A 49,569-nucleotide genomic window follows, 5' to 3' on the forward strand; every position below is an offset into this window, starting at 1 on the left:
AGATAAAGGAAACACTACAATTTACAACTGAAATTCAAATTCCTATAACTAAATAACTAAAATTCAACAAATTAGATAATAAATAGGATAAAAAGAAAATAAATCAAATCCAACCAAAATATATTATTATCTTGGATTTTACATTTTTTATATTATATTTCTAAAGTTTCTATAAGAGGATTGTCGCTAAATAATTTTAATAAATTCGTTTTTTTGTATCCTTTAGGTAATTTAGTATATATAACTACTTCTAACCAATCTCCATCAAGACGTTTAATATTCATGTTTATAATTTCAATATTAGATTGCTTAAATTTATCTTCAATATATTCTATCGAATCAGTGCTATTAGAAATCTTAAGAGAAACTTGCTCTGCTGTAGGGAGTCTCATCCATTTCCTATCTCTATGAAGTGTTATCTGTACAATAACAATAATGATACTTGAAACAATGCCAACTAAGTATAATCCAGAACCAATGGCAAGCCCTGTACCTGCTGTTGCCCATATACCAGCGGCTGTAGTAAGTCCACTTACTGATTGATTTCTAATAAATATTAATCCAGCACCTAAAAAACCTATTCCACTGACAACCTGTGCCGCAACACGGGCTGGGTCTAGACCAATACCTGGAGTACCTACTATATCATTAAATCCATACTTGGAAACAATGATTATAAGTGCTGAAGCTAATGCCACTATAAAATGAGTGCGGATTCCAGCTTCTTTTAGTCTGTTCTTTCTTTCGTATCCAATTAAAGCTCCACAGAAACCAGCAGTAATGATTCTTGCTATATATCCAAATTGAATCAATATATGATTATTCATTTATCTAGCACCCCCTTATATATTATATATACTATAATACTACATTTTTTATGTGAATATAGTAAAGTTTAAAATTTATATAATAGTTATATATGAATATAAAATAGATAAAAGTATATTATGTATATAAAAAGGATAGAAAGTATCTAAAATTTAAATGATTAAAGAGCAAATTTAAATAAATTAAGCTTGCTCTTTTAACATAGTGAATATTTTTTATTTATAACAACTAGATAAAAAAGTATCTGTGTTTTTTACATCTGCAAAACTATTCTGTAATGATGCCATGAATACTTGATGTACAGTGTCAGCATGAATTTCTATATTATCCCAAGATAAATTTTTTGTTGTACATGCATCGCTTATTAGAGTTATGTCGTATCCAAGTTTCTTTGCTGCTCTTACACTTGTATCAATACACATATGGCTCATCATTCCACAAATAACCAGATTAGTTATATTTTTTTCCTCAAGGAAGTTTTGTAAACCTGTTTTAAAGAAACTGTCTGGTGTGTGTTTAATTATAATTTCTTCATTATCTAGTGGAAAAACAGTTTTATTTATTTCTGAACCATAAGTGTGAGGAAGAAAGAAAGAAGCTGTTTTATCTGTTGATATATGCTTTATATGAATAACTGGTAAGTTGTTTTCTCTAAAGAACAGTAGTATTTTTTTAGCATTTTCAGCTGTTTCTTCTGATTGAAATAATTCACATTTTCCATTATTAAAATAATCATTTTGAATATCAATTAATATTAAAGCTATAGACATGTTCATACCTCCTATCTATTTTTTATTATAATATTATTATAATAAATGTAAATTACTTACTTTTTGGTATGTATAGAATTATTTATTGTAGCAAATTCCCCTACTGTCTAGAATTTCTTGTTGACCATGTTCAAGCATGTATTCGATTCCTATTTCTTGCATTATTTCCACTGCTTTTAACATTTTTTTACCACGGTTAGTAAGAAAATATTCAACATGTAATGGATAGCCAACTGAACTTATTTTATCAATAATCCCAAATTCACGTAACTCTTTTAATTGTTGAATCAACATTTTTTGATTTATTCCATAAATACCATGTTCCAATTCAGAAAATGTTCTATTAGATTGTCTTAATTCAAATACAAGGATAGTTTTCCATTTTCCTTTGATTATGTCATGTACAATTTCAAGAGGACATGTGTATTCATCTCTTATTTTCATAATATATCACCCCCATAAAATGATAATAAATTATATCACTTGTCTTGTGATATGACAAATATATATGAATTGTGTATAAAGTTTATGTTTTATTAAGTTCTAAATTTCTTCTAGTCTAGTTCACATTTAGTACATAAATAATTAGTAAGATATAAGTAAATAAATATACAACATGACTATAGAAATTTAATTTTAAAATAATTTATGATAATTTAAAGGAGGAATATATATGAATATATCAAGAAAAGCTATGAAAATAATAGAACTAGCGCAAAAAATTGCAAATAAGAAAGGTATCTCAGTAGAAGAAGCTTGGAATGAAGCAATAACAGAATATAAAAATAAATATGAACATATTGCATAGATATTTAAGTATATAGTTTATTTAACTGTATAACTTTAATATAAACCAAATAATTTAAAATTATTTTTTAAAGATTAAGAATATTTGGTAGAATATAATGATTTTAAATGATACTATAAATTATAAGGTATATCATTATTAACGCAAAAGGAGGATATATGCTTGATTGTAAAAATAGATAATACTTTGGAAAAAGAATTTTGGCAATATGTATCACATGAAGAAAGTTTAAACTTATTCATAATTGGATATGTTGAAAACTATGGATTTAGTTCTCACTCTCAAGATATATGGTTTCAGTTAAAAGATGGAAATATAACTTCTATAATATTAAAGAATAAGTCAACACTTATAATTTATAGTCTAAAAAATGATTTTGATATAGAAGAACTGAAGAATCATATAAAAAGTTTGGATGTAGAAAGTATAAGTGGAAAAAAGTGTGTAATAGATAGGCTGACAAGTAAATATAAAGATTTTTATGAAAAACTAGATAATAAATTTTGTATATTGAAAGAAATAAAAGAAATAGATTTCTCTAACATGAAGGAGTATAAAATAGAAAATGCTAAGGAAAATGATATTGATGAAATAGAGAAGCTTTTAAATAGCTCAGACTATAAAGTAAGTCAAAATTACATAGAAGAAAGAAAAGAGCATTTAAAAGAAGGAAATGCAAGAGCATATTTTATTAAAAATAATGATACTATGATTAGCACTGTGTCAACTGGTATGGAAACTAGTTTTTTGGCAATGGTAGTATCTGTAAGTACAGATAAAAGATACAGGGGAAAAGGACTTGCAAGTTATATGGTTTACAATTTAAGTAAAGAATTGTTGTTGGAAGGAAAGGTTCCATGTCTTTTTTATAACAATGATATAGCAGGTAAAATATATCACAATATAGGATATAAAGAGATAAATGAATGGACAATACTTTTTAAATAATTATAAAAAATAAAAAACTCCATTAAGAATTAAAGTATTTATAAATAACTGTATTTTTACTATAATTCATGATGGAGTTTTATTTAATTTATAATATTATTTTTTATTACTTAAATAATCAAGAGTTTTAAGTTTATAACCTTCCTTTTCCCAATGTGTAAGCACCTCATCCAATATTTCAGTATTTGTTGATGAATTTGGATGTAGTAGAACTATTGCACCAGGATGTGTTCTTGAATAAATTTTATCTTTGGCAAATTCATGAGTAGGTTGTTTCTTTTCATACCAATCTACATAGGCAAAACTCCAGAATATTGATTTATATCCTAAATCTTGTGTATATTTTAAAGATTGTTCACTAAATTTACCCATTGGTGGTCTAAAATATTTAGGCATTTCTTTTCCAGTAACATCTTTATATGCTTTTTCTACACTTGTAATTTCTTCTTTAAATTTTTCAAAGTCTGTAATACCTGCCATTGATGGGTGGCTTTTTGAATGATTACAAACTAAATGTCCTTCTTTTTCCATACGCTTTATTAAATCTGGATTACTTTTTATATAACTTTCAACTACGAAAAACTGTGCTTTAGCATTGTGTTTTTTAAGTGTATCTAATAATTTTGGAGTATTTCCACTTTCGTATCCAGCATCAAATGATAGATATATAACTTTTTCATTAGGATTTCCTACATAATACCCATCATATTTTTTGAAAAAATCTGCTTCTTTTATAGGAGATGGCTGTTTACCATCTTCTCTAGGGTTAAAATACCAATCATATTCATGTGTATCGAGTGTTGGGTTAGAAATCTGAGTTTTTGTTTTATCTAATGATTTAAAATTTATACTAGCAATTCCAAAAAGTATTAGAGCAAATATTCCTATCATAATGTATTTTTTTAGGCTATCTTTTTTCACAATTTCACCTCTTATTTAAAATTTAAAGTGTATTTCTTACAATATAGTTTGAATATTTATAGTTAAAAATATTCATATATACAAATAATAAATTAAAGAAGTTTATTGTAAGATATATAAAATTAATATTAATTATCTTAAATAAAGTATATATAAATGATAAAATATAAAGAGCAATCATTGTAAATAAGTTAGGCTGGTTTAACTTGAAGGGATATAAAAATGGATAATATAATAAGTGTATTGAATGATGTTGTGTTTTTAGATATAGAAGTTAGTGGATTAGATTATTTAAATTCAGAAATTTTAGAAGTTGGAGCTGTTAAGGTTAAAGATTGGAAAGTAGATACATATCAATCATTAATAAAAAATAAATCTGAGGTACCTATAGAAGTATTCTCAATATGTAGAAATTTAGATAAAAATGATTTAGAAATAGCTAATGAAATAGAGAAAGTAGAAGATAGACTTATAAATTTTGTAGAAGATAGCTTGATTATATGTCATGATTTAAGTTTGAAAAAAAAGTTTTTTGAATATCATATGCCAAAGTTAAAAAACAAATTTATTGATTCAATTGAATTAGCAGTTATTTTAGAACCATATCATAAAGATTATAGCTTAGAATACTTAAAAAATACTTTAACCAATTGTAATTCTAAAGTGAAAAATAGGGCTTTATCAGATGCTATTGATATAATAAATGTTGTAAATTGCCTTCTAGTAAGATTTAATAGTTATGAAAAAACTACTTTAGAGCCATTAAGCTTTAAAATAAATTCATATCTTAAAAAATTTAATCTCCCAACATGGGAATGGAGTAAATTTTTAGAGGAGGCAAATTATGATTTATCAAACAATATAAATGTTAAAAAAGAATACAAGAGATTTAATTCAAAAGAAGAAAGTAAAAAAGAAAAAGAAACCTTAAAACTTTTAAATGAAGAAGAAAAAAATTATGAAGAATTGTTAAAATATAAAACTATCTGGGAGAATAAAGAAGGATTTACATATGAGTATAGACCTGGTCAATATGAGCTTTCTAAAACAATAAGGGAGTTGTTTAGAAATAGTGAATATGAAGAAAAAATTGCGTGTATAGAAGCTCCAACTGGTATAGGTAAAAGTGTAGGATATTTATTGCCTGCTATATTAGAATCTAGAATTAATAAAAAAAGATTACTAATTTCTACTGATACAAAGGAGTTGCAGATACAATTAATAAATAAAGATATTCCAAATGTATTAGATTCTTTGGGGCTAAATGGAAAAGTAAGTTATGGGTATATAAAAGGTAAAAATAATTATATTTGTATAGATAGACTGGAAACATATGTAGCAGATTATGAATCTCAAAACCCTACTAAAGGAGAAATATTATCTTTAATATTTTTAGAGAGGTTAGTTGAAGGTGGTAAGTATGGAGATATAGAAGAAATAAATTATTTGGTGCTTGATAATTTCAAGGAAATAAGTATTCACTTAAGAAATGTAAGTTGTGACTCAAATATGTGCAGACCTAAAAAATGTAAAAAGGATTGCTTATATAAAAATAGAATAGAAGAATTGAAAGATGAACATATAACAGTAGTAAATCATTCACTATTAGCTAAATGGCCATATAAGGATGAAAAACCTTTAGAAAATATAATAGTAGATGAAGCACATAATTTGACTGAAAAAGGATATGATTTCTTTTCAAGTATTATAAATTCAAAGTCCTTAAGGTATCTATTACAAGAAATTTATCCTTACGAGTTTATTCAAAATAGTAGCTTTATATATAAAAAATATAGCAGAAATATGAGGAAAATAAAGGCTTTTGATAAATTTTATAATGTACTAAAAATTGAAATAAAAGATAAACAAAAAATTGCTAGAAGTATAAATCTTATTATTGAAGAGATAGATTCAATATTAAATTTTGGGAGTTGTAATGAATATAATAGTGTAAGTAATTATAATTTAAGATGGGAACTAAATTTGCAAATAGATGAAATCGTGGGAAAACTAACGAAGAATGGTGTAGATACTGAAATAAGCTATAGAGCTTATAGTGAAAAGATAAAGTTAGGCTGTGAAAAAATAATAAAAAATTTAGTTTCAATAATAATAACAATTTATAGGAATATCGATGATGATAGTATAGATAAAGAAGCAGATGTATATAAATTTGGAAAGGCAAAGACAAGAGATTTAGAGGATATAAAGATTATATTTGAAATCTTTTTGGAGTATGATGAAAAGGATGATTATGCAAGAATAGTTGAAATTGATAAGAATTATAATGACTTTGAATTTCGAGTAGTGCCATTAAAAATAGCAGATTTGTTTGAAGAAAATATTTTATCTCAATTAGAGAAAGGAATATTTTTGTCTGCAACTTTGAGTTTATCTGAAAGTATGTCCTATTTTAAAAATACATTAGGAATAGACAGAGTTAAGAATGTGGAAAAGATTATAGAACCAATTTTTGATTATAAAAATAGAGTTTCTGTAGTTGCATTTTCTGATATTTGTGAGTACAGAAATTCTGAATTTCCAAATGAAATGAGTAAAATTATATCTAATATATCGCAGATTACAGAAGGTCATACCTTGGCTCTTTTTAATAGTAAAGATAGACAAGAAAAGACTTATGAAATATTGAAAAAATATTTACATGGTTTTAACTTAGAAATTTATGCTGATAAAAAGGGTATTAGGCATCTTAATGATTTGAGTAGAAAATGTGTAGTACTTGGTTCAAAAGGATGTTTTGAGGGTGTAGATATTCCAGGAGATGGTTTGGTATGTGTAACTTTAGACAAGCTTCCAAATCTAAGTCCAAAAGACCCTTTGTATTTTACTATAATGAAGAAGTATAATATAGACTACTATACTATAAATTATCCTCAAATGACCATAAAGGTAAAGCAAGCTATGGGGAGAATTTTAAGAAGTAAATATGACTATGGATGTTTTGTGATTTTTGATGTAGGAACTAATATAAGTGTGCTGAAGAGATTAGAGAAAGATTTACATGGTTGTAAAATTTCAAAGGTGAATAGCAATGAGTTTTATACTTATATAAAGCAACATTTCAATAAATCTAGAAGTCTAATACTAAAATCTGTTATATTCGATACTGTAAAAGCGTTGAATGTTGATGCTAAAATAGATAACAATGATGTTGATAAGGATATTATAAGAAAAGATATGAATGAAAATATAAGACAAAGAGCTGTAAAAGGAGAAGTGTATCATATAGATATTGTAAACAAAGATATGAAAGTAAAATATTTTGATAGAAACTATCTAATAAATTTAGATGTATTTATGAGAGAAGAACATAAAAACTAAGAGTGGGAGTGATATATTTGGCAAAACAAAAGTTTTATGCCGTAAAAAAAGGTAAAAGTATAGGTGTATATAATACATGGGATGAGTGCAAAAAACAAGTAAATGGATTTTCAGGAGCTGAATATAAGAGTTTTTCTACTTTGCAAGAAGCAAAAGAATATATTTATGGGTCAGAAAAACTAAGCTTTAAAGAAGACGAGGAATTTATAGAAGCGTATGTAGATGGAAGCTATGAACATTCAATAAAGATGTATGGCTCAGGTGTTGTAATTTTAAAAAATAATGAAGTTATAAAAACCTATAGTGAAAAAGGAAAAGAGGAAACTCTAGTAGGAATGAGAAATGTAGCTGGGGAGATAGAAGCTTCTAAGATTGCAATGCAATATTGTATTGATAATAACATTCAAAACTTGATTTTATATTTTGACTATGAAGGTATTGAAAAGTGGTGTACTGGAGTTTGGAAAACAAATAAAGAAGGAACTATAGCATATAAAAATTTCTATGACAGTATTAAGAATAAGCTTAATGTAAAATTTACAAAGGTTAAAGCACATTCTGGAAATAAGTATAATGAAGAAGCTGATAAATTAGCTAAAAAAGCTATTGGTGTATAATGAAAAGCTATTTATACATAGTAAGATGCTATAAGAGTATATTTAAACTCTTAACTTATAATTAAATAACTTATAATTAAATAAATTTTGATTAAAAAAGCAGATTGTATTATGAGAAAATAAGTATCTAATTTAGAAACAATTAATAGTAGTATTAATTAGACACAGCTTATTTAATATAATAAAATCTGCTTTTTTATATAATTATAAAATTTTCTTATATTCTATTAGAATTGCCCATAAATACCTTCAAGTTCTTCTTTTAATACCTCAGGGTCATTTATACCAATAGACATGGTTCTAGCCAATATATTTGCCTGGTCGTAAGTTGATGTCCATGAGAATACACCACCTAGACAATTTCTAAGAACATATTGAGTTTTTAAGAATATTGATAAAGCATCATCATATGACATTGCAAAATCTCCGTCTTTAACTAAATATGGAACTTGAGCGGTATTATCAAATCTATATTCATATCCATTTTTATTTATATAATCCCTTCTAAGTTCATCATAAGTTCTTGTTATAGTAGCACCTAATCTTCCATAAAATGGTATACCAAGAAGGATTTTCTCAGAAGGCATTCCAGCATTTTCAAGATTTCTTACCATTGCATCAACACTATATCCTGGTAAAGATAAGTCAGAATCAAAAAGGTTTGCTTGATGTTTTCTACCATTTGCTCCTGTTTCACCTGCTGTAAAATCATAGCTCATAAGATTGAAATAATCTATTATTGGAGCTATTTTATCTATTTCAGCACTTGAATTTATATATCCTCTATCTCCTGTTCCAGCTACACTAAGCCATTTGTCATCTCCTATAACGTCTCTTATGGCAGTTAGTAAAAGTGTAAAGTTTTCTCTATCTTGAGGTCTTGATGTTATCCCAGATGCACTACTTCCAGGATATTCCCAGTCTATATCCACTCCATCTAAAGCGTATTCATTTATCATCTGATTAACCTGTCTTGCAAAATTATACCTAGATGTAGGAGTTAATGCTGCATCAGAGAAGCCTTCAGCTCCCCAACCTCCAATAGCTACAATTACTTGTAAACTAGGTTTTTCACCTTTAAGAGCAAGTAATTGATTTAAAAATCTAGGATAAGGAATAAACAAATTGCCAGACTGGTCTATCTCTGCAAAAGCAAAGATAACTGCATCCAATAATTGTGCATCTACATTAGTTGGGTTACCAAGAACATATTCCGCCACAATTGGATTGATATCTGGACAGTTTACATTTTCAACTATTGGATTGTATGGGTCTGTTATTTGTGGTCTAACTAATTTTTTTGACTCTTTTAAAGTCTTCATAGCTATTTTTTTAGTATTTTTTTCACTAGTATAATCGTAGTTTTTATAATTGTGCTTATAGAAATCTTCATAACTACTATCTTCTTTATCATAGCTAGAGCTTATTTTGTCACAAGATTTGTCTTTGTCATAGTTATAATTTGTTTCATCACAAGATTTATTTTTAAACTTATCTTGCTTGAAGTTGTGAGCCTTGTTAGTATTTTTGTTGTGTTTTTTATCATGCTTACAATCATCCTTTATGTCAGTTTTGTGTTCTTGTTTACAGTCAAGAGCTTTGTTAGTGTAGTCATGCTGTTCATGTTCACAATTACATTCATTCTCAATGTTTTTAGTATGTTCTGTTTTCCAACCATAAGTATTATCAATTTTCTTGTTCAATTCTTCATGATTATAATTATCTGGTACAAAGCATAAATACCAATCCATACAAGAATATTTCTTATTACAGCTGTTAACTCTATTTTTTAATTCTTTATAGTTTTTAGGATATGGCAAAATCACTGGCATTCCAGGGAACCAATTCGCAGGAGTAACTATATTATCTCTATCACTAGTTTGAAGTGCATCTACTATTCTAAGTATTTCTGGAATATTTCTTCCTGTAGTTAGTGGATAATAAAGAATTGTTCTTAAAATTTGATTATTATCTATAATAAATACAGAACGAACAGTTGATGTATCACTCATTGGTTTTGATATCATGCCATATAATTTGGCAATTCTCATATCTCTATCTTCTATAATAGGAAATGGAATTTCTACACCTGTAAGTAAAGAAATATTGTACATCCAAGCTAAATGTGAGCTATTGCTATCAACACTTAGACCAATTAGTTCTGTATTTCTTTTTTTAAATTCGTCATAATATTTAGCAAAACATAAAAATTCTGTAGTACAAACTGGTGTAAAATCACCAGGATGTGAAAATAAAACAATCCAATTACCTTTATAATCAGAGAGTCTAATAGAGCCGTTTGTTGTATTGGCTTTAAAATCAGGAGCCTTTGATCCTAAACTTGGCAAATTTGGCATGTGAATCACCCCTCAATAAATTATCATTTATTCTATTCTATTAATTAATACATATTAGTGTTACTACTTTATTAAAAATTAAGGAATCCTTATGTCAAAAAAAGATATTTATTAAAAAGATTTAATATTTTCCTAATAAAGTGACAATAGTAATTGCTATTTTTTTACTAATTTGGTATAGTAATGGATAAGGGGTAGTGTCAATATTAGCGATTATACGAGGTGATTGGATTGAAAAAAATTCTAAGAATTTTAGTTATCTCCATGATGATATGTTTTGCAATGACTTTTGCATTAGTATTAATAAATTCAGTTATGGGAGTACATATAGGATTGGATTATTACTTTTTGATGGGAAGCGTGCTTACAGTTTGTTTAACAATTGGAATTGTTTTATGCAATGCTAGAAAAATATTTGATAGCAAAACTATACATAAAACAAGAATGAAAAATGTCAGTGTTAATAAAAAACAAAATAGTCATTCTAGGGATATAAAAAGAAAGATATCATAATTTATGTAAAGGAAATATTTATGTATAAAATAATGATTGATAGGTAAAATAAAAACACGATTTAACTTGTGTTTTTATTTTTTTTCAGGAATTATGATATAATAACCAATAAGAAATTTAGGTTACCATAAAATATAAATATTGCTAAATGGAGAGGGAACTATAATGAATTTTAGAGATTTATTTGAGAAAGCTGTAGATTTTATTGATGAAAAAAGAAAATCTATAGTTGCAGTTTCATTATCGGCATTAGGTGTAATTGTTTTAATAATAGTATTTTTTTTAAGTAGTAATGAGTTTAGTGTAGGAAATGAAGCTAATGAGTTGTTAAAAATTATAGAGAAAAGACAGTATTCTATAGCTGTTGATTACTATGCAAGTATAGAAAAAAAGTTTTCTGATTCAAAAATGGAAAGATTTAATAAGTCTGTTTCTAAAAAAATAAATAAATTGTTATTAAATAGTGGTGATAAATATTTAGATGGAGATATAAGTCAAGAAAGTTTTATTGGATTAATAAACACAGTAAAAGAACTAAACAAAATAAATGTATCTGTGGATGATTTATTAGCTCAAGCTGATAGAGTTAGAGAAATGTATAAAGAAGAAAATACCACTCATGATATTGCCATTAACTATATAAACACTATTTCAATATTAAATGGCATGGGCAGTAACCTAGATGTATACAAACAAAATATAGAAACAATCAAAGAATCTAGAGATATTTATGATTCAGCAGTAAAAGACCAAAAAGTATATAAGTATTATGAAGCTATTGAAAAGTATAATAAAGTGTTAAAAGAGGACGAAAAATACTATAATATGGCTCAAAATGGGAAAGAGCAATGTGTTGAGGAAATGTATGATTACTATATAAGTAAGGCTGAAGAGGCAAATACTTCTGGAGATTATGAAAGAGCATTACAGTATATAGAGTATCTAAAAGAAGATTATTCAGATGATGCAAAGGTACAAAGCTTAGAAAAAAAATATAAAAAGAATCTCTCATTGTATACTTTAACGTCTGATGATATTATAAATGTAATATCCAAAAAAAGTGGGAAAAATAAGGCAAATCTATCTATAAACTCACTTCCACAAATGATAAAAAATAATAAATATTATTATGCTGAAGTATATGAGTATGACAAATTAATAAATGAGGTATTGGTAAGTGCAAAAACTAAAGATTTATATTCATATAAAGATGGTAAAAAAGATTACAAAGTAGGTTATGGAGATGGGTACTTTAGAATATTAGAAGATGGAAGTTATCAATTTGGTATTACAAAAGATAAAGCTAAATTTGTATTAACTAATACTCTTGATGAAAAAGAAAATAAGTATAAAAAGATTGAGATATTAGATATAGAGAAAGCTGACAGATATGTAAAAAGTAAAAAGAGTTTAGAAGAATTGTTTGGGAAATATAAAAATATTTATTATTATGCTGTGGTAAATAAAGGATTATTTAGAGGAAAAGAGGTTTATGCTATTAATATTTACAATGAAAAAATATATGCCATATCAGAAAATGGACTAAATGAATATTAATTAATTATATTAATAATGTTAAATTAATATATAATTAAAAAATTTTTGGGTTTTTAAGGCGCATTATGTAGTAATATAATAGTAGGTATATATAAATAATTTTATTGTAAGGAGAAGTATGGGATGAGCAATGTGAACAAAAAGCTAGTTATAGCTATTGGAGCTATAGTATTGGTAACAATAATTTTTGTAGGCATAATGTGTATGCAATTTAAAGGAGAGAAAATAGTAAAAAACACATATGTTAATGGAGTAAGTGTTGGAAAACTAACTAAATCTCAAGCAAAACAGGAGTTAGCTAAAAAATACAAGTTAGAGAGAGTTGAGTTTAACTACAATGATAGAAGTTGGAAAGTGAAAAGCAAAGATTTAAATTTATCTACTGACCTGGATAAAACAGTAGAAAATGCATATAATTTAAATAGAAAGAGTGGTTTCTTTGGGAATTTATCAAAAACTATTTCAGCAAATTTTGGAAAAAAGAGCAACTTAGTAGTAGTGATAAATTATGACAAAAACAAGTTAAAAGCAGAAATGGAAAAAATAGCAAAAGAAATAGATGTAGATGTAAAAGATGCAACGCTTGATATAAGTGGTGAAAAAGTAAAAGTTGTACCAGATTCTGATGGTCTTAAAATGGATGTTTCTAAGAGTATGGAGAGTTTTAATAATCAAACTAAAAAAGGCAATTATAAAAATAAGTTGGTAGTAAAATCTACTCCAGCAAAGATAAAAAAAGAACAACTTGCTAATATAGATACAAATTTAGGAAAATATTCGACAACATTTAAAACTTCTCAAGTAAATAGAAGCATAAACATAAAATTAGCAACAGATAATATAAGTAATATATTACTTATGCCAGGAGAAACTTTCTCATTTAACAATCATACAGGTAAAAGAAGTAAAGAAAATGGATATAAGAGTGCACCTGTAATAATGGAAGGTGAGATGGAAGAAGACTATGGTGGAGGCGTTTGTCAAGTTTCATCAACATTATATAATTCTGTGTTATACGCAGGTCTAGAAATTGTTAATGTAAAAAATCATACAATACCATCAAGTTATGTTCCAAAGGGAAGAGATGCAACTGTTGCAGATAGTGGAATAGATTTCTTATTTAAAAATAATCTAAAACATCCAGTTTACATAAAAAATTACGTTTCAGGGAATCAAATTGTTTGCAACATATATGGAAGTGCAGAAGATAAACAAAACATAACAATATCAACAAAATTAGATGGTGTTTCACAAACTACCATGAAAAGGGTTAATGACTCTACAATGCCTAAAGGCAAAGAAAAAGTAGATAAGAGTGGAAGAAATGCATATTCTGTATCTACATATAGAACATTTAATGATGCAAATGGTAAGAAAATTAAAACTGAAAAAATAGCTAATTCATATTATCCTAAGAAGGAAGGTATTATATTAGTTGGGACTATGGAACCAAAGCCAGAGGAAAAGCCAAACGAAAATAAAAATAACCAAAACACGAATAATCAAAATACTGATAATCAACAAAAACCAGAAACACCACCAACTGATAATAAGCCTAATGAGACACCACCACAACCGCAAGCTTAAAGTTCTCAAGAATAGGATTTATGTAGAGTATTAAAAAATATAAATCTAAATAGGAGGGATTACTTTGAATTTAAATAATATAACGAATTACGTTCAAAGTATTTGCGAGAATATTTCTAATGTATTAGATGTAGATGTTACTTTAGTTACAAAAGATTTAACTAGGATAGCAGGTACAGGAATATTCAGAGGTAAAATAGGAGAAACAATATCAGAGAAATCTGTATACTCTCTTGTTTTAAAAGATGGAAAATCCTATGTTATAAATAAGGAAATAGAAGAGAACTGTAATAAATGTGCAAATAGAGAAAATTGCAAAGAATTAGCTGATATATGTACTCCTGTTAAAATGGGAGAGCATATACTTGGAATCTTGGGTATAGCTGCATTTAATGAAGAGCAAAAAGAAAAGATACTTTCAAAAGACAAGGAGTTAACTGCATTTGTAAGGAGTATGTCTGACTTAATATCTTTTAAACTAGATGAATTATATAAACAAGAAGTTAAGACCATAGATGACCTTGAGAGGGAAGCTATAGAAAATGCTATAAAAAAGTATGGAAGTAACACAGAAGGAATGAAAAAAGTAGCTGAAGCCTTAAATATAGGCATAGCTACACTTTATAGAAAAGTAAAAAAATTCAACATTAAAAGTTAATAGTATTGAAAAAGAGGTAACCTTTTCATAAAAGAAGAGGATTACCTTTTTTATTATGAGAACAATGGCAAAATATGTATAGTTTTGACTTGATATATTAAATATGTTATCTTAAATATATATTTTAGAGTGGAGGTGAGTGTTATTTTAGTTAAAGATATAAAACAAGATATAGAAAACATGCCTAGAAAAATTTTAGATATATCTTTGATAGAAGATAATAAAAGTGATTTGACTTTTTTTAATATAGAAGAAGAAGACGGTGATGAAACATTAAAAGCATTAAAACAGAGTTATGTGACTACAAATTATAAAGAAGAAACTTTATTAAATTTACAGGGAGCTTTAAATTCAAAGTCAGACACAACATCAAAGGAGTTAAAGTTAGAATCATATAAAAGATATAATAATGCATTAGATTTAGCATATAAAAATTATGTAACTAGTGCCATTAATATGGTTAACAAAGCTTTAGAGATAAATCCTAAAGATATAGATATATTAAATCTTAGAGGTCTTTTGAAGTTATTAAAATGTGATTTTGCTAAGTCCTTTGAGAGTTTTTATACTGCTTTATGTTATGAAAATAATCATATATCTAGAAAATATGTAAATCTAATTTCATCTGAAGATTTTAAAACTTTTTTAGGAAGGTACAATCATTCTATAAGATTCATAAATGAAGAATTAAATTATGAGTCAATACATATTTTAGAGAATATAGTTGAAGAAGAACCTGAACTAATAGAGCCATATGTAATTTTATCTTTGTTGTATGATAAACTAGGGAATGTAAAAAAAAGAGAAGGATATTTAGATAGGCTTAAAGAGCTAGATAAAGATAATCCAATATTTGAAAAAGATGAAGAAGAAAAAGAAGATACTAGTAAAAAGGAAGAGGTAAAAAAAGTAAAAAGAAAGAAAAACATTTTACCATATATTATAATTATTTTTGTTTTAATAGGTATGGGTGTATATCTGATTCAAAGCAAAAAGAGAATAGAAAATTTAAATAACCAAATAAGTAGTAAAGAGGAAAAATTAAATGAAACTGATAAAAAGCTAGGAGAAACGAGTAAAAAATTAGAAAAAACGAACAAGGAATTAAATGAGGTTAAAAATAAAGAACCAGAAAAAGAGATAACTGTAACTGGTGAGGAAGATTTATATTATCAAGCTTTAGATTTAAAGAAAAATAAAGAATATGAAAAAGCTATAGATAATTTTAAAAGTATAGTCTCTTCTGGAAAAACTAAAAAATATATTTCTGAATCAATATATCAATTAGCAATAACGAATAAGTTATTGGGAAATAAGGATGAAGCTATAAAATATTACAAAAAGTATATAAATACTTACACTAAACATGACCAGTATTATGATGACTCATATTATGAACTTGGTATGCTTTATTATAATAATGGTGATTTAAAAAATGCACAACAAACTTTTTATAGTTTAAGAAGTGAAGTTCCAGACAGTATGTATAACAATTCAAAAATAAAAGAGATTTTAAGTGAAAAATAGGTTTATATAGTTAAGTTTTTTGAAACAACCAAGTATGTATTTTATTAAATTAAAATAAAAATAAATTTAAAAAGAGATTGTATCAAATTAGAACTTTCTATTTAAAGAAAGATATTTGCTTGTTGATAAAACTACAAATATATGATTTGAAGCAATCTCTTTAATTTTTGGAGGTGGAAGATGAAAGTTTTCAATCAATTAGTAATAATTTTATCTATATGGGTAATAGGAGAGTACATAAGTTCCTTTATACAGGGAATTATACTTATTCCTGGGAGTATAGTTGGTATGCTATTATTATTTCTACTACTACAATTTAAAGTCTTAGATTTAAGTAGCATAGAAAATGTAAGTGGATTTTTCCTTGACAATATGGCTATATTTTTTATACCAGCAGGTGTATCACTTATAAAGTCATTAGACCTAATAAGAGAAAATGTATTAGTGCTTTTACTTGTCATATGCTTAAGTACACTAATAGTAATGTATACGACTGGAATTATAGTGGAAAAGATGATAAAAAAGAAGGAAGAAGGACAAAAAAATGTATAACGTATTACAGACGCCAGTATTTGGTATAATAGTAACAATAGTATTTTTTAATTTAGGGAGATATATTCAAAGAAAAACAAGTAATCCCCTGTGCAATCCCTTATTAATTGCAATCATAGGGATAATATTATTTTTAAGTATATCTAAAATTCCTTATGAGAACTACAAGATAGGAGCAGATAGTCTAAATTTCTTTTTAGGTCCTGTTACAGTAGTACTTGCAGTTCCACTTTATAAACAATTTGAATTATTTAAAAAGCATATGTTTGAGATTATTGCAGGAATAGGTTGTGGTATAGTTATTTCTTTTGTATCTGTATTGATAATTGGTAAAATAGCTAATTCAGATGTAAGTATAATAAATTCACTGATTCCCAAATCTATAACAACACCAATGGGAATATCTTTAGCAAATTCTTTAAATGGTGTAGAATCAATAACAGTTGTGGCCATAATTTTTACAGGTATTTTTGGTGGTATGGTTGCTTCTACAGTATTCAAACTTGGAAATATAAATCATCCAGTTGCTAAAGGAATTGCCCTTGGAACGTCTGCACATGCTCTAGGAACTACAAAAGCTTTTGAACTTGGAGAAGTAGAGGGAGCTATGAGTGGTGTTTCTATTGGGGTTTCTGGGACAATTACAGTAATATTAATACCTATTATAATGAATTTTATATAAAAAATAAAATTAAAATCAGTACATTGAATACCTAAAACAAAATAAAATAAAAAAATTTTAAGGTAAAACTGAATGAAAAAAATGCAAATAATGAAATAAAAAAATCATGTACTGAAATTATAAAAACAAAAATTTCATTTAGGAATTAATTATGAACAGACAATTATTAAGTTTAAATTTGCTAAAATAAAATAAATTACTGTTAAAATGGATATTTAGAAAAAAATACTATAAATTTACTATATTGCAAGTTAAATAATAAGTAGTATCATATCATGCTAGAAAAAGTTTCATTTAAAGCATAAATGAGATGATTTGAACGTTTTTAAAGATTAGAATAGTAAAAATTGCACTAGACATATATGAAAAAGATACTATAATAGATGATGTAATAGATAACAGTTCAAGAAATTATATAAAAAAATTTATTTGAAATATTATCTATTACATCAGGAATAATATAATATATGTAAAAATAAGTTTTTAAAATTCTAAAGATTTAAAAGGATTGAAGGGAGAAAGAAATGAGTGAAGTTAAGAATACCCTACAAAAACATCCAGTTTTAAGATATTCAACAATGTTATTTGGGATGTTGATGACATCTATAGGTATAAATGGGTTCTTAAGACCAGCACATCTACTTAGTGGAGGTGCTACAGGTATAGCAACATCTATAAACTATTTAACAAATATAAATGTGGGTCTATTAACATTTTTAATCAATATTCCAATATTTATCTTAGGGTTCATATACCTTGAAAAAGAGTTTTGTATTTCAAGTTTAGTAAATATGATTGTATTTTCATTATTATTAGGTGCAACTCAGGAAATAAGTCAGATTATACCTATACATGATATATTGCTTCAAAGTGTATATGGTGGTATATTGTCTGGTTTAGGAGTTGGGGTTGTATTTAGAACTAGGTCTTCCCAAGGTGGTACAGATATAATAGCTGCTATACTAAAAATTAAGAAGAATATAGAAATGAAAGATACTGCTTTAGCAATAAATGGTTTGATAGTACTTACAGGAAGTTTTTTATTTGGGTTAGATTTAGCATTATACACTCTTATAGGTCTATTTTTAAATGCTTATTCAATGAGTTTTATTAAAGATGCAATGAATTATCAAAAATCTGTTATGGTAATGTCAAATGAAGTCGATTTAATAGCAGAAGATATAATGAAGAGTTTAGTTAGAGGTGTAACTTTTTTAGATGCAGAGGGTGCATACACTCATCAAAAAAAGAAGATTATATATACAATAGTGTCATCAAATGAGATACCAAAGATAAAAGATATAGCTTTGAAGTACGACAAAAAAGCTTTTATATCTGTAAATGATGTTACAGAGGTAAAAGGAAGAGGGTTTAAAGCAAAAGATTTATAGAAAATTTTACAAGCTGAGAGTCTATAATATGAATTTGTATATTATAATTCTCAGCTTATTTAAATTTAGTATATGAAAATAAAGGTTTTATTAATGATTTGTGTATCACTTTAAAAGATATCATTTTAAAATTAAAATTGAAAAAATTACTCAATATGTAGAAAACATGACCACTATTAGGATATAATAAATTTAATAGATTTAGTAAAATATCTAGGAATAACGTTGGAGGAATGGCATTATGAATTTATCTAAAGAATATGTTAATTTGTATGATAATTATTTGAAATATATAAATGAAGTAAACAAAGAGATTAAAAGTATAAAGAACATGAAGAAGCGTGTTTTAAAAAAGGGCGATTTTGCTCCAGAAAATGAAGTATTAGAGTTAGAAGGAAAAACAATACGTGATATAGATGATGTTGATACAAAAAAGCCAAGAAATAAAATATATAAATTTTCAAATGGGGATGTGTATGTAGGCAAATTTTTAGAGGGAAAGATGGAAGGTCAAGGCTCATATACTTTTTTTGTTGATGAAGGAACAGTTATGGAGTACATCGGAGAATTCAAACAAGATAAGAAAAATGGAAAAGGAAACTTTGTATTTTCAAATGGAAATGAGTATGTAGGTCATTTTGAGGAAGATATGATGAATGGTGTTGGAAATATGTTGTATAATAGCAAAGATGAGTATATTGGAACTTGGAAAAATGGGAAAAAAGATGGAAAAGGTATTTATAAGTGGAGTGACGGATGTATATACGCAGGTGAGTTTAAAGTTGGAAAGATGGAAGGGTATGGCATTTGCTACAATAGTGAAGGTGAAATACTTTATGAAGGAGAATGGAAGAATAATTTGGTTCATGGTAAGGGAACTTATATATGGGAAAAAGGTAAAAAATATGTAGGCGAATTTATGCATGGAAAAAAACATGGGCAAGGAACTTTTTATCTAAATAATGAATTGGTTTATGAAGGGACTTGGAAATTCGATAAGCCATCTATCTTTGATAGAACATTAGATGAAATATTTTCTTTAAGACTGTAGCTTTATCTATTAGTAGGTAAAGCTTTTTTCTAATACTTACTGTAGATAGGTATAAATGATATTGATTAGTATACATTATCAATATTAGCGTAATGAATATAATATTAAAATTTTTGATTTATTTTACAAAGGAGGGGTATATTGAAGAAATTAATTGCTTTAGTGTTAGTGATACTTATTGTTTTATTTTATAGTCCTGAATTATTAGAAGAAGGATATGATTTAAAAGAAAAATTTTTTCAAAGTGAAATATGGAATGAATTTTTAGAAAAGATAAATATAAATGATAATTCTAAGAAAGAGAAAAAAGAAAAAAATCAAAATTTACAATCAAATAATGCTGAAGAGGAAAACTTAGGAGAATCAGATATAAAGAACTTTGAAAAAATAAGTTTAGGAGATAATTTAAGTCAAGTTTTATCAAGTATTGGCAAACCTGGTAGAATTGATACTAGTGAATATGGTTTTGATTGGTATATATATAATCAATATGGAAAAGAATTTGCAATGGTTGGGCTTGAAAATGATGAAGTAGTGGCACTTTACAGTAATTCTATGAATTCATGTGAAAATCAAGATATAAAAATAAATCAAGATAGACAGACAGTGAGAACTAAGATTACACCATTAAAATATAAGAGAAAAGGAAATACTAGATATATAATAAACTCAGAAAATCAATATGATATAATAAGTAAAGAAGGTAAGTATATTACAATTTTCTACGATATTCATGAAGAAAATAGAGTTTGTTCATATTTAATAATTGATAAAAGTACTGAAGATGAGTTTAAAAATTTATATCCAGATGATAGAGAAGAACTTAAAAAATGTTTTGAACTTGAAGTTATAGACCTTGTAAATAGTGTTAGAAATCAAAGAGGATTAAACTCGCTTAAATACAGTGAACAGGCAACTTTGAGTTCAATAAAACATAGTGAAGATATGAGAGATAATAATTTTTTTGACCATATAAATAAGAATAATGAAACTCCATTTGACAGAATGAAAAGAGAAGGGATAGTATATACTTCAGCTGGAGAAAACATAGCAGCAGGACAGATTAATGCAATATATGCACATGAAGCTTGGATGAATTCTGAAGGACATAGAAAAAATATTTTAGGGAATTATAATAATATTGGAGTTGGAGTAATATTTGGAGGAAGTTATAAAATATATTACACTCAAAACTTTTATAAATAACTAAAATATTTGAAAGGAAGTTTAAAAATGACATCATGGAAAAAAAAGACAGTATATAAGTGTTTAATAGCAGTAGTCTTGTTTTGTGGAATAATACTAATATCTAATTTTAGTAAAGTTTCTGCTTTGATGATGGATACTAATGGAAATGTTTTGATTAAGCATGGTTCAAGGGAAAAAAAATTAGTAGCAATTACCTTTGATGATGGTCCTCATCCTAAAGAAACTAGTCAAGTTTTAGATGTATTAAAGAAATACAATGTAAAAGCTACCTTTTTTATAGCTGGAAAGCATGCAAAATGGTATAAAGAACCACTAGTAAGAGCAAGTAAAGAAGGACATGAGATAGGAAATCATACTTTTAATCATCCTGATATAAGTAATTTAAGTTCTAGTCAGATAGAAGAGGAGATTATTAAGTGTGAAGATATTTTAAAGGAAGTAACTGGGAAAAAACCGACATTATTTAGACCACCATTTGGAAGTTATAGAGAAAAGGACCTAATAGAAATTGCAAAGAAGCATGACTATAAAGTTATTTTATGGACAGGTGTAGATGTGAAGGATTGGAAAAATCCAGGTGCTAATAGTATTGCAGATAAAATAATTAAAAAAGTACAAAATGGAGATATAATACTTTTACATGATTATGCGACTAATGATACAGTTGAAGCTTTAGATATGTTTATCCCAAAAATGATTGAAAAAGGCTTTAAATTTGTAACAGTTTCTGAATTAATAAAATAGTTTTTAGGGGGGAGATTTATAGTATGATTTTAATGATAGACAATTATGATTCTTTTGTATATAACCTAGTACAATATATAGAAGAATTAGGGGAAACAGTTGTAGTAAAAAGAAATAATGAAATCAAAATAAGGGATATTGAAGAACTAAATCCAGAGGTAATTGTATTATCTCCAGGACCATGTTCTCCAAAAGAAGCTGGTATTTGTATAGACATTGTTGAGTATTTTAAAGGGAAAAAGCCTATATTAGGAATTTGTTTGGGTCACCAAACTATTGGACATGTTTTTGGAGGAGATATTATAAAGGCACAACAGCCTGTACATGGAAAAGTATACAGTATAAACCATATTAATAAAGGAGTTTTCAGTGGACTTAAAAATCCTTTAAATGTCACTAGGTATCATTCACTAATAATTGATTCTAATACAGTTCCTAAAGAACTAGAAGTTACAGCAACTACTGATAAAGGTGAAATAATGGGAATTAGACATAAGGACTACTTAATAGAAGGAGTGCAATTCCATCCAGAAGCTATTTTGTCAGAGTATGGTCATGAAATGCTGAAAAACTTTATAACAGAAGCTAGAGAAAGGATACATATGTAATATGATAAGAGAGATAAATACTAAACTGAATTCTTTTGAGATATTTACTATTTTTAGAAATGAACGTGACAGTTTTATATTAGATAGTGCTATGGATAAAGAAAAATTGGGAAGATATTCTTTTATAAGTAGCCAACCATTTAAGGTATTAAAATATAAAAATACTGATGAAAATCCTTTAGAAGTTTTAAAAGAGGAACTAGATAGATATAGGATTACAAATGATACTAACCTTCCATTTGTAGGAGGGGCTGTAGGATATTTATCTTATGATTTAGGTAATTATATAGAAAAATTACCTAGAACTACTATAGATGATATTGGTATGCCTGACATGTATTTTGGATTTTATAATCATGTAATAGTTATAGACCATCTTATGGAAAAAACTTACATAGCTACTCCAAATATAGATATAAAATTAGAAGAAAAGATAATTGACTACATAGAACAAAAAATATTAAAAGAAGAGAAAAAAGGTATAGATAGCATATGCTATCAAGAAAAAGAGGTAAAACCTATAAGGCTTAAATCTAACTTTACAAAAGAAGAATTTAAAAATGCAGTTCAAAGTGTTAGAGAGTACATAAGACAAGGAGATATATACCAAGCTAATTTAACACAAAGGTTTAGTGGAGAAACAGAACTTACAAGTTTTGAATTATATAGAGATTTAAGAAGATTTAGCCCAGCGCCATTTGGAGCATTTTTAAACTTTGAAGATGCACACATATTATCAAATTCTCCAGAAAGATTTATAAGATGTGTTAATAAGAAAATAGAAACTAGACCAATAAAAGGTACTCGTCCAAGAGGTAAAAATAAAGAAGAGGATTTAAAACTTCAACAAGAACTTAAAAATAGTGAAAAAGATAGAGCCGAACTACTTATGATAGTAGATTTAGAAAGAAATGATATTGGCAGAATATCTAAAACTGGAAGTGTAAAAGTTCCAGAATTGTTTGTAATTGAACCGTATGCAAATGTAAATCACTTAGTTTCAACAGTTGTAGGTGAGCTAAAAGATGATAAAGATGCTACTGATGTAATAAAAGCAACTTTTCCAGGGGGGTCTATAACAGGAGCACCTAAGATTAGAGCGATGGAAATTATAGATGAATTAGAGCCAACACAAAGAAATGTGTATACTGGTTCAATAGGGTATATAGGTTTTAATGGTGATATGGATTTTAATATAGCGATTAGAACAATAATTAAAAATGATAAAAAAGTCTACTTTCAAGTTGGAGGAGGAATGACTTGGGATTCTGACCCAGATGAAGAATATCAAGAAACACTTGATAAAGCAAAATCTATAATGAAGGCTTTGAGGGGATATTATGAAGAATAGTGTAGGTTTTGATAGTAGTTTAAGTAAATTTGGAATTGGTTTGTTTGAAACTATTAAAGTTAAAAATGGCATACCAATAGATTTAAATATCCATATAGAAAGAATGCTAAGTTCAATAAAATGCTTAGATTTAGATATAAACTATAAAAAAGATTTATTGATAAATGAAATTGTTACATATATAAAAAAAGAAAATGTTATTAATAAAGCACTTAGAATTACCGTTTTTGATGAAGGTTATAATATATCTATTAGGGATATTCCATATAATCAAGAGACCTATGATAAGGGGTTTAGATTAACTATATCACCAATAGTTAGAGGGAATAGTTTAATTCATAGACATAAGACTACTAATTATTTTGAAAATATATATACCAAAAATGTTGCAAATAAAGATGGTTATAATGATGGTATATTTGTAAACTCAGATGGTGTAATACTAGAATGTTCTATGAGCAATATATTTTTCATAAAAGGAGAAAGAGTGTACACTCCTAGTGGTAAATTACCAATATTAAATGGAATAATAAAAAAAAGGATTATAAAGATTTGTGACGAATTACATATAGAGTTGGTAGAAAATGAAATTAATATGTTAGAAATTAGTAGTTTTGATTTTGTTTTTGTCACAAATAGTCTTATGGGCGCTATGAAGGTTACAGAAATTGACAAAATAAAATTTAATAAAGAAAATGTTATTTTTGATAAAATAGTAGAATTATTAGAATAAATTAAAATATTAACAATTTATTGGAGACAAAAAATGATAGGTTGTATTTATGAAGTATATAATGAAGAGATAACTAAAATAATAGAAAACCAAAACACTTTAGCAGTGTATTTGGTGGGTTCTAGTAAATACGTAGATTTTACTCTTTATGATGTAGAAATAAACGATATTGATGTATTCGTTTTTGTAAAAGAAGGGGAAAAACAAGAGCGAGTGTTGTTTGAAAAAAAGGGAATAGAATTTGATATAAATTACTTTTCAAAAGATGGTGTAAAAAAATTATTATCAGATAGAGAGTACTTCTTTATTAAAGAGATGAAAGATGCTAAAGTACTATTTGATAATGGAAATATATCAAACGCTATAAAAGAGATAAGTAGAAATATTTACCTAAATGGTCCTAATAAAATGTCACTGGAAGAAAAGTCTTTTTTAAAACAAGATATTAAAGCAAAAATATCAAATTTAAAAAATAAAGAAAAATTTGATGTTTTTGAATATCATTTTTTGACGAATTTATATTTAAAAGATATAATAATTGGGTACTTTAATATAAATGATAAATGGGTACCAAAAGATAAAAAATTACTAAAAGTTTTGAAAAAAGAAAACAATGAGCTTTTTGAACTAGTATCAAGAGTAAGTGAAAACTATGATTATCAAAAACTTTTAGATGTTTATAATTATATTTTTAAAGAAATTGAGACAAAAGAGGTTATAAAACTAATCTTCTAGTCACAAATCAATGGGGGGAGTTTAAATGAATAAAGTTGATAAAGAAAAGATACAACATGCAGTAAGAGAAATATTAGAGGCAATTGGAGAAGACCCAGATAGAGAAGGTCTAATCGAGACTCCAAATAGAGTTGCTAGAATGTATGAAGAGATATTCTCTGGTCTTAGTGAAGAACCAAGAGAACATTTAAAAGTTCTTTTTGCAGATGAAAAACATGAAGAATTAGTATTGGTAAAAGATATTCCCTTTTATTCATGTTGTGAGCATCATCTAGTTCCTTTCTTTGGAAAGGCACATATTGCTTATTTACCAAAAGGAGGAAGACTTACAGGTCTTTCTAAACTTGCTAGAGTAATAGATACATTGGCAAAAAGACCACAATTACAAGAAAGAATCACTAAAAATGCCGCAGATATAATAATGGAAGAATTGCAACCTTATGGTGTCTTAGTAGTAGTAGAAGCTGAACATATGTGCATGACAATGAGAGGTGTAAAAAAACCAGGTTCAAAAACTGTTACATCAGCAGTAAGAGGTATATTTGAAAAGGATATTGCATCTAGAGCTGAGGCTATGAGTTTGATTACTATGAAGTAGCAATTTATTTATAGATATAAAATTTAATTTAAGGGAGTGTCATTAATTGTGTTTGATTATGGTAAAAGGACTTATATAATGGGAATATTAAATGTAACTCCGGATAGTTTTTCTGATGGAGGAGATTTTAATAACTTAGACATAGCAATACAGCATGCAAAAGATATGGTTGACCAAGGTGCTGATATAATAGATTTAGGAGGAGAATCTACACGTCCAGGTCATAGCTATGTGGACTCAGAGGAAGAGCTAAGAAGAGTAATCCCTGTAATAAAAAAACTTAAACAAGAACTAGATATACCAATATCAATAGACACTTATAAGGCAGATGTCGCAGAAGAAGCCTTAAAATTAGGTGTTACTATGGTAAATGATGTTTGGGGTCTTAGAAAAGATAAAAATATGGCTTCTGTAATAGGAAAATATGACGCAGAAGTGTGTATAATGCATAATCAAGATGGGACAAACTATGACAAAGATATAATGGAGTCAATAAAAGACTTTCTTAAAGAAAGCATAGAAATGGCAATAAACTGTGGAGTAAAAAAAGAAAAAATAGTACTTGACCCAGGAATAGGATTTGGCAAGGATTTTAAACAAAACATTGAAGTATTAAGGAGACTGAATGAATTAAAAGACTTAGGTTATCCCGTTTTACTTGGTACATCTAGAAAATCAGTAATAGGAAAAGTACTTCCAGTTGAACCTAAAAAAAGATTAGAAGGTACAATAGCTACCACTGTTCTTGGGATAAGAGATGGTGTAGATATAGTTAGAGTGCATGATGTTTATGAAAACTTAATGGCAGCTAGAATGACTGATGCAATATACAGAAAGTAGGTATAATATAATGGATAAAATATTACTTAGTAATCTGGGATTCTATGGATATCATGGTGTTCTTAAAGAAGAAAATTTTCTAGGTCAGAAATTCTTTGTTGACATGGAACTTTATGTTGACTCAAGAGAAGCAGGACTTAGTGACGATATAAATAAATCTGTAAGCTATTCTGAAGTTTACAGTGTTGTTAAGGATATTACTGAAAATAAACAATTTAATCTTTTGGAAGCTTTGGCAGAAAATATTGCTGAAGAAGTCTTAAATAAATTTATACTTATAAATGGAGTTATGGTTAGAGTTAGAAAGCCTGAAGCTCCTGTAAATGGTATTTATGACTATTTTGGTGTTGAGATAAGGAGAACAAGAGATGAATAAGGCTTATTTGGGAATTGGTACTAATATGGGTAATAGATTTGATAATTTATCAAAAGCATGCGAGCTTTTGATAAATAGTGATTCTATATATAAAGTGAAAGAATCAAAGTTATACGAAACAAAACCATGGGGATATACAGAACAAGCAGATTTTCTAAATATGTGTGTAGAAATAGAAACAGAGTTTGAACCTTATGAGTTGTTAGAATATTGTCAAGAAATAGAGAAAGAGCTACACAGAGAGAGAATAGTACATTGGGGACCAAGAACTATAGATGTAGATATACTATTTTTTAATGATGTAGTTTCTACTGATGAAAGATTAATAATACCTCATCCAAGGATTCAAGACAGAGCTTTCGTTTTGATACCACTTATGGATTTAAATGAAGAACTTATAATAAATGAAAAATCAATAAAAGAACATTTAAACCTCCTATCTGCTGAAGAAAGAGAAGAAGTAAAGGAGCTTGTAGGTTATGAAAGAAAACCTATTTAATAATAATTCAAAGATAGAGATAAATACAAATAATAAAAAGATAGTTGTAAAAAAGGATAAACTTATAATAGCTGGACCATGTGCAATAGAGAGTTATGAGCAACTTTTAGAGACTGCTAAATTTGTAAAAAGTCATGGTGCAAATATTTTAAGAGGTGGAGCGTATAAGCCAAGAACATCGCCAAGCTCATTTCAAGGATTAAAAAAAGAAGGTCTTGAAATATTAAAAGCTGTCAAAGAAGAAGTTGGTATAGCTGTTATTACAGAACTTATGGATGTAAGGGATATGGATGAACTGTATAGTATAAGTGATATAATTCAAATTGGCTCAAGAAATATGCAAAACTTTACTCTTTTAAGTGAAGTAGGAAAACAAGATAAACCTGTTATGTTAAAGAGAGGAATAGCATCAACAATTACTGAATGGATAGGTGCTTCTGAATATATAGCAATAGAAGGAAATAGTAATATTATAATGTGTGAGAGAGGTATAAGAACCTATATTGATTATACTAGAAACACATTAGATTTAGCTGCTGTACCAATTATTCAAAAGGAAACAGGTCTTCCTGTTGTGGTAGACCCAAGTCATGCTACTGGAGTCAGATACTTAGTAAAACCTATGTCAATGGCATCATTTGCATGTGGAGCAGATGGAATAATGGTAGAAGTGCATCCTGACCCAGAAAATGCTTTATCAGATGGTGCTCAATCTCTTTGCTTTAATGAATTTGAAGATTTAATGAAATCAATTAATAATTATTAAAAGAGGCAAAAGCCTCTTTTTTATTCGTAATGGTTATTGAGATGAATTTATAAGTTATATAATTTAATAGTTAGACTATTTGATATAAATAAAGACTTAATATTGATAGAATTAATATAAAAAATAAAAATTTTTTGATTAATAAGAAGGATATCAATAAAAAAAGTCGAATTCTGTATATTGAGTGATTGACAAATTTAGAATATAGTGTAGAATAGAAATGTTAACACAAAAAATTACACCAGAAGGTGATAATATGAATGATATAAAAGACATTATTGAAGAAATAAAAGCTAGATGCGATATAGCAAGTGTAATATCTGAATATATGAATATAAAACAATCTGGAGCTAATTACAAAGGATTATGCCCATTTCATGGCGAAAAGACACCATCTTTTTATATAAATACATCAAAACAAATTTATAAGTGTTTTGGTTGTGGTGAAGGTGGAGATGTGATAAATTTTGTCATGAAAATGGAAAATTTAGATTTTATGGATGCTGTAAAAATTCTAGCAAATAAATGCGGTATAGAAATTAATACTAACATGAATGAAGAAACTAGAATTAAAATAGAAAAATCTAAAAAATTTCAAGATATTCACACAGAAGCAGCTAGATTTTATCTTTCAAACTTGTTGGGAAGTAAAAATCTTGGGTATGAATATTTAAGAATAAGAGGACTAGATGATAAAATTATTAAGAAATTTGGCTTAGGATTTTCTTTGGATTCATGGAATTCGCTTATGAACACTCTAATCAGTAAAGGATATAAAAAACAAGATTTATTGGAGTGTGGTCTAATTGCAAAAAATAGAGATGGAACTAATTGCTATGATAAATTTAGAAATAGAGTTATGTTTCCTATATTCGACTATAGAGGAAACATAATAGGATTTGGAGGAAGAGTATTGGATGATTCTTTGCCAAAATACTTAAATTCTCCAGATACATTAATTTTTAATAAAAAACAGAACTTATATGGATTAAATTTTGCTAGAAAAAATTTAGAGAGTAAAAGTATAGTTTTAGTTGAAGGGTATATGGATTTAATTTCGCTTTATCAGTACGGTATAAGAAATGTAGTAGCAACCCTTGGAACAGCCTTGACTGAACAACAAGGCATTTTAATAAAGAGATATGCGGACACTGCTATTATATCTTATGATTCTGATGAAGCAGGAATAAAAGCGACTTTAAGAGCTATAGATATACTTACTAAATTAGGTATCAATGTAAAAGTGTTGGATTTAAAAGATGCTAAAGACCCAGATGAATTTGTAAGAAAATATGGACTTAGTGATTATAAAAAAGCTATGGATGTTTCTACTCACTACATAAAATATAAAATAGATCATCTTAAAAAAGAATTTAACATTCAAAAAGATGAAGAACGAGTGAAGTTCGCAAAAGAAGCTTCTAAAATTATAAAACAATTGACAAGTCCTGTTGAAATTGATTTTTATACAAAGTATTTAAGCAATCAAATAGATATTAATGTCGAGTCTATAAAGAGAGAAATCTATGGTAAAAATTATAATAAGCTGTATAATAACAAAAATCAAAAAAAAGTAGAAGAAAAAGTAATTGAGAAAGTCGAAGTTAGACAAGACGGAAAACAATTAGTTGAAGAAACTCTAATAAAAATAATGTTAGAAGATAAAAAAATTAGAGAAATAGCCTTACTTAAAGTAGAAGAAAGTGATTTTTTATTGAAAGAAAGTAAAGAAATTTTAAATTACATGATTAAAAATCAAGAATTGGACAAAATAACTATTGACAAATTGAAAAGTTTAAACATATCCGAAGAATACTTAAAAGAATTAAATTCAATTTCTTTGAATAGTATAAACTTAGAGAACACAAAGGAAATAGAAGGAATAATAACAAATATCAGAAAAAACTCATTAGAAGAGCGAATTAATAGCTTGTTGATAGAACAACAAGAATTAGAAAATAATAATGATATGAAAGAGGTAGATGGTAGAGTTATGGAAATTGCTTTAAAAATAGTTGAGATAAATAAAATTTTAAAGAGCTTGTAGAGAAAGGAGGTTTGAGTGTGGAAAATAAATCGAATAAAAAAGAGTTAAAAAAGGTTACTGCTAAGACATTAATAGAAAAAGGAAAAAAGCAAGGTTCTCTTACACTTGCAGAGATAATGGAAGCTTTTTCGGAGACTGAACTTGATAAGGATCAAGTAGAAAATCTTTATGAGACTTTAGGGAATCTGGGAATAGAAATAACAGAAACAAAAAATTATAAAGCTGATATAGATTTTTCGGTTGCTGATGACGATTTAAGTATGAGTCACTTAGACGAAGATGCAGAAGCAATTTCACATGACGACTCTTCTGCAATAGAAATAGAAACTGTGGACTTATCTTTACCAAAAGGGATAAGTATAGATGACCCTGTAAGAATGTACTTAAAAGAAATAGGAAAAATTCCTCTACTTAAACCACATGAAGAAGTAGAATTTGCTAGAAGAATGCACGAAGGCGATGAGATAGCAAAACAAAGATTAGTTGAGGCAAACTTAAGACTAGTTGTAAGTATAGCAAAAAGATATGTAGGAAGAGGTATGCTTTTTTTAGATTTAATACAAGAGGGAAATTTAGGTCTTATAAAAGCAGTCGAAAAATTTGACTATACAAAGGGATATAAGTTTAGTACTTACGCAACATGGTGGATAAGACAAGCTATAACACGTGCTATTGCAGACCAAGCTAGAACTATAAGAATACCAGTTCATATGGTAGAGACTATAAATAAATTAATAAGAGTATCAAGACAACTACTTCAAGAACTTGGAAGAGATCCAAAACCAGAAGAAATTGCAAAAGAAATGGAAATGACAGAAGATAAAGTAAGAGAAATAATGAAAATAGCTCAAGACCCTGTATCTTTAGAAACTCCAATAGGAGAAGAAGAGGATAGCCATTTAGGTGATTTTATTCCAGATGATGATGCTCCAGCCCCAGCAGAGGCAGCAGCATATTCTTTATTAAAAGAGCAAATAGAGGATGTACTTGGCTCATTAAATGATAGGGAGCAAAAAGTATTAAAACTTAGATTTGGTCTTGAGGATGGTAGAGCTAGAACTCTTGAAGAAGTTGGAAAAGAGTTCGATGTAACTAGGGAAAGAATAAGACAAATAGAAGCAAAAGCACTAAGAAAATTAAGACATCCAAGTAGATCAAAAAAACTTAGAGATTATTTAGATTAAAAAGATACATCATTAATGTTTTTGTGATAAAGGCCATGAGATAAGTGATATCTCATGGCTATTTTGTAGTAAAGATTTAATTTTATTTTTGTAGTTATTTTAGTTTAGTGCCTATAACTTGGACTAAATTCTATAAATAAAGGGAATTGAAAGGAGAATTATATTTGAAATTAACAGATAGATTATTGAAAATAGCATCATTAGTGACAGATGGTAAAAAAATAGCTGACATAGGAACGGACCATGGATACATACCAGTATATTTGTTAAAAAAGGGAAGAGTACCATTTGCAGTGTTGGCGGATGTTAATAAAGGACCTCTTGACAATGCACGTAAAGAAGTCATACAGAACAATTTTTTAGATAAAGTTGATTTACGATTGGGTTCTGGTATAGAGATTCTTGAAATAGGAGAAGTAGAAGAAATAATAATTGCTGGTATGGGTGGAATTCTAATAAGTGAGCTTCTTGAAGCTAAAAAAGAAGTAGCACACAGTGTAGAAAAATTAATACTACAGCCGATGCAAGCACAAGAAGAACTTAGACGTTACCTTTTAAACAACGGTTATGAAATTTTAGAAGAAGTTTTAGTGAGAGAAGATTTTAGAATATATGAAATAATAGTTGCCAAATATACAGGTAAAAATACTATAATAGAAGATGAGATATATTATGAAGTTGGAATAAAACTTTTAGAAAATAAAGACTCTCTTTTTAACGATTTTATAGAAAAAAAGATAAGGACATATAGTTCTATAGTTAGTAAGCTAGAAGGAAAAAATGGGGAATCGATAGATAAGAAGAGAGAAGAAAGTGAAGTTGCAATAAAAAAACTTGAAAATTTAATAAAATAAATTGGAGGTATATATGCTATTAAAGAGTCTAACTAGAAAAATTGAAAAAAAGTATCCTCTAAACTTAGCTGAGGATTGGGACAATGTAGGTCTTATAGTTGGAGATTTTGATATGGATGTAAAAAAGGTATTAGTGTCTTTGGAAGCTAATGAAGATGTTATTGATGAAGCTATATCTAAAAATATAGATTTAATTGTGACACATCATCCTTTTATATTTGGAAAAATTAATAAGATTAATAGTGCAGACTTAAAAGGTAGGCTTATACAAAAACTTATTAAAAATGATATATCACTTTATTCTATGCATACCAATTTTGATATAGCATTTGATGGTCTAAATGACTATTTTATGGAAATTATGGAATTTGGTAACTCAAACGTTTTAGATGTAACTGAAAGCGAGAATTTATACAAACTAGCAGTGTATGTTCCATGCAACTATTCAGATGAACTTAGAAGGGTTTTAAGCAATTCAGGAGCAGGTCATATAGGAAATTATAGTGATTGTACGTTTTCAATAGAAGGTGAAGGACAATTTAAGCCATTAGAAGGCTCTAATCCGTTCCTTGGAAGTGTAAATGATATAGAAACTGTAAATGAGGTTAAAATTGAAACTGTGGTACCACAGAAGCTTTTAGGCGGGGCAATAAGTTCTATGTTGGATGCACATCCCTATGAAGAAGTTGCGTATGATTTGTACAAACTAGAAAATAAAGGGAAGACATTTGGTCTAGGAAGAATAAGTAGACTTGATGAAAGTATGACATTAGAAAATCTTTCAAATAAAATAAAAGAAAAATTAAATATGAAGCATATCAGAGTGGTGGGAAATCTCAATACAAATATAACAAAAGTCGCTGTCGTAACAGGAGCTGGTTCAGAGTTTGTAAAAAAAGCTAAAAGACAGGGAGCAGAAGTTTTAATAACTGGTGATGTAAAGTATCATGAAGCACAAGATGCACTTGATATTGGAATGTGTATAGTGGATTGTGGTCATTTTGATACAGAAGATATATTTAAGAATGTTATGAAGAGATTTTTGGATGAATTTAGTGAAATTGAAGTAATAAAAAGTGATATATATTTAAATCCATTTAGTATAATATAGTAGTATTTGATTATAAAAATACTACTATAAAAAATAAATTTGAATTTAATCAGGGGGATAAAGATGAAAGCAGCAGTAATTTTTCATAGTGTTTGTGGGAGTACATATTTATTAGCGAGAGAGTATAAAAAAGTACTTGAAGAAATGAGTATAGATGTAGCTATATTTAAAGTAAGTGATGAAGTTGCAAAAACACTTCCTCAATATTATTTAATAAATTCTAAAGAATATAAAGATGAGTTTGAAAGTATAAATGTAATTAAGTCTGGAAAAGAGCTACTAGATTATGATGCTATATTTATAGGGTCACCAACTTATTATGGAAATGTATCTGGGCAAATGAAGATGTTTATGGATAGTTTTTCTGATATTTGGGTAGGAGCATCTTTAAGCGGGAAAATATTTGGTTGCTTTGCTACAGCAGGTTCACAACATGGGGGAGGAGAGCTAGCTTTACAAGCAATGAATATATTTGCCCAACATATGGGAATGATTCTTTTGTCAGTTCCATGTACAGTAAGAGGAGGTCATCCAGCCTATGGAATACTTCATATAGCAGGAGATAACTCCGACATAAGACCAAGTAATGATGTTAAGTTAGGTATAAGAGATTACCTAAAGAGACTTAATATATAAGAATATTAAATAAAAATACCTAAAAGTGGTTGTATATATACTTTTAGGTATTTTTATTTGATTATAAACGTGAAGCTTTACCAGAAATATGGTCAATTTCTATTTTAACTACAGTTGTTAAATTCATATCTTTCTCTATGTATTTCATGCCTTCTTCAAAAAATCCTTTAGAATATTTTTTTATTATTTCTACAAGAGCATTTTTCTTTTCTTCATCTTCCACAGTAGAAGCTTTCCCAAATATTATAGCACTAGAATAAGTAGTACTAAATTTGTCAGGGATAACATTTTCATTAGTAACTACTAAAAAAGAAACTTTGTTGTTTTTTGATATATTATCTAGCTTATGACCATTTCTTGCACAGTGGAAGTAAATAGAATCATTAAAGTACACGTAGTTTACAGCAACTCCATAAGGATAGCCATTTTCAGATATAGTGGAAAAAGTACCAAATTCACCATTTTTTAATACTTCTACAGTATTTTCTTTCGTCATTTCTCTCTTTTTCAATCTCATTTCTCTAAACATAATATCATCCTTTCTAATTTTAATGTTTAAATTAAATTTTAGAACATTTATAAAGATTATGCTATGCTTTTTATAAATTTTATGGAAAATAAAAAATTATAGTTGACAATTATAAAAATTTAGAATATTATAATATCAACAGCAAATTAAAAATCCTATGACAAGGAAGAGTAATTATGTTTAGCTTCAACATAGAGAGCTGAGGATGGTGGAATCTTAGCAAGAAGGAATATAGTGAATGGACCTTGGAGGAGTAAATTGAAATCATATTATTATGAGAGTAGACTTTATCGTCAGTCGCACGTTACAGCGAATAGGGTATGTAAGTACCTGATAATGAGATATATAAGAATTAAACTTTAAGTTTATTTTTATATAATTTAGGTGGCAACGCGGATAATCTCCGTCCTATTGATTTAGGACGGAGTTTTTTATTTTAAAAAATTTTAAAGAGAGAATATATAATTTGAGATAAAAGGTGGTGAAAGAGATGTTATGAACTCTCAAGACTAAAGAGAATGATTTAAAGAATTGGCAAAAAAATAAAATGAATATTAAACAAATTAGGGGGATTTATTACAATGAAAACAAATACAAAAAAATTAACTTTAAATGCAATACTTTTAGCTATGGGTTTATTAATACATCAACTTACACCTGCTATAGGACTTCCAATGCAACCAGATATATCTCTAGCAATGATGTTTATAATAATGATATTAAATAAAGATGATTATAAGATTTGTCTAGTAGCAGGAATTGTGACAGGAATATTTGCAGCACTAACAACTAAATTTCCAGGTGGTCAAGTTCCAAATATACTTGATAAAATGATTACAATAAATATAATGTTCATGATAATGTATGTAATTTATAAATTACCATTTATGAAAAATTTAAGTAACAAAAAGAAAGATTTAATAGTAGCTACAATAATATTTCCAATAGGTACTATTGTTAGCGGAACTACATTTTTACTAGTTGCCGAGGTAATAGTAGGTCTTCCTGGAGGTTCATTTATGGCATTATTTATGGTTGCAGTAGCACCAGCAATACTAATAAATTTAATAGCTGGTTTACTGTTATTTAAGGTAGTAAGCATGTCTATAAGAAGGGTAAGTTATCAAGGATAAATGTTATGATTTATAATTATATTATAATAAAATGATATTGTAAAAAATAAATAATAAAATAGTAAAGAGGTATCAAGTTGAATATAATACTTAATACCTCTTTAAAATTAAATTGTAAAGATGTTAAAGACCTATCTTATACATGATAAGGAGATAATAAAGAATGTATCTTTAAAGTCTCAACTAAACAGCAAAATTTATCCAACAAACAGACAATAAGTGCTTCTTTGTATTTAGGAGGCTTAACAGTAAGTGGCCACATATGCTTTAAAATTATATCCGTTTCTTTTTCATTTATTTGAAAAAATAAAGTTGCATTTTTTAATGCTTCTTTAGGGTGAGTAAATCCATGTAATCCCTTTCTATCACCTTTGTAATGCCAATCGTAAAGAAAAAAGTCGTGTAGTAAAGCTCCTCTAATAACACTTTGAATATCAACATTTAGGTGCAATTTCTTACACAATAGATAACTATAATATGCTACTGATAAACTATGTTCAAGACATGAAACATTGCCATGATGAGGAAATGTTCTCATAAGTTGTACTTTTTCAGAAGAAAGTATCTCAGAAGCACATTCATTAAAGTATTTGATTTCAGCTTTTGACAACATTATGCAAATCTCCATTTCTAGTAATATAAATACTATATTTCAACGATAATATGAAATATTTCTTATCCTACAAAATATAATACCCAATAATACAAGTAAGATACCTTTTATGGTATTTAAAGTAAAAGAGATTTTATTAGGCTAAACAATGAAAAAATCAAAAATAAAGCTATAGAAATATATAGTATCTTTCCAAGAGGATTGCCAAAATTTATAGTCCATCCAAGACCAAACCTTTTATCAACCATCAATGATGGGTCATTTGGATTATTATATATGATACCTGCTATCCAATATTTCTCATCCTCTTCTGGAGAATAAGAAGAGTTGGATTTTAAACTTGGAGAATTAATATATGTTGCTATTAAATAAATTATAACTAAAAGTGTTGTAATATTCGTAGCAGTTGATAGTTTGGTTTTTATTGATAAAAGAGTGGTAAAAAATTGTATTGTCATTATAATCATCAATATCAAAAACAGATAACCAATTTTATTTAAATATTTAATGTTTTCAATTCTACTTTCTTCAATTCTGTTTGTATCTATCTTAACCCTTGACTTTATAGAGCCGATAGAAGTTATATATAATAAAATCATTAAACAAAAGTCAGTACCTATTAATTTAAATACATTAAGAAATGATTTTTTCATAAAAATATCAGGAGAGCCATTTATACTCCAATGAGTAGCAATTAAGTCTGGCAGTTGATTATAATTAAATACTATAAAAATGTTCATTCCAAAAGTAAATAGTATTGGTATTAAATATATTATTTTAAATTTTTTTATTATTTTATTTTTCTTATTTATAAAATCCATATCTACTATTAATTTTGAGTCTGAATCTATGTAACCTAATGTAGAATAAATTTCTGATTTAAGCTTCTTAACTTTTTTATGAGCATGAATATACAATATACTTTCATATAATAAAAACCCTATAATACCAATAAAATAAGAAAGTTCTAATTTATCAAATGTAAAAACAAGGATAAAAACTAATATAAGGTCTATAATAAAACCTAAAGATAAAAGTTTTTTAAAGTCTTTGTCTAGCTTTATGAAGTAAGTGTAGTTTTTATGTTCTTGGTCTATAGAAACCCCATAAATATGTTTTTTACCTATAAAATGGGGCATAAAATAAAATGTAGCATACATCAAAATTAGAACCGGAAATATTGTAAATAAACATTCAATCTTACTCATAATATTTCACCTCATACTTGTCAAATAAATTTGAACTTAGTGACAAAAATTCTTCTTTGCTAATACCTGATAAATAAGATTTTGCTACTAGTAGTTCCAAGTCAAGATTATTTTTTTGACGAGTTGTGTTGTCTATTTTCATTGGTAATTGAGCCACAATAGCACCTTTTCTTCTATCAATATTTAAGAATCCCTCTTCTTTTAATTCATTGTAAGATTTGTTTACTGTATGTAAATTTACACCAATATTTTCAGCCATACTTCTTACAGATGGAAGTGATTCATTTATTTTTAATTCTCCTGAAGCTATAGCTTTAGTTATTTCTTCTTTAATTTGTACATAAATAGATTTATCACTATTAAAATCTAAATTTAAAACCATAAAAAACCTCCATTATGCTTTATAAATGAAAACGATTGTTATATACATAGTATAACATAAAAAATAATAACAGACACAAAATATAAATTTATATTTTGTAAAAATTGTAATTTAAAAAATAACATAATTTTTATTAAAATAATACAGATACTATCTATAGATAGAAATAAAAATTAGAAAGGAGAAAAAATATGTTAACATATTTAATGAAAAGACAAATGCATAAAAAAGATGATGGAATGAGTAAACCAATGATGTTTACGGGAGCTATACTTACAGGAGTAGGTGCATATGCTGTATACAAAATGGTGAAAAATCGTAAATCCAATTCTCAAATGGTTGATACAAATTATTATGGAAATAGTGACTATGATGATTATAAATATGATGAATTTGACTGTGACTGTAGAGACAAAAAACAGGATTATGAATATGAAGAATTAAAAAAAAAAGTAAAAGAATTTAATTCAAGAAGAATAAACTGTGAAAATTGTCCACATGTTTCTCAAGAAGAAATGATGCAATATGTAAATAGTGTTAAAGATATAAAGAATGATATTGATTTACATGAAGATGATAAAAAGGATAATATTTACAAAGAAGATGAATACAAAAAGTATGAGGAAGAATAAGTAATACTCTCTAAATAATTAAACAAATAGTTATGTTAAATTATTTAATATCTGGTTTCTAAGATGTAAGTTGTAGCTTAACTTGAAAGAGTGTGTATTATTCTTGAGATAGTTAAGTAACAACTTACATTTTTGTTTTTATAAGTTTTAATAACACTTTGTGACTATTTTGTAATTCTAGATATATTTTAGTATCCCAGGTAATTGTGTATAATAAAAGTTATATATAAATACTTCAAAATTAAAATGAAAAGAAAGGAAATACTTATGTTAAAGTTATTAATAGTTGAAGATGATAGTACTATATCTTTTGGAATAAAGTATGCTTTAGAACAAGAAGGATTTAGTGTAGATATATCAAAGGATTTATCAAATGGAAAAGAAATGATTTCTTCTAATGAATACAGTATGATACTGTTGGATGTTACATTGCCAGATGGAACTGGTTATGAGTTTTGTCAATATGTAAGAGGATTTTCTCAGATTCCTATAATATTCTTGACTGCTTGTGATGAAGAAGTAAATATTGTAATGGGCCTTGATATAGGTGGAGATGATTATATAACAAAACCTTTTAGAATTAGAGAATTAATATCGAGAATAAAAGCTGTTTTAAGAAGAAAAGGCAATGCTTTAGAAGAAACTAAGAGAATACTTAAATTTGGAGATTTAAGTATATACACATTAGAAGCTAGAGTATATAAAAATGACAAAGAAATATTTCTGACATCAGTTGAATATAAGCTTCTTTTAATTCTTATACAGAACAAAAATACAGTTTTAAGTAGAACCCAAATATTGGAAAAACTTTGGGATGTGACTTATGATTTTGTAAATGATAATACTCTAACTGTTTATATAAAAAGGCTTAGAGAAAAAATAGGTGATGACCTATGTGAACCAATCTACATAGAAACTGTAAGAGGACTTGGTTATAAATGGATAGGAAGTGAAAATAGTGTTTCTATATAATCCAGAAGTAAAGAAGTTTTTAAGTAAGTATGTTGTTTTAATGTTTGTTGCTATTACTCTATCTATTGGATTTAGCATAATCAATATGCATACAACTAAAGATATGATTGTAAAAAATAATCAGGCTATAATAGGAACACTATCAAGTAAGTATCCAAACTTAGAAAGTGAGATAGTAGATATAATAACTCAAGGGACGTCTATGGGAAATATAGACTATGGTCAGAAAATATTAAGTAAGTATAATTATGATGAATCTATTAGGATAAATTCTGAGCCTATTATTTCTAAATTAGTTTTAAAAACTATCAAAATAAATATAATCTTAGTATGTATAATATTTATTTTGATATTTGTGTTGGTTATTGGATATTTTAAGTCAATTTACAATGATTTATCAGATATGACTAAATATGTTTACTATAGTTCAGAGGGAAAAGCATTTGATATGAAAAATAAAAATCAAGAAGGGCAGATAGGTCTTTTAAAAACTGAACTCTTAAAGATGACAACAATTCTTAATGAAAAGGTTGAACTTTTAAAATCAGAAAAGATATTTTTAAATAATACAATTTCCGATATATCACACCAATTAAAAACACCTATGACTTCTTTAATAATGTTGAATGATTTATTATATAATGATGTACCATATGAAGTAAAAATCGATTTTTTAAATAAGATAAAAAATCAATTAAATAGAATGGATTGGTTGATTAAAAGCATGCTTAAACTATCAAAGGTAGAAGCAAAAGTGATAAATTTTAAAAAGGATAAGGTAGAATTTAGTGAACTTGTACATAGAGCAATGCAATCTATGAAAATACCTATGGAGATTAAAAATCAAAAATTGACTATAGAAGGAAGTGATAATGTATCTTATATTGGTGATATTGATTGGTCTGTGGAAGCATTAGTGAATATAATTAAAAATTGTATAGAACACACTCCTGAATTTGGAAATATAATTATAAGCTATAAAGAAAACCCATTATTTTCTGAACTAATAGTAGAAGATGATGGTGAGGGAATAGATAAAAAAGATATACCACATGTATTTAAACGATTTTATAGAGGAAGAAGTAGTTCAAAAGAGGATAGTGTAGGAATAGGTCTTGCAATGGCAAAATCTATAATAGAAAGCCAAAATGGAGATATCTATGTAAACAGTGAAAAAGGTAAGGGGACAGAGTTTCATATAATATTTCATAAAATGTATGATATTGATGGTGACTAATCTGTAATATTTAATTCACTTTATAGTAATAGCTAAAGTCTAAGATATGAAGTATAGAATATAAATATTGGAGGTAGCTATGGAAATTTTAAGAGTAGAAAATTTAACTAAAAGTTATGGTAAAAATGAAACAAAAGTTGATGCGATAAAAAATGTAAGTTTATCAGTTGAAAAAGGAACGTTTATAGCAATAACAGGTCCAAGTGGAAGTGGTAAAAGTACTTTATTACATTTATTAGGAGGGGTTGACAGACCAACTAGTGGTAAGGTTTATATAAATGATGTTGATATATATAATTTAAAAACAAAAGATTTAGCGATATTTAGAAGAAGAAACATAGGTCTTATATATCAATTTTACAACTTAATTCCAGTCTTAAATGTAAAGGAAAATATATTGCTTCCAGCAGAGCTTGATAATAGAGATATTGACAAAGAATATTTGAATGATTTGATGAAAACATTAGGTCTAAATGATAGAGAAAAACATCTTCCAAATCAATTATCAGGAGGTCAGCAGCAAAGAACTTCTATAGGACGTGCTTTGATTAATAGACCTTCTATAGTATTAGCAGATGAACCAACAGGTAATTTAGATAGTAAAAATTCAAAAGAAATACTAGAATTATTAAAATTATCAGTAAAGAAATACAATCAGACACTAATAATGATAACTCATGATAAAAACATAGCACTTCAAGCTGACAGAATTATAGGCATAGAAGATGGAATTATAAAAAGTGATGAGGTGATGTAGATGAATTTATATACATCCCTAACTATTAGATATTTAAAACAGAATAAGAGAAGAACTATTGTAACCATAATTGGGATAATACTTTCAACGGCTTTAATCTGTGGTATAGGAAATATATTTGAAAGTTTCATGGATTATCAAGTAAGAGAAACTATAAAGAATGATGGAAGTTTTCATGTTACATTTTATAATGTAAATAAAAAGGATATGGAATATATAACAAAATCAGCTGAAGTGGAAAAACATGCATTTACTAAACAAATTGGATATTCTAAATTAGAAAATAGTGAAAATGGTATATTAAGTATAAAACAGTATGATAAAAACGCCATAAAGGGATATCGAATTTCTATAAAAGAAGGTAGGTTTCCAGCTAAGGATGGAGAAATTGTCTTAAGTGAAAATGTTATTAATCTTATGGATGATAAATTAAAAATAGGGGACGAGATAACCTTAAAAGTAGGAGATATGTTTGATTCAAGTGAGAAGAAGATTGATAGTATGGTATTTCATGAGGGGGATTATATAGCAAATGAAAAGGATAGAACTTTTGAAGTTGTTGGTATAATTAAAAAACCTGGATTTGAACGTTACAATGGAATTGCAACTGCTATAACTTATTTTAATCCTATGGATAATTACAATGATACAATTAATGTATCAGTAGCACTAAGAAATCCTAAAGATGTGTATGAAATAAGTAATAAAATAAGCAAAAATATATATTCAAATAAGGATAAAGAAGTAGTTTCTGATATGATAAAATACAATGAACATTTATTGAGGTTACAAGGTGCTAGTAAGTATGCGAATATAAATAGCTCTATAAAGTCTATAATTATAGCAGTAACTATTTTAGTAATCATATGTACAATTGCTACAGTGTATAATTCTTTTAGTATTTCTATAACTGAACGAAAAAAACAGTTTGGGATATTAAATTCTATAGGTGCTACATCTAGTCAAATTAAAAGATTAGTTTTTATAGAAGGTATTATAATTAGTTTAATTGGTATACCAATAGGGATAATATCTGGAACAGTAGCCATAGACTTATTATTTAAAATTATAAATAAGCATTTTACAGAATCGGTTGTTACTCAAATGAGTTTGAAGATAGTGTATAATCCAATAATAATTATTGTTAGTGTAATAATAGTTTTGTTTACAATCTTTATATCAATTCTATTACCTGCAATATCGGCTTCTAATATTTCTCCACTTAATGTAATTAAAAATAATGGAGAGTATAAAGTGGGAAAGGTTAAAAGTTCAAGGCTTATTAAAATGATTTTTAAAACTGAAGGAGTACTTGCGTATAAAAATATAAGGAGAAATAGAAAAAAATTCATAGTAACTCTTTTTTCTTTAATGGTAAGTATAATAATATTTATATTTTTTAGTGGATTTACATTACTTTTATTAAAAGGTGAAGAAATAAAAAATTCTCAAAGAAACTATGATTTGTATTTAACTGCAAATAGCACAGCTAAGTCTATAGATGATACTATAAGTAAATTAGAAGCTATTTCTGGAATAAAAAACTTTGAATTAGCAACAGGACAATATATGTCTATAAGAGTAAGTGAAAATAAAATAAATAAATCCAAGGAAGATTTAATCAGGAAATATTATCAAAAATATAAGATTGGAGATAGTTATGAATATGATTTCAGTAATAATGAATTAATTTTTCCAGGAGATTTTGCAGTAAAAAACAAAACAAATAACTTAATACAGGGTTCTTTTAATAAGGAGAGAGCAATTGAAGAAAATGGTGTTATATTAGTTAGAAAAAGCTCATTTGAATCAAATGGGAAGAAAGGTGTAGTAGAACTTACCAACTATAAAGTAGGAGATACAGTAACTTGTGAATATCTTGATGAAAATAGCTTAAGTAAAAAAATAAAGGTCAAGATTCTTGCTATAACTGATGAAGAACGTCTAGGTCTTGGTTATCAAAATATGGGATTACAATTTATAACTTACGATGAAGTTGCTAAAAATTTAAATTTAAAATTAAGTAAAAGCCTTATATTTATTGATTCAGGAGGAAGCATTAAGACTAAGAAGGAAATAGAAGCTTTGGCAAATAAAAATAATTTTAGCTTCTACGATGAAAGTGCAAGCAATGAAAGTGAAAAACAAGATTTAAAGGTTATTAAAATATTTGTATATGGTTTTATAGCAGTGATATCTTTAGTAAGTGTTACAAATATTATAAATACAGTAAGCACAAGTATAAATCTAAGAAAAAGAGAACTTGCAGTAATACAATCTATAGGGGTTACTCCTAAAGGATTTAGAAAAATGATATATTTAGAAAGTTTTATATATGGTATACTGTCATTGTTGTTTGGAATACCAATTAGTATTGGTATAATTCTAATTATGAATAAACTTATTTCAGGTGTAATTGAGTTTTCTCCTGTTATACCATGGGTAGCAATAGCTATATGTATAGTAAGTGTTTTTATAATAACTTTTATAGCAGGATATATACCAATGAGTAAATTGAATAAAGAAAATATAATAGATAATATAAGAAGAGAAAGTATATAAATATAAAAATAATTTTTAATTATATAAACTATTATTAAAATCGTTTAATTGGTATAAACTATTATTATACTACTTAAACGATTTTTTTATTTATATAAGAAATCTAATAATAAATTGCTAGAGGTATTTAACTATTTGGAAAGAATTGGTATTATATAAAGTAAGAGTCTATATAAGAAGAAAGAATATTTAATTTTATTGGAAAACAAAAGAAAAAGAAGGTGATTACTATTTCTCATATAACTGCTAAGAATATGTATAAAAGTTTAGAGGAAAGAATAAACAGGTTTCCACAAGGTGCTCCACCATCAGATACATTATACAAGATACTAAATGTATTATATACAGAACAAGAGGCGAAATTAGTGGCTCAGCTTCCAATAAAGCCTTTTAGAGTAAAAACAGCAGCTAAAATTTGGAGTGTAAGTGAAAGTGAAGCATATAGAATATTGGATAAACTTGCTAGTAAGGCTCTGATACTAGATATAGAAGATAATAAAGGGAAAAAATATATAATGCCTCCTCCAATGGCTGGTTTTTTTGAATTTGCCATGATGAGAACAAGACATGATATAGACCAAAAACTTTTAGCAGAACTTTACTATCAATATATGAATGTAGAAGAAGATTTTATCAAAGATTTGTTTTATTCGACAGAGACAAAGCTTGGAAGAGTGTATGTTCAAGAGGAAGTTTTGACCAATGATAATGAAGTTAGCATTTTAGATTATGAAAGAGCTACTCATATAATTGATGAATCAACTCATATAGGTGTAAGTATGTGTTATTGTAGACATAGGATGCAACATGTTGGAAAAGCTTGTGATGCTCCTATGGATATATGTATGACATTTGACAATGTAGCAAATTCTTTAATAAATAATAAATTTGCAAGACGTGTAGATAAAATAGAATGTAAAGAACTACTTCACCAAGCATATGAGCATAACTTAGTTCAATGTGGAGAAAATGTTAGAAAAGGGGTTACGTTTATATGTAACTGCTGTGGATGTTGTTGTGAGGCACTAGTAGCTGCTAAAAGATTTGGAAATCTTCATCCAGTGCAGACAACAAGTTTTATACCTAATATAAACCATGAAAGTTGTGTAAAATGTGGTAAATGTATAACTGCATGTCCAATAGATGCAATAAGTAAGGTCAAGGAAGGTGATAAAGAATATATAAAAATTGATGAGGATAGATGCCTAGGTTGTGGAGTTTGTGTTAGAAATTGCCATAAAAATAGTATTATGTTATTGAATAGAGATGAAAAAATAATAACTCCAGCAAACTCAGTACATAGAGCAGTTCTCATGGCAATTGAAAAAGAGCAGTTACAAAATTTAATTTTTGATAATAATGCTCTAGCTAGTCATAGAGCTATGGGAGCTATACTATCAGCTATATTAAAGCTTGAACCAGCTAAAAAGATTTTGGCCAGTAAACAATTAAAGTCAGTATATTTAGATAAATTGTTAAGCATGAATGATAAATAGAATCTAAAATAAAAAAGGGCTATATTCAATTAATATTACTTGAATATAGCCTTTTTAGTATGTTAAGCTATTTCTTTTATTTGTTTAAATGAGTTTTCATTTCCATTTCCACCAATTTGTGTTACAGATTTAAATCTCATAGTTTTAAATAGTTCTTTTTGATTATAATCTAGTGAGTTTCCTACTAGTATTACAGGAGACTTAGTTTTTCCAGCCAAAACTCCAACAGATAATCCGTCTATTAAATCATCTTGTTTATTCATTCCATTTTTAGCAACATATAAGTTGTCTATCTTAGAATCCTTGTAAAATTCTTTTATTACTTTTGCATTAGTTTCATTTCTAGTGCTACCTGATATTCTCTGTGGATTTTGAAGTTTACTTTCTATATTTTTAGAAACTGTATATTCTCCACCGATTACATAAGATTTATCAATCTTTTTGTTTTTAAATAAGTTATTTATTTCAGTTATATTACTATTTTCATTAGTAAGTATTATAGGCATATCATTTTGAGCTGATACAGCTCCAATGCTTACTGCATCGGCTAATCCTTTTTCACCATTAACTACTGAAATCTTTGATATATTACTAATATTATTCAATTCTTTAGCAATATTCATAGATGTTTGATATCTATCACTTCCTGAAATTCTAGATACAGAGATATTGTTTGATTTTATAGTATCTAGAGAATTTTCATTTATAGAAGCCTCTCCACCAACTACATATACATTTTTAACTTTTAATCTCTTTAATTCAGCCAAAGTTTTTTCATTTATTTGAGAGCTTCCAGTCAATAATATAGGAGCATTTTTCTTGTATGCAAATGGTGTTGCAGCCAAAGCATCTGCAATTGCTGAGTCGTTTATTAAAACTGCATTTTCAGCACTTTCCCAACCTGCTTGACTTATCTTAATAGAAGTTTCATATCTATCAGTTCCTGTAAGTGCACTTGCATTTACTTCATCTTGATATGTAACTTCAAATCTAGCATTTGGACTTCCTGAGAAAACAATTACGCCTCCTTTTGGTAATCTAACTCTATTGTTCTTTGTAACTAAAGAATAGTTTACAGGAACTCCTTTATCATCATAAACAGCAAAAGATGAGTTTTGAGGTAGATTAACTTCTATTTTTTTATTTGCTATATCATCACCAATTTTATACCATTTTGCATAACCATTAGATGCTAATTCGCATGTAAAAGATTTTTCTGATGGCAAATTAGTTAGAGAATCTTCACTAACATATGTTTGTGTGGCAAAAGTTAAATACTCTGTATCATTTTCTTTATGAAGTTTAATGTCAGCTAAATCACGACCTATTACACCAGGTATTTCTATAAAAGCATTTGAATTATTCTCATCTATTATCTTAGTGTTAACTATATAACCTGGAGTTTCATCAGAAAGACCAAGAGTTGCCTTTACAGAACCAAACATATAGCTTTGAGAAGTATATTTTTCATCTACTAGATAGTAGCCTTTACCATTTCTTTTTTTCCACACTTCTTTTACACTATTTGATATATTGTTGTCATCTACCTTTTGAGCCACATAGTATAAACTTGCTGTCTGACCTAATCCAGGGACATCATCATAAGAGCTCATATTTAGATATGTGATATTATTTTTTTCTTTTACAAATTTTAAACAACTATTACCTTTTTCAGATACAAATCTATCTTGACCTATGTATACGTATTTATCTTCAGGTCCATTTTCTATATAAGGAGAAGACACTATTAAAGTACCATTGTCATTAACCTCGACCTTTATCATATTTGAAGAAGCATAAAGACCACTGTTTTCTTTTAAATAGCTTGGCATTTTAACTTGTTGTGGTTTGCTAAATGTTTTATCAGGTTTTATTTCTTTAATTCTACCTTTTTCTTTTAATGCAGAGAGTAAGATTTCTTGTCCAATTATTTCATCAAGTTGACTATTTCCACCAGAAGAAAGAACTGCAACTGCCATATTTTCATCTGGAAGAACTATAAGATTACTGTGGAATAATAAAGAGTCTCCACCTTTTGTAAGAGCTTTTAAATTATACTGATTAAATGGATAAGTGTTGACACAATCCCACCCTAAACCATATCCAAGTATAGAGTCTTCTCCTTCAGGCCATAGACCATTTAAATATTCTTTGTTTTCCATAGCTTTTACTGAAGCAGGAGAAAGAATACCATTTGAATTTTTCATAAATGTTTGTGCAAATGTACATAGATTTTCTGCACTTGAATATAAACCACCTGCACCTATAGCATTAAGGTTATCTTGCGGAACTGCATCTTCCCAATAAGGCACGTATGCTTTTGCTAGTTTTGAACTATCAAAACTATTTTCTGGAGTTTTTGTATTTTGTAAGTTAAGTGGATTATTTATGTATTTATCAAGAAAATTAGTAAATGACATACCAGATACTCTTTCTACTAAAATTTCAGCTAAAGTAAATCCATCATTACAATAAACAGAAAAAGCTCCTGGTTTAGCTTTTAATCTTTGTTTTTGTAATTCTTTTAAGAAATTATCATGACCATAAGAATCATTGTCTGCTAATAAAATAGTGTTTTTAAAACTACTTCCCATCAACCCTGATGAATGATTTAATAACATTCTTGGAGTGATTTCCTTGTATCTATCATCAGCCATTTTAAATTCAGGTATATACTTTACAACAGGAGTATCTAAATTTAATTTTCCGTCATCAACCAACTTCATAACAGCTGTTGTAGTAAACATTTTACTGATAGATGCGATACTATACATATTATCCTTAGTTAAGTTTTTGTTATCCTGTTTGCTGTAAACTCCACCATTACCAGAAATCTCAATTTTGCCATTATCAATCAAAGCATATTGAGCATTTACAGCACCATACTTTGATAGCAAAGTTTGGATTTTCTCTTTAGCAAGAGTTTTAGTTTTTGTGTAAGATTCCGCGTTTTTACTATAATCATGTAATTCTATATCAGAACTTTGATATTTTTCGGAATTATCTTTTGTATTATCAGCAAAAGTAATATTTGGAGCAGCAGTAAATAACATACTCAATACTAATGTACTAGATAATAATTTAGAGAGCCTTTGCTTAAACATATTACATTACCTCTTTTCCTTTTTAATAATTTATAATTAGCATAACATTCTTAATTATTTTAATCAACAGATTATTATCAATAAAAAAAGCTTTTATAAGTATACCTTTTTATATAACTGAGAAAAATATAAAAATAATATTTGTTGTTGTATAAAGAATACAGGGTATAAGTAATATAAAAATAAAATGGAGGAATCTTAGACATATGTACAAGAATATAAATAAGAATCAACTTAAAGAAATGATGAAAAATGAAAAGGATATTTTACTATTGGATGTAAGAACTAAAGATGAATTTAGGGAATATAAAATAGAAAATGCTATAAATATATCTTTACAAGAGTTAATCAATAACATAGATGAAATTTACGAGTATAAAGATAAGAAAGTAGTGGTTTATTGCAGGAGTGGTCATAGAAGTGTTACTGCATGTAATTTGTTAGCTGAAAAAACCGCTCTTGAAGGTGTTAAAAAAGGTACTTATTATGCATCACTTAAGATTCCAAAAAATTTTACAAAAGATTTGACATCCTTAATTACAGA

At 27.3% G+C, this 49,569-nt stretch carries 47 protein-coding genes and 1 other annotated feature; of the genes, 37 read left to right on the top strand and 10 right to left on the bottom strand.

The window, feature by feature from the left end; translation table 11 throughout:
- Positions 1–152: 152 nt before the first annotated feature.
- The 3 genes from KGF42_RS11195 to KGF42_RS11205 all read right to left on the bottom strand — a co-directional run bounded on the left by KGF42_RS11195 (position 153) and on the right by KGF42_RS11205 (position 2,042).
- Entirely contained in the window at positions 153–827 is a 675-nt protein-coding gene (locus KGF42_RS11195) for an MgtC/SapB family protein (protein ID WP_054273409.1), read from the bottom strand.
- 216 nt (positions 828–1,043) lie between these two features.
- Complete coding sequence (locus tag KGF42_RS11200) at positions 1,044–1,598, bottom strand: cysteine hydrolase family protein (protein ID WP_227822590.1); 555 nt, start codon at positions 1,596–1,598, stop codon at positions 1,044–1,046.
- Positions 1,599–1,676: 78 nt separating this feature from the next.
- Positions 1,677–2,042 carry a winged helix-turn-helix transcriptional regulator gene (locus KGF42_RS11205; protein WP_054273411.1) on the bottom strand — a complete coding sequence of 122 codons (366 nt, stop codon included), beginning with the start codon at positions 2,040–2,042 and terminating at the stop codon, positions 1,677–1,679.
- A gap of 229 nt (positions 2,043–2,271) precedes the next feature.
- On the opposite strand from KGF42_RS11205, the gene KGF42_RS19870 reads away from it, so the two are divergent.
- Positions 2,272–2,406 carry a hypothetical protein gene (locus KGF42_RS19870; protein WP_054273412.1) on the top strand — a complete coding sequence of 45 codons (135 nt, stop codon included), beginning with the start codon at positions 2,272–2,274 and terminating at the stop codon, positions 2,404–2,406.
- Positions 2,407–2,568: 162 nt separating this feature from the next.
- The gene (locus KGF42_RS11210; protein ID WP_227826330.1) at positions 2,569–3,354 is read left to right on the top strand and encodes a GNAT family N-acetyltransferase; all 786 of its coding nucleotides are present in this window, start codon (positions 2,569–2,571) and stop codon (positions 3,352–3,354) included.
- 96 nt (positions 3,355–3,450) lie between these two features.
- Here the strand turns inward: KGF42_RS11210 and pdaA are convergent, their stop codons facing one another.
- Positions 3,451–4,275: a delta-lactam-biosynthetic de-N-acetylase gene (gene pdaA / locus KGF42_RS11215; protein WP_227826331.1), complete on the bottom strand. Its 825-nt coding sequence runs from the start codon at positions 4,273–4,275 to the stop codon at positions 3,451–3,453.
- 222 nt (positions 4,276–4,497) lie between these two features.
- On the opposite strand from pdaA, the gene KGF42_RS11220 reads away from it, so the two are divergent.
- Together KGF42_RS11220 and KGF42_RS11225 are read left to right on the top strand one after the other, a co-directional pair.
- Positions 4,498–7,617 carry a helicase C-terminal domain-containing protein gene (locus tag KGF42_RS11220; protein WP_227826332.1) on the top strand — a complete coding sequence of 1,040 codons (3,120 nt, stop codon included), beginning with the start codon at positions 4,498–4,500 and terminating at the stop codon, positions 7,615–7,617.
- Positions 7,618–7,634: 17 nt separating this feature from the next.
- On the top strand, positions 7,635–8,234 hold the full coding sequence (locus tag KGF42_RS11225; RefSeq protein WP_054273415.1) for a viroplasmin family protein: 600 nt from the start codon (positions 7,635–7,637) through the stop codon (positions 8,232–8,234).
- Between the two features lie 227 nt (positions 8,235–8,461).
- Here KGF42_RS11225 and KGF42_RS11230 read toward each other — a convergent pair whose 3' ends face one another.
- Positions 8,462–10,591 (bottom strand): peroxiredoxin, encoded by a 2,130-nt coding sequence (locus tag KGF42_RS11230; protein WP_227826333.1) that lies wholly within the window; start codon positions 10,589–10,591, stop codon positions 8,462–8,464.
- Positions 10,592–10,855: 264 nt separating this feature from the next.
- Here KGF42_RS11230 and KGF42_RS11235 point away from each other — a divergent pair, with 264 nt between their 5' ends.
- The 25 genes from KGF42_RS11235 to KGF42_RS11355 all read left to right on the top strand — a co-directional run bounded on the left by KGF42_RS11235 (position 10,856) and on the right by KGF42_RS11355 (position 34,400).
- Positions 10,856–11,104, top strand: a complete 249-nt coding sequence (locus KGF42_RS11235; RefSeq protein ID WP_306800924.1) for a hypothetical protein — start codon at positions 10,856–10,858, stop codon at positions 11,102–11,104.
- A 165-nt stretch (positions 11,105–11,269) separates the two neighbouring features.
- Complete coding sequence (locus KGF42_RS11240) at positions 11,270–12,661, top strand: UbiD family decarboxylase (RefSeq protein WP_227826334.1); 1,392 nt, start codon at positions 11,270–11,272, stop codon at positions 12,659–12,661.
- A gap of 123 nt (positions 12,662–12,784) precedes the next feature.
- The gene (locus tag KGF42_RS11245) at positions 12,785–14,248 is read left to right on the top strand and encodes a VanW family protein (RefSeq protein WP_227826335.1); all 1,464 of its coding nucleotides are present in this window, start codon (positions 12,785–12,787) and stop codon (positions 14,246–14,248) included.
- Positions 14,249–14,312: 64 nt separating this feature from the next.
- The gene (locus KGF42_RS11250; RefSeq protein WP_003419857.1) at positions 14,313–14,906 is read left to right on the top strand and encodes a GAF domain-containing protein; all 594 of its coding nucleotides are present in this window, start codon (positions 14,313–14,315) and stop codon (positions 14,904–14,906) included.
- A gap of 180 nt (positions 14,907–15,086) precedes the next feature.
- On the top strand, positions 15,087–16,433 hold the full coding sequence (locus tag KGF42_RS11255; RefSeq protein WP_227826336.1) for a tetratricopeptide repeat protein: 1,347 nt from the start codon (positions 15,087–15,089) through the stop codon (positions 16,431–16,433).
- A 180-nt stretch (positions 16,434–16,613) separates the two neighbouring features.
- A complete protein-coding gene (locus tag KGF42_RS11260; protein WP_003419862.1) occupies positions 16,614–16,985 on the top strand; it encodes a CidA/LrgA family protein in 372 nt (123 codons plus the stop codon).
- On the top strand, positions 16,978–17,667 hold the full coding sequence (locus tag KGF42_RS11265; RefSeq protein ID WP_054273420.1) for an LrgB family protein: 690 nt from the start codon (positions 16,978–16,980) through the stop codon (positions 17,665–17,667). The genes KGF42_RS11260 and KGF42_RS11265 overlap by 8 nt, the downstream gene beginning before the upstream one ends.
- Before the next feature lie 524 nt (positions 17,668–18,191).
- Positions 18,192–19,058: a YitT family protein gene (locus tag KGF42_RS11270; RefSeq protein ID WP_054269924.1), complete on the top strand. Its 867-nt coding sequence runs from the start codon at positions 18,192–18,194 to the stop codon at positions 19,056–19,058.
- 241 nt (positions 19,059–19,299) lie between these two features.
- A complete protein-coding gene (locus KGF42_RS11275) occupies positions 19,300–20,109 on the top strand; it encodes a hypothetical protein (protein WP_227826337.1) in 810 nt (269 codons plus the stop codon).
- 141 nt (positions 20,110–20,250) lie between these two features.
- Positions 20,251–21,315, top strand: a complete 1,065-nt coding sequence (locus tag KGF42_RS11280) for a CAP-associated domain-containing protein (RefSeq protein WP_227826338.1) — start codon at positions 20,251–20,253, stop codon at positions 21,313–21,315.
- A 27-nt stretch (positions 21,316–21,342) separates the two neighbouring features.
- Positions 21,343–22,062: a polysaccharide deacetylase family protein gene (locus tag KGF42_RS11285; protein ID WP_054273424.1), complete on the top strand. Its 720-nt coding sequence runs from the start codon at positions 21,343–21,345 to the stop codon at positions 22,060–22,062.
- Positions 22,063–22,085: 23 nt separating this feature from the next.
- On the top strand, positions 22,086–22,670 hold the full coding sequence (locus KGF42_RS11290) for an aminodeoxychorismate/anthranilate synthase component II (RefSeq protein WP_107594045.1): 585 nt from the start codon (positions 22,086–22,088) through the stop codon (positions 22,668–22,670).
- A gap of 1 nt (position 22,671) precedes the next feature.
- Positions 22,672–24,021 (top strand): aminodeoxychorismate synthase component I, encoded by a 1,350-nt coding sequence (gene pabB, locus KGF42_RS11295; protein ID WP_227822581.1) that lies wholly within the window; start codon positions 22,672–22,674, stop codon positions 24,019–24,021.
- On the top strand, positions 24,011–24,754 hold the full coding sequence (locus tag KGF42_RS11300; RefSeq protein ID WP_227822580.1) for an aminotransferase class IV: 744 nt from the start codon (positions 24,011–24,013) through the stop codon (positions 24,752–24,754). Before pabB ends, KGF42_RS11300 begins: the two co-directional genes overlap by 11 nt.
- 33 nt (positions 24,755–24,787) lie before the next feature.
- Positions 24,788–25,489, top strand: a complete 702-nt coding sequence (locus KGF42_RS11305; protein ID WP_227826339.1) for a hypothetical protein — start codon at positions 24,788–24,790, stop codon at positions 25,487–25,489.
- A 25-nt stretch (positions 25,490–25,514) separates the two neighbouring features.
- Complete coding sequence (folE, locus tag KGF42_RS11310; RefSeq protein ID WP_054273429.1) at positions 25,515–26,087, top strand: GTP cyclohydrolase I FolE; 573 nt, start codon at positions 25,515–25,517, stop codon at positions 26,085–26,087.
- 48 nt (positions 26,088–26,135) lie between these two features.
- On the top strand, positions 26,136–26,927 hold the full coding sequence (folP, locus tag KGF42_RS11315; protein ID WP_227826340.1) for a dihydropteroate synthase: 792 nt from the start codon (positions 26,136–26,138) through the stop codon (positions 26,925–26,927).
- A 10-nt stretch (positions 26,928–26,937) separates the two neighbouring features.
- Positions 26,938–27,303 carry a dihydroneopterin aldolase gene (folB, locus tag KGF42_RS11320; protein ID WP_227826346.1) on the top strand — a complete coding sequence of 122 codons (366 nt, stop codon included), beginning with the start codon at positions 26,938–26,940 and terminating at the stop codon, positions 27,301–27,303.
- Positions 27,296–27,802: a 2-amino-4-hydroxy-6-hydroxymethyldihydropteridine diphosphokinase gene (folK, locus tag KGF42_RS11325; protein ID WP_227822578.1), complete on the top strand. Its 507-nt coding sequence runs from the start codon at positions 27,296–27,298 to the stop codon at positions 27,800–27,802. Before folB ends, folK begins: the two co-directional genes overlap by 8 nt.
- Complete coding sequence (gene aroF, locus KGF42_RS11330; protein WP_227826341.1) at positions 27,783–28,568, top strand: 3-deoxy-7-phosphoheptulonate synthase; 786 nt, start codon at positions 27,783–27,785, stop codon at positions 28,566–28,568. Before folK ends, aroF begins: the two co-directional genes overlap by 20 nt.
- A 220-nt stretch (positions 28,569–28,788) precedes the next feature.
- On the top strand, positions 28,789–30,615 hold the full coding sequence (dnaG, locus tag KGF42_RS11335; RefSeq protein WP_227822577.1) for a DNA primase: 1,827 nt from the start codon (positions 28,789–28,791) through the stop codon (positions 30,613–30,615).
- Positions 30,616–30,632: 17 nt separating this feature from the next.
- Entirely contained in the window at positions 30,633–31,799 is a 1,167-nt protein-coding gene (gene rpoD / locus KGF42_RS11340; protein WP_054273434.1) for an RNA polymerase sigma factor RpoD, read from the top strand.
- Positions 31,800–31,963: 164 nt separating this feature from the next.
- Complete coding sequence (locus tag KGF42_RS11345; RefSeq protein ID WP_227822576.1) at positions 31,964–32,653, top strand: class I SAM-dependent methyltransferase; 690 nt, start codon at positions 31,964–31,966, stop codon at positions 32,651–32,653.
- Between the two features lie 13 nt (positions 32,654–32,666).
- Positions 32,667–33,764 (top strand): Nif3-like dinuclear metal center hexameric protein, encoded by a 1,098-nt coding sequence (locus KGF42_RS11350; protein ID WP_227822575.1) that lies wholly within the window; start codon positions 32,667–32,669, stop codon positions 33,762–33,764.
- A gap of 63 nt (positions 33,765–33,827) precedes the next feature.
- The gene (locus KGF42_RS11355; protein ID WP_227822574.1) at positions 33,828–34,400 is read left to right on the top strand and encodes an NAD(P)H-dependent oxidoreductase; all 573 of its coding nucleotides are present in this window, start codon (positions 33,828–33,830) and stop codon (positions 34,398–34,400) included.
- Between the two features lie 61 nt (positions 34,401–34,461).
- On the opposite strand, the gene KGF42_RS11360 is transcribed toward KGF42_RS11355, so the two are convergent.
- Complete coding sequence (locus KGF42_RS11360; RefSeq protein WP_227822573.1) at positions 34,462–34,929, bottom strand: pyridoxamine 5'-phosphate oxidase family protein; 468 nt, start codon at positions 34,927–34,929, stop codon at positions 34,462–34,464.
- Between the two features lie 148 nt (positions 34,930–35,077).
- Positions 35,078–35,343 (top strand) — a binding site (T-box leader).
- Positions 35,344–35,510: 167 nt separating this feature from the next.
- Between KGF42_RS11360 and KGF42_RS11365 the strand changes: the two genes are divergently transcribed.
- Positions 35,511–36,062 carry a tryptophan transporter gene (locus KGF42_RS11365; RefSeq protein WP_227826342.1) on the top strand — a complete coding sequence of 184 codons (552 nt, stop codon included), beginning with the start codon at positions 35,511–35,513 and terminating at the stop codon, positions 36,060–36,062.
- Between the two features lie 136 nt (positions 36,063–36,198).
- Here KGF42_RS11365 and KGF42_RS11370 read toward each other — a convergent pair whose 3' ends face one another.
- The 3 genes from KGF42_RS11370 to KGF42_RS11380 form a co-directional block, all read right to left on the bottom strand.
- Positions 36,199–36,675: an HD domain-containing protein gene (locus KGF42_RS11370; RefSeq protein WP_227822091.1), complete on the bottom strand. Its 477-nt coding sequence runs from the start codon at positions 36,673–36,675 to the stop codon at positions 36,199–36,201.
- Between the two features lie 116 nt (positions 36,676–36,791).
- Positions 36,792–37,883, bottom strand: coding sequence for a DUF5808 domain-containing protein (locus KGF42_RS11375; RefSeq protein ID WP_227822090.1), 1,092 nt, complete (start codon positions 37,881–37,883; stop codon positions 36,792–36,794).
- Positions 37,876–38,265: a GntR family transcriptional regulator gene (locus KGF42_RS11380; protein WP_227822089.1), complete on the bottom strand. Its 390-nt coding sequence runs from the start codon at positions 38,263–38,265 to the stop codon at positions 37,876–37,878. The genes KGF42_RS11375 and KGF42_RS11380 overlap by 8 nt, the downstream gene beginning before the upstream one ends.
- A 191-nt stretch (positions 38,266–38,456) precedes the next feature.
- On the opposite strand from KGF42_RS11380, the gene KGF42_RS11385 reads away from it, so the two are divergent.
- From KGF42_RS11385 to KGF42_RS11410, 6 genes are all read left to right on the top strand, one after another.
- Positions 38,457–38,897: a hypothetical protein gene (locus KGF42_RS11385; protein ID WP_227822088.1), complete on the top strand. Its 441-nt coding sequence runs from the start codon at positions 38,457–38,459 to the stop codon at positions 38,895–38,897.
- 246 nt (positions 38,898–39,143) lie between these two features.
- On the top strand, positions 39,144–39,869 hold the full coding sequence (locus tag KGF42_RS11390; RefSeq protein WP_413927013.1) for a response regulator transcription factor: 726 nt from the start codon (positions 39,144–39,146) through the stop codon (positions 39,867–39,869).
- On the top strand, positions 39,847–41,106 hold the full coding sequence (locus KGF42_RS11395) for a HAMP domain-containing sensor histidine kinase (RefSeq protein WP_308463833.1): 1,260 nt from the start codon (positions 39,847–39,849) through the stop codon (positions 41,104–41,106). Before KGF42_RS11390 ends, KGF42_RS11395 begins: the two co-directional genes overlap by 23 nt.
- A gap of 79 nt (positions 41,107–41,185) precedes the next feature.
- Complete coding sequence (locus KGF42_RS11400) at positions 41,186–41,863, top strand: ABC transporter ATP-binding protein (RefSeq protein ID WP_227822086.1); 678 nt, start codon at positions 41,186–41,188, stop codon at positions 41,861–41,863.
- Positions 41,864–44,425 carry an ABC transporter permease gene (locus tag KGF42_RS11405; protein ID WP_227826343.1) on the top strand — a complete coding sequence of 854 codons (2,562 nt, stop codon included), beginning with the start codon at positions 41,864–41,866 and terminating at the stop codon, positions 44,423–44,425.
- Positions 44,426–44,646: 221 nt separating this feature from the next.
- Positions 44,647–45,921 carry a 4Fe-4S dicluster-binding protein gene (locus tag KGF42_RS11410; protein WP_227822084.1) on the top strand — a complete coding sequence of 425 codons (1,275 nt, stop codon included), beginning with the start codon at positions 44,647–44,649 and terminating at the stop codon, positions 45,919–45,921.
- A gap of 62 nt (positions 45,922–45,983) precedes the next feature.
- Here KGF42_RS11410 and KGF42_RS11415 read toward each other — a convergent pair whose 3' ends face one another.
- Entirely contained in the window at positions 45,984–49,025 is a 3,042-nt protein-coding gene (locus KGF42_RS11415) for a cell wall-binding protein Cwp20 (RefSeq protein ID WP_227826344.1), read from the bottom strand.
- A gap of 206 nt (positions 49,026–49,231) precedes the next feature.
- Between KGF42_RS11415 and KGF42_RS11420 the strand changes: the two genes are divergently transcribed.
- The coding region (locus KGF42_RS11420; protein ID WP_227826345.1) for a rhodanese-like domain-containing protein at positions 49,232–49,569 on the top strand (338 nt) is incomplete at its 3' end.

The organism is Clostridioides sp. ZZV15-6383 (assembly GCF_020657735.1).
GTDB lineage: Bacteria > Bacillota > Clostridia > Peptostreptococcales > Peptostreptococcaceae > Clostridioides > Clostridioides difficile_D.

Coding starts and splice junctions, on each gene's coding strand:
- KGF42_RS11270 (WP_054269924.1), top strand. CDS start 18,192: ATGAGTGAAGTTAAGAATACCCTACAAAAACATCCAGTTTTAAGATAT.
- dnaG (WP_227822577.1), top strand. CDS start 28,789: ATGTTAACACAAAAAATTACACCAGAAGGTGATAATATGAATGATATA.
- KGF42_RS11205 (WP_054273411.1), bottom strand. CDS start 2,042: ATGAAAATAAGAGATGAATACACATGTCCTCTTGAAATTGTACATGAC.
- KGF42_RS11255 (WP_227826336.1), top strand. CDS start 15,087: ATGCCTAGAAAAATTTTAGATATATCTTTGATAGAAGATAATAAAAGT.
- KGF42_RS11240 (WP_227826334.1), top strand. CDS start 11,270: ATGAATTTTAGAGATTTATTTGAGAAAGCTGTAGATTTTATTGATGAA.
- KGF42_RS11235 (WP_306800924.1), top strand. CDS start 10,856: ATGATGATATGTTTTGCAATGACTTTTGCATTAGTATTAATAAATTCA.
- KGF42_RS11400 (WP_227822086.1), top strand. CDS start 41,186: ATGGAAATTTTAAGAGTAGAAAATTTAACTAAAAGTTATGGTAAAAAT.
- KGF42_RS11230 (WP_227826333.1), bottom strand. CDS start 10,591: ATGCCAAATTTGCCAAGTTTAGGATCAAAGGCTCCTGATTTTAAAGCC.
- KGF42_RS11370 (WP_227822091.1), bottom strand. CDS start 36,675: ATGTTGTCAAAAGCTGAAATCAAATACTTTAATGAATGTGCTTCTGAG.
- KGF42_RS11220 (WP_227826332.1), top strand. CDS start 4,498: ATGGATAATATAATAAGTGTATTGAATGATGTTGTGTTTTTAGATATA.
- KGF42_RS11285 (WP_054273424.1), top strand. CDS start 21,343: ATGACATCATGGAAAAAAAAGACAGTATATAAGTGTTTAATAGCAGTA.
- KGF42_RS11365 (WP_227826342.1), top strand. CDS start 35,511: ATGAAAACAAATACAAAAAAATTAACTTTAAATGCAATACTTTTAGCT.
- KGF42_RS11275 (WP_227826337.1), top strand. CDS start 19,300: ATGAATTTATCTAAAGAATATGTTAATTTGTATGATAATTATTTGAAA.
- KGF42_RS11300 (WP_227822580.1), top strand. CDS start 24,011: ATGAAGAATAGTGTAGGTTTTGATAGTAGTTTAAGTAAATTTGGAATT.
- aroF (WP_227826341.1), top strand. CDS start 27,783: ATGAAAGAAAACCTATTTAATAATAATTCAAAGATAGAGATAAATACA.
- KGF42_RS11405 (WP_227826343.1), top strand. CDS start 41,864: ATGAATTTATATACATCCCTAACTATTAGATATTTAAAACAGAATAAG.
- KGF42_RS11260 (WP_003419862.1), top strand. CDS start 16,614: ATGAAAGTTTTCAATCAATTAGTAATAATTTTATCTATATGGGTAATA.
- KGF42_RS11350 (WP_227822575.1), top strand. CDS start 32,667: ATGCTATTAAAGAGTCTAACTAGAAAAATTGAAAAAAAGTATCCTCTA.
- KGF42_RS11245 (WP_227826335.1), top strand. CDS start 12,785: ATGAGCAATGTGAACAAAAAGCTAGTTATAGCTATTGGAGCTATAGTA.
- KGF42_RS11385 (WP_227822088.1), top strand. CDS start 38,457: ATGTTAACATATTTAATGAAAAGACAAATGCATAAAAAAGATGATGGA.
- KGF42_RS11305 (WP_227826339.1), top strand. CDS start 24,788: ATGATAGGTTGTATTTATGAAGTATATAATGAAGAGATAACTAAAATA.
- KGF42_RS11200 (WP_227822590.1), bottom strand. CDS start 1,598: ATGTCTATAGCTTTAATATTAATTGATATTCAAAATGATTATTTTAAT.
- KGF42_RS11290 (WP_107594045.1), top strand. CDS start 22,086: ATGATTTTAATGATAGACAATTATGATTCTTTTGTATATAACCTAGTA.
- KGF42_RS11360 (WP_227822573.1), bottom strand. CDS start 34,929: ATGTTTAGAGAAATGAGATTGAAAAAGAGAGAAATGACGAAAGAAAAT.
- KGF42_RS11355 (WP_227822574.1), top strand. CDS start 33,828: ATGAAAGCAGCAGTAATTTTTCATAGTGTTTGTGGGAGTACATATTTA.
- pabB (WP_227822581.1), top strand. CDS start 22,672: ATGATAAGAGAGATAAATACTAAACTGAATTCTTTTGAGATATTTACT.
- KGF42_RS11415 (WP_227826344.1), bottom strand. CDS start 49,025: ATGTTTAAGCAAAGGCTCTCTAAATTATTATCTAGTACATTAGTATTG.
- folB (WP_227826346.1), top strand. CDS start 26,938: ATGGATAAAATATTACTTAGTAATCTGGGATTCTATGGATATCATGGT.
- KGF42_RS11390 (WP_413927013.1), top strand. CDS start 39,144: ATGAAAAGAAAGGAAATACTTATGTTAAAGTTATTAATAGTTGAAGAT.
- folE (WP_054273429.1), top strand. CDS start 25,515: ATGAATAAAGTTGATAAAGAAAAGATACAACATGCAGTAAGAGAAATA.
- KGF42_RS19870 (WP_054273412.1), top strand. CDS start 2,272: ATGAATATATCAAGAAAAGCTATGAAAATAATAGAACTAGCGCAAAAA.
- KGF42_RS11195 (WP_054273409.1), bottom strand. CDS start 827: ATGAATAATCATATATTGATTCAATTTGGATATATAGCAAGAATCATT.
- folK (WP_227822578.1), top strand. CDS start 27,296: ATGAATAAGGCTTATTTGGGAATTGGTACTAATATGGGTAATAGATTT.
- KGF42_RS11380 (WP_227822089.1), bottom strand. CDS start 38,265: ATGGTTTTAAATTTAGATTTTAATAGTGATAAATCTATTTATGTACAA.
- KGF42_RS11265 (WP_054273420.1), top strand. CDS start 16,978: ATGTATAACGTATTACAGACGCCAGTATTTGGTATAATAGTAACAATA.
- KGF42_RS11375 (WP_227822090.1), bottom strand. CDS start 37,883: ATGAGTAAGATTGAATGTTTATTTACAATATTTCCGGTTCTAATTTTG.